Source organism: Pseudomonas sp. B21-048, assembly GCF_024748615.1.
Lineage (GTDB): Bacteria > Pseudomonadota > Gammaproteobacteria > Pseudomonadales > Pseudomonadaceae > Aquipseudomonas.
In genome coordinates this window covers 3,091,987-3,149,657 of sequence record NZ_CP087168.1, presented here as the reverse complement: position 1 = coordinate 3,149,657, position 57,671 = coordinate 3,091,987, and the positions used below count along the sequence as shown (strand labels likewise).

The following is a 57,671-nucleotide window of genomic DNA, read 5'->3' as shown; positions in this document are numbered from 1 at the left end:
CGCGCCAGATCGCCGCTCAGGTAAAGACGACTGCCTGCCTCGCCGAACGGGTTGGGAATGAAGCTGGCGGCGGTGCGCGACGGGTCTGCCAGATAGCCGCGACTGACGCCGATGCCGCCGATGGCCAATTCGCCGACCACGCCGTTGGGCAGCGGTTGAAGGTCGTGGCCCAGAACGTACAGTTCGGCATTGGCGGTGGGCCGGCCGATCGCCACGCTGGTGCCTTGATCGGGCGCGTTGCGCAATGGCTGGAAGGCCACGTCATCCGAACACTCGGCTGGACCATAGGCGTTCATCAACGGAATGTGCGGGTAATGACTGAACCATTGCTGGGTGGTTGCCACCGGCAGGGCTTCACCGGTGGGCAGCACCCAGCGCAGCTCCGGCAATGACACCGGCTGGTCGGCCTGGCTTTCCAGCATCGCCTGCAACAACGCCGGTACCGGCTCAAACAGGCTGACGTGGCGCGTGCGCAGGACCTGAAGCAGTGCCTGGGGATCGCGTACGACACTGTCGCCGATGATCTCCACGCAAGCGCCGAACAGCGGTGCGGTGAGGGCTTGCCAGACAGAAATATCAAAACAGGCCGGTGCGGTCTGAGCGATCACATCGTTCTGGTTCAGACCCAGCGGTTCCAGCTTGGCCAGCATGTTGTTGAGCATGCCGGCGCGAGTGACCATCACGCCTTTGGGCTGACCGGTGGAGCCTGAGGTGAACAGCACGTAGGCCAGTTGATCCTGACGTGCCGGTTGTTGCGGCAGACGTCCGAGCGCACTCATTTCCACCAGATCGTGCGGCAAGGCGTGCTTGCCCTGATAGACCGAAGCCAGGCGCTCTGCGTACTCGGGCGCGCAGATCACCATCGGCTGTTCGAGCCGCGCCAGCACCTGTTGCCAGCGCGCCGGGGGTTGAGAGGGCTCCAGCGCCAGCCAGGCACAGCCTGCGCGCAAGGTCGCGACCATCAGGCACAACCAGTCGATGCCCCGGTCGACGAGCAAGGCGATCGGCTGATCGGGTTGCGCGCCCAATGCCTGGAGACCACGGGCCATGACGTCCGAGCGTTGCCAGAGTTGGGCATACGTCAGGGACTGCTCGGCACACCGTGCGACCCATCGTTGAGGGTGGGCGGCGACTTGGGCGGCCACCCGTTGCTCCCAACTGTCTTCGAGGCTGTAGCCGGCCCGATGGGTTCCCCAGTCAAGCAGGCGCGCGCGTTCGTCGGCGGTCATGATCGACAACTGCTCGAGACGGGTGCCGGGCGCGGTGTCCATGGCGAGCAGGAGCCGGTGCAGATGATCGATCAGCGCTTGCAGCGATTCGACCGGCAGACGTCGGGCGTCGGCGCTGAAAAGCACCTCCAGGCGGCGTCCGGGCAGGGCCTCGACCGTGAGGCCGTAACTGGTCTGCTCAAGGTTATCCATGACCTTGAGCGTCAATTCACCGGATTGCAGTTGCCGCTCACCCAGGGCCGGCAGATTCTGGAACACCAGCAGCGTGTCGAACAGTCCGGCGCCTCGTGGGTGCTGCCGAAGGATTTCGGCCAGCGGCGTTTGCTCATGTTCGCGCATGGCGACGCTGATTGCCTGGACCTGATGCAGGTAGTCGCCCAGGGTCAACCCGGAGTCAACCTGCAGACGCAGCGGCAGCGTGTTGATGAATACGCCGAGCATCTGCCCGGCATCTGGCAGATCACCCGGCCGCCCGCTGCTGGTGACACCGAACATGACGTCAGGCTGGTTGTTGTAGCGCGCCAGCAGCAAACCCCAGGCCGCTTGTATCAGCGTATTGAGGGTGACCCGGGTGTTTTTCCCGAGGGTGTTCAACGCGGTGGTTTGCGCTTCGCTGAGTTGCAGGCTGCGGGTGCAGTAAACCGCTGTTGCCGCGCTTTCCGCAGGGCTCAGGACGGGCAGGGACCCTGCGCCTTCGAAGCTTGCCAGGCGCTGCTGCCAGTAAGCCTGGCTCTGGGCGTCCGGTTGCGCGGCGAGCCAGTCGATATAGTCGCGGTAGGGTGGCCGGGTGTCGACCGCGATGCCGTTGTAGCGGGCGAGTATCTCTTCCATCAACATCACCGAACTCCAGCCATCGGCGATCAGGTGATGGCGGCTCCACACCAGCCATGTACGCTGCTCGTCGAGGTGGATCAGTGCGATGCGTTGCAAGGGTGGACGCTGCGGATCGAAACCCAGCGCGCGGTCAGCCTGGCAGTAATCGGCCATGGCTTGCTGGCGTTGGGTCTCATCGAGTGTGCTCCAGTCCAGTTGTTGTACCGGCAAGTGCAGGTCGCGATAGACCCCTTGCAGGGGTTCCTCCAGGCCCTGCCAGAGGATCCCGGTACGCATCAATGGATGCGCGGAAAAGGTATCGCGCCACGCGGCCAGGTAGCGCGCAGGCTCCAGCGGGCCTTGCAATTCGGCGTGCAGCTGGTTGACATAAACGCCATTGCCGCCCTCCAGCAGACTGTGAAACAACAGCCCTTTTTGCAGCGGCGAAAGCGGATAGGCATCCTCCAGTCCGGTACCGGCCAGGGCGTTGAGCGCCTCGCGTTCGATAGGGCTAAGGGAGAAAACCGCCGGTGGATTCGCCGGCGCTTGAGGCACCGGAGCGGCCACCGCCGGTGCGCGGCAATTGATCAGGCTGGCCAGCGCTTCGATGCGCGGGTGGGCGAAAAGCTCTTTTGGACTGAATCGCAGGCCTTGCTTGCGTGCCTTTGCAATCAATTGCAGGGCGATGATTGAGTCCCCTCCCAAGGCGAAAAAATCGTCCTCGCGGCCCAGATCAGTACGTTGCAGGACATCACGCCACAGGGCGGTTAATTGCGCTTCCAAATGCTTGAGGGGCGAATCCAGTGTGGCAGCCAGTTGCGCAATGGTGGGGTGAGCGAAGAAGTGCTTGGGTGTGAACTTGAGTTGTGCCTTGCGCGCGCCGGCGATCAATTGCAGGGCCAGGATCGAGTCGCCGCCCAAGGCGAAGAAATCATCGTGGATCGACAGCGAGGACTTGCCGAGCAGGGCGCACCACAGTTCCATCAACAACGCTTCGACCGGATCGCGGGGGGCGATGTCCAGCGTGTTTTGTCGCTGACTCTGTTCCGGGGCGGGCAGGTTGTGTCGATCGACTTTACCGTTTGCCAGGCGCGGCAGTTCGGTCAGTTCGACATACAGGCTCGGTAACATCGGCTCAGGCAGTTGCGCCGCCAGTTGCCGGCGCAACTGTTCGCGATCCAGCCCGGTGTCCGGCACCAGGTAAGCGATCAGTTTTGCGGCATCGTTGTCGCCCAATGTCCGGGCCACCACGACCGCCTCGCGCACGCCATCACAGGCCCTGAGGCACGCTTCGATTTCCCCTGGCTCAACGCGAAAGCCACGGATCTTCACTTGATCATCAATACGTCCAAGGAACTCTACGACGCCTGAAGGCAGCAGTCGTGCACGGTCACCGGTGCGATAAAGGCGCTGACCCACGCCACTGAACGGGTTGGGGATGAACCGCTCAGCGGTGAGACCGGGTTGCCCCAGGTAACCATCGGCAACGCCCGGGCCACCGATATAGAGCTCGCCGGCGCTGCCCAGTGGCATCGGGTCCAGGTAGCGATCGAGCACGTGAACGTTGACATTGGCCAGTGGCGCGCCAATCGGTGCAAAACCTGAAAAAGTATCGTCAGACTCGTTCACTGCTTGAGTCAGGCAGCCGACGGTGGTTTCTGTGGGGCCGTAATGGTTAACGATCCGGCAGCCCGGCGACAACGCTTGCAGGCGCTTTACCAGCGTCAGGTCCAGGCCTTCGCCGCCCAGCACCAGGCATTGGCGCGGGAGCAGACGCTGTGGGTCGGCGACCGCGAGCAGGGCGTTGAGGTGCGACGGTACGATCTTCAGGCAATCGACTGGCGCGGCGGCCAGGCTTTGCGCCAGCTCTTCGGGGTCAGCGGCCAGTTGTTCATCGATCAGGCGCAGGGTTCGTCCGGTCAACAGCGCGCCAAACCAGGCGGTGTAACCCAGGTCCGCGGCCACGCTGGCCAAGGCTGTCAGGCTGGCGTTTTCGCTCAGTGCCAGACTCTGCATCACCCCGTCGACGTAGTGAATCAGGTTGCCCTGGGTCACGCGCACGGCTTTTGGCGTGCCTGTGGAGCCTGAGGTGTAAATCAGGTAGGCCAGTTGTTGAGGGTGGGCAGGCGCGGCATTCATGGGAGCGACGCCTGTGCCTTGGGCCAGGCAGCGCACGGTTTGATCGGGGCCGATCAGTACGCTGGCAGCGCTGTTATCGAGCAACTGCTGACGTCGGGATTCAGGCAATGCCGGGTCCAGGCACAGATAAGCCGCGCCCAGTTTCCAGCTGGCCAGCATGGCCGTCATCAGCATGCGGCCCCGGGGCAGGGCCAGGGCGACAATCTGGCCTGTGCCTGTTCCGGCGCTACGCAGCTGTTGTGCCAATGCTTCGGCCGCCTGGTCCAGCTCGGCGTAAGTGAGCGAACCGTTGGCGTCGCTCAGGGCAGTTCGATCGCGGTGCGTGCGTACCTGGTGTTCGAATGCTTCGACAGCGGTTGCAAAGGCAGGCTGGTTGTTCAACCCCAGACAGCGCGATGCCGCTGAGGGCGGACAGGCCGGCAGGTCGCTGACCCGCGCCTCGGGCATCTGCTGAGCCTTGCCGGCAAACCAGACGAAATCTTCGGCCAGACGGGCGATACGCTGCGCATCGAACAGGTCGGTGCGATAGCGCCATTGCGCGAGCAATTGGGCGCCGTCGTCCTGCCAGCGCAGGTTGAGGTCGTTGGCCGCGCCACGTTGGGTGAACAGATGCTCTTGCACGCTGTACTCGCCGAATTGCTCGTCGCGGCGGCTGGGCATGTAGGTCAGCATGCAGCGAAACAATGGGCCGTTACCGACGTCTTCCTGCATGCGCACCGCTGGATAACGGCGATGACGCAAGCCTTCACGCATTTGTTGCGCGATGTCGCGCAGACAATCGGCCAGGGTCGGGTTGTGCTCGAAACGAGCGCGCAGCGGCAGGCTGTTGAGCGTAAAGCCCATCAGGTTTTTGTATTTGGCTTTGTGCCGGTCCATGGTCGGCGTGCCGATCAGGAAGTCGTCCTGGTCGCTGCAGCGATGCATGAACACCTGAAACAGCCCGGCCAGTAACACAAACAGGCTGACATGATGGGTGTCGGCCATGGTGCGCAGATGGCTGCTCTGGGACTCACTGAGCAGTAATTCGAATTCGTCGCCTTCGTAGTCGGGGGTGCGCGGGCGAGGGCGGTCCGGTGTCAATTCCAGGGCTGCGGGCGCCCCACCGAGTTGCGCCTGCCAGTAACTGGCGAGCGAGGCGAGCTTGCTGTCTTCCAGTAGCTCACGGTGATCGTTCAACCATTCGAAGTACAGGCCTGGCTCTGGCAAGACCAGCGGTTCGCCGGTGACTTGGGCATGGTAGGCGGCGAAGGTCAGCTTGAGCATCCATTCAACGCTCAGGAAGTCGCCGCTGATGTGGTGCGCCGCCATGCATAAATACAGACGACCTTGATTGCGCAGCAGCCGCAAGCGACAGATGTTTGCCGATGCGAGGTCGAACGGCTGGTCGGCATGATGCTCGATCCACGCCTTGACCCCTGCCGCGTCGAGGTCGTCGAGGCACTCCCAGGTTGCACTGACCTGGATCTGTTCGGGGCGCAACATCCACAGTTGCCCATCCACTTCCCGATAGCCGCAATGCAGCGTTTCGCAGTGTTCGACGACGCGTGTGAAGGCCGCGCACAGTGTGGCGGCGTCCAGGTCCGCCCGCAGCTCGCGAGCGGCAACCATGTTATAGGCATGACTGGCCGGGTTGAGTTGGTGAAACTGCCATAGAGCCTGCTGGCCGGGGCTGGCCAGGTGTAAGGGGGTGGACGTCATGTCAGTTTTGCTCCTGGGCAGGTTCGGCCATGGCGACGATCACTTGTCGAGGCCCTTTGAAGCTGGCACGCCCATGGGCGACCAGCATGTTGTCGAGCATCAGGACGTCGCCTTTTTCCCAAGGGAAATAAACGCTGTTTTCGGCCAGCACCCCACGAATTTCCTCCAGTGCACTTTCTTCCAGCTCCGTACCGTCGCCGTAATAGACATTGCGGGGCAGATCGAGCGGATCATCATCGACGACCGCCATGAGGCTTTCACGAATCGCCGGCGCAAGATTGGAAACGTGGAACAGGTGCGCCTGGTTGAACCAGACCCACGCCTGGGTTTTCGGATGACGGGCAACGGCCTGGCATATCTGGCGGGTGCGCAGTTCGCCATCGTCTTTCCATTCGAACGCAATGCGATTGGCCCGGCAGTAGGCCTCGGCCACCGCAGGGGCCACAGTGTTGAAGGCCTGTTGCCAGGACAAATCCAGGCCATTGCCATAATTGCGCACGTACATCAGGCGTTTATCACTGAAGCGCCGGCGCAACGCAGGGTTGAGCTGCTGGAAGATGCGACGACTGTCGGCGATAGGCGTTTCGCCACCCTCGACACTGGGCTGGACGCAATGGAACCAGATCTTCAAAGGCCATTGCAGGGTGTAGGACTGCTCGTTGTGCAGGGGGATAGTTTGATGGGCGGGGTATTCGGTAGAGGTGTAGACACCTTGCTCGATCGCTTTGCGGGGTGTCGAGCCAAATTCGTAATTGAGTAACTCATGGCCAAAACCGCGAACCAGCGATTGAAACGCTTGCTCTCCGAGAACATCGAACCCGCGCAGAAGCAGGGCGCCGGCCTCGTGCAATTGATCCTCGACCAACGCGTGAAGCTCGCTCAGGCACGGGCGCCTGCGCTCGAGCGGTTCCACCAGCAGTGGCAACGTGTTGTGCACCAGAAGTGGGCGCACGGATAACCCTGTTGCGTGCTCGACTTCCCGTCCCATGCGCTTGCTCCTTCTATTCAGTCATGTGTCAAAACGCCACTTTGTAGTGCGTTTTCTTGAGGCGAGAAATACTATCCGATACGAGTGACAGATGTTAATAATATTTATTAACATTCGCATTATTGGTTGTTGGCTGCCAGAATCATCCGCTCTCGCAGTCGTCAGGCTTCATTGGATAACGCTCGTACAAGGAACTGGGAAATGAGTTGGGACAATGCTGAAAGCGGTTTTATCGTGGTGGTCAATCACGAGGAGCAGTATTCGATCTGGCCGGATTACAAGGCGCTACCCGAGGGCTGGCGTGCGGCCGGCCAGCAGGGCAACAAGGCGCAATGCCTGGCCTGGATCGAGGAGCAATGGACGGACATGCGCCCGCTCAGTTTGCGTGTGGCCCTGCAAGCCACCCCACAGCGCTGAACGCTCGCCTATATAAGGACATTCGTATGGAAAGTCTTCATCGCTGGACGGAGTCCGGCTCGATTTTTACCCTCGAACATTTCCGCCAGCAGCCAGCGCGTGAGTTCAGGCCAGACGACTTGCTTGAACGCCAGGCCATGCGCGAATCCAATGCCCGCTCTTATCCAAGACGTATTCCGTTGGCCCTTAAAGAAGCCCATGGACTTTATGTGCTCGACACGCGCGGCCAGGTGTTCATGGATTGTCTGGCCGGGGCCGGGACACTGGCACTCGGTCACAACCATCCGGTGACCATTGACGCGATGCGAGCGACGCTCGATTCGGGCTTGCCACTGCACACACTTGACCTGACCACCCCCGTGAAGGATGCATTTGTCGAGGCCCTGTTCGCGGCATTGCCACCGGCGTTCGCTGCGCAAGCACGCATTCAATTCTGCGGGCCGACGGGGGCTGACGGGATTGAAGCGGCCCTCAAGCTCGCGAAAATCGCGACGGGTCGCAAAGGCATTTTCTGCTTCTCCGGTGGTTATCACGGTATGACTCAAGGCGCATTGAGCCTGATGGGCAATCTGGGGCCCAAGCAATTGCCTGGTTCGCTGATGGCCGACGTGCAGGTGTTGCCCTATCCCTATGACTATCGCTGCCCATTCAATATTGGCGGCGAGGCGGGTATCGATGCGGGGCTGAGTTACATCGAGCAATTGTTGACGGACCCCGAATCCGGAGTCCTTCCACCCGCCGCGGTGGTGGTGGAAGTCGTACAAGGGGAAGGCGGCGTGATTCCAGCACCGGCCCGCTGGCTTCAGGGGTTGCGCAAGCTGACCCAGCAGCATGGCGTCGCATTGATCGTCGATGAAGTCCAGACCGGATTAGGCCGTACCGGACGCATGTTCGCGTTTGAACATGCCGGGATCGAACCCGACATCCTGGTCCTCTCCAAAGCCATCGGCGGTGGTCTTCCGCTGTCGGTCATGGTCTACCGTGAAGCCTTGGACCTCTGGAAGCCGGGGGCTCATGCCGGTACTTTTCGCGGCAACCAGATGGCCATGGCCGCGGGCACGGCAACATTGCGCTTTATCCAGGAACAAGGCCTGGCGTCCCACGCCGAGGCCATGGGCGAGCGCTTGATGACTCAACTTCGGCAGATACAACGCGACTATCCGTGCATCGGCCAGGTTCGTGGACGTGGCTTGATGGTGGGCGTCGAAATCGTCTCGACGATAAATGAAGGCGCACGCGTGGCACCGGCCGACGGTGTAATGGCAAAGGCCATTCAACAGCAATGCTTGCGAGAGGGCGTCATTATTGAACTGGGCGGGCGCCACGGTGCCGTCGTGCGGTTCTTGCCACCGTTGACGATTCAGGCTGCCGAGATTGATCTGCTGGCAGAGAAGTTTCAGCTCGCATTGGGTAATGCGGTGCGTTGATCGGGCATCTGGATCTGACAGTCACCCGTAAAAACGGGTGACTGTCAGATCAGCCCTCTACACGCTTGGCGGCACTCGGGCCTTCTCCAACATATCGAGTTCGAGGGTCAGGACGCTGCTGTGCCTTAATAATGAAGGGGGAATCAGAATATTTCATACAAAATTATCGGAAAAGCGTGTGTGAAGATTAATAATTAATTCATAAAAAAGTGCACTTCCCCTAACCTTCCAGTATCAATTACGGAGGTGGGGCTATGTGGATATTTGTTAAATCAATGGTCATTGGACTTTGTATTGCAGCCCCTGTAGGGCCCATTGGACTGTTGTGCATGCAGAGGAGCCTTACGCTGGGATGGAGAGCAGGTTTCGCGACAGGATTGGGCGCGGCTACCGCTGATTCGATCTATGGATTTATCGGTGCACTGGGGATCACCGCCATCATCGCGACACTCATTAGCTTCAAGCCATGGCTGTGTATTTTCGGGGGAGTGTTCCTCGCGTACATCGGGTATCAAACAATAAGATCAAAAGGGAGCACAACAGCCCTGGCGGGTGAACGAGCCAACCTGTTCAAAGCCTACTCGACCACGCTGTTTTTGACACTCTCAAACCCAATGACCATCTTGTCGTTTATCGCGATATTCGCCGCCATGAGCGACGGCATGATCAATGATCAAAGCAGTCAGCACTCAGTGCTGCCTATGGTGACCGGTATATTTCTGGGCTCGGCTGTCTGGTGGCTGGGGTTGAGTGGATTCTCTTCCCTATTCAAGACCCGAATCTCCCAATCAAAACTTAGGCTGATCAACTATTTTTCCGGGTCAACCATCACCCTCCTGGGCGCCTATCAAGTTGCCACTGGCGTTGTACTCGCCACAGGTTCCTGAGCGTTAGTCATCCCCCCTTTCAAAAATGGCTAACAGTGTCAAGATGGCCGCTTCCTGAAACCTCATACACACGACAATGTTTTCAGGGTTTAAAATCTTTATCCCTTTATTCACCTGTAAGTTTGAGAAACGTACATGGATCGTATAGACATAAAAATCCTGGGTAAGGTGCAGGACTGTGGTCGCATTTCCATCACAGAGCTGTCCAGACACGCGGGTCTTTCTATTCCCGCCACCACGGATCGGCTGCGAAAGCTCGAAGACGCTGGGGTCATCAAGGGCTATAGCGCCCAGTTAGATCCAACCAAGTTAGGGTTCGGCATATCGGCTGTCGTCGGCATCACCACCCTCAAGCCGGCGAAATCCAAATTGATAGCGACGCTCAACGACATACCTGAAGTCGTTGAGTGTCTACACATCACGGGCAACGACTCCTACCTGATCAGGATCTATGCCAAGTCAATGGCCGATATCGAGAATGTCATTGCGAAGATCAACGTGTACGGTGAAACCCGTACAAGCATTGTTTTGTCAGTCCCTATCGAGAGAAGAACGCTTACCCCTTGAGCCTGTGCATTGCGCAGTGGCTACTGTCTTTTTTGGTACTGCCCTGTCTCGGTTTCACTGGCTTGGCAGCGACGCCTTGCCAGTGCAAGACGCCGATCTGTTCGTGCGCTTAAAACCAATAATGCAGGCCGAGCATCAATGATTGGGCGCTGTAGTCAGTGCGCACATCGCCTTGGGGCAGACCTTGAATGTCACCGAAGTGCGCTTCGCGCGTCTTGAGGTATCGGTAATCCAGGGACATCGACCATTGCTCGGTGAGCTCGAAACCTACCCCGGCTCCGAGTTGATAGGCCGAGACGGTGTCGCGATGAGTGTCGCCGAACTGGACGCCGCCAGCTTCCAGGCCACTGACCGTCAGGGTGGTGTAGCCCAGGCCGCCGCCAATATAGGGGGTGAACCGACTGAAGGGGGCTGGCAGGTTCAAGACGTCATACCAAAGGTTGGCCATCAGGCTGGTGGCTTCCTCTTCGCCTTTGCCGTCGATGCTCCCACCGCCTTCATAGACCCGGTTATTGAACTGGGTCAGGGTGTTTTTGCGGTAGCTGAGTTCCACTTCAGGTCTGAACCCGACAGGAAATCGCCAGCCGAATGCCAATCCGGTGGCGAAGCCGGAATGTAACGGTTGGTTGAACTCCATCTCGACAAAATCGAGGTTGTTCTGGTTAAGGTCCTGCGCAGCCACCCAGTTCAGGCCGCCCATCACGCTGATGTAGGGGCCGAGCGTGTCGGCGGAACTGGACGCTGGGGCGATAAAGCCCACGCCAATGACGCCCATCACGAAATGCTGAGTGTTTTTTAGTAAGTTCATGCTCGGTCCGAAGTGTGCCGTTATCGATAAGTAAGCGAAGCGTGTCGGGAGCGAGCGTTCAACACGCTCCCTCCCGGGATATTTCATACTCGGTGCAAATGCGTTGCAGGTTTTTCGAGCCTTGGTGTACCGACGGCATTTGCTCGTTGTTCAGCCAGCCGGCACAGATTGTGAAGTGCGGTGGTCATTGCCGCGGTCAGCATTTTGCGCAGTGGCCCGCGGTATAAAAAACTCAAGGGGCCAGCGATCTTCGCGCTATGGATGACCTGGGTTTCATTCGGCGACAGTCTGCGCATCTGGTGATCAAACTCGAGGTCGATCCAAAGCAGTCTTGCCGTGTTCCGATAGCTTTCATGCACGCTCACCGTTTCCAGTTTCAGCGGCATGTTCAGGCCATTTTTGAGGACGCATTTGCCTCGGGTTCCCGGTTCAAACGGGCCATTGAGTTCACAATGGCGGACGTCGGTATCCCATAACGGCGCTTCTGAAAAATTGCTCCAGATCTTCCATATTTCAGAAGGCGGCGATTTGACTATGACTTGCACTTTGACATCGTTCACGGCGACACCTTGGTTGTTGGGGGACAGGGTCATGCTGAAGAGTGAGATCAATTTAAAGCTTCAAGCGGCGGGCGCGGATTGACTCAGCACTTGAGCGGTAATACTGGCTTGTCCGATTTTTTCGCCCCGGCTGAACAGGTCGATATAGATGCGGTTGGTTTTGAATGGCTGATCCTGGGCGTCAAAACCGGCTTGCGGTGCCAATGACAGCGGACTGTTCCTGGGGATTGGCCGATCGAGGGTGAAGCTCAAGGCCAGCAGGTTCATCGGGGTGTTGAGTGGAATTCGCAGATAGCTATGGGCAATCTGCATGTAGCACTGGCGGGCAACTTCGAGGAAATACACCATTGAATAGTGTTCGGGGTCGCCCTCCCGGAAGAAGTGTTCATCCGGCAGCTTGAGTGTGTCCACGCTCAGGCCCTGAGCGGCCCCGCTCATGTCACTGACGATGACGTTTTCGTCTCTGGCCTTGTGCAACAAGGCCTTGTCGCGACAACGAGTGGCCGTGAACTCGCCGGCGGGCGATGTCTCGAATGCCGAGCTGTAGGCCATCCCAAGGATGCAGGTGCACATCAGATTTCCGGCCTGCATGACCTTCGCATTGAATACCTGGGGGTCTTTGCCTTGTTCTACATGCAGATCAATCACACCCTCCTTTTGTACGTATTGCTGGAACTTGATAGTCAGGGTTTTGACATAGGCGGCTCGTCCGCTCAGTGGGGGCATGGCGAGTTCAATCAGTTGCAACACGCCCTCAAGCAATAAAATGCCGGGGATGTGATCAAGCGGGTGATCGAAGAAATAGGGGTGCGCTTCATTCACCACGAGCTGGGCGTGCAGTGCTTGAGGGCCTCGCTGGACGTTGGCGATCACGATATTTTCCGGGCTGCGTTGCCAGTGCGCCGGGCGCTGGGCTTCAGCGCCACGGTGCAGGGCGAACAGGCCCTCCATGGCGCGAACTCTGACACGCAGCCCTGAGAGCAGGGTACTGGTGAGCATGTCACTGAGTTGCAGCACGTCGACGCCGTCGTGTTGCGGCTCGCGGACAACGCTGACAGGGCGGGCAGGCGCAATGATCTGTTGCAGTTCGTGGGATGCCGAGTGAGCAAAGCGCAACGTGAAAGGATGCTTGATGGCAGGGTTGGGTTCGGCGGCCGCGCTCCATTCTTGAAGTTTTTCAGTCATTAACCACATCACTGCCTTACCGGCTTGGCGAACCTCGATCACGGTGTGAGCCGATGTGCTCAACATCACCGCCAGCAGGGTTTCAATGCCAGTGGCTTCAGCCAGAAAGCCAGTCATCTCTTGCAGTGATCCGCTTGCATGAGTCGCATCGGGCTGTAGCTCGCAGACTTCAATGTTCTGGTATTGACTGCGCTGTTTGCCCAGCAGCTGGCAAGCTTCCTCCAGCGAATTTGCGGCATGGGCGAGGACCGCTGCGCGGATCACCAGCAAAGGTTTGTCGCTGGCCTCTGGTTGATAAGGACGCAGAGCAATCAGCCCCAGTCCTTCACCTTGCGTGGTTGTGGAACGCCGGGCGCGTTCGATCTCGATTTCACCGCTGATAAAGCGCCCCGCACCGAGCAAGAGCGTGGTTATGCCCTCCTTGAACCATTGCGGTGAGGCCAGCAAGGTTTGCCAGAACAATCCCGGGGTGCCGACCAGCGTTTGATGGAAACCCCTGAAGTCAAAAATCTGCGCCGGGTAGCCGGACAACATATTTGGCAACATGGTTGCCACGTCCGACACCTCCACGCCCGGTGGCATGCCTTGAGCGCCGGAGTAGTAGTTGTGAGCGCTGCTGTACGCATTGCTGAAGCGTTCCCCACCCATGTTGCAGCACATGACCATCGCCGTGCCGGGTGAGCCCGCCACACCGGGCAGGCGTCGCAGTAAATGGTTGACGCGATCGGTGATCAACAGCTTGAACGGATCGACATGGGCCAGAGGTTTGGGGCCCATGCCAAAACCGTCGATATCAATGACGCGATCCTGCGCCAGGAATTTTCCCAGTAAGGGCTGAGCGGGAGCAGGGGTGTAATCAACGAAGCGCCCATAAGGAAAAATGACTGAGGGTGCTGCCGGTTGATTGAGCTGTTGCTTGAGTGACTGCAATGAGCAGTGACTGCCGATCGCCGCTTCAGCCTCGACAATCGCAAGGTCCAGCCTCAGCACACCGGGGTGAGGGACGGCCATAGGGGCGGCGGGGTGGTTGTCGGGAATGTATTCATCCACCACCAGATGCGCATTGGCGCCGCCAAAACCAAAGCTGGAGATGCCTACCCGGATCGCCGACTGACGATCAGCGAGGGGCTGAATCTGCTCGGTGGCCAGCTGCAGGCAAGTCTCGTCGACTTTTGCGCTGGGACGGTAGTCGGGCTGGGGCGGAATACCTTTATGACGCAAGATCATCAACGCCTTGGCGAGCGAAGCGCCTCCGGCGGCGGCCAGGGGGTGACCAATGACGGACTTGATCGAACCGATGGTGATTTTTTTGCCGTCTGTGCGATGGGGGGCGAAGAAGCTGTTCAAGGAGCCCAGCTCTGTCGCATCACCCAGCGGGGTGCCGGTGCCATGGGTCTCGATGTAGTCCACGTCGCTGGGGTCAAGACCGACATAGGCACGCTGATAAGCTGTGTACTGGGCCCGTTTGCCAGGCGCAAACACTGAGCCTTCGGCGCCATCGGCGGAAAGCCCCAATGCGCGCAAAACGCCCAAGGGCCGGCGCTGCGCAATCAGGGCCTGCGAGACGGGTTCGACCAGAAAGGCGACCGCACATTCGCCCGGCACAATACCGTCAGCGTCCTGGCCGAACGCCTGCATTCGGGCCCGGGCGGAAAAGGCGGTCAACTGCGAGAATCCCAGAAACAGCGCCGGTGGCAGCACGGTGTTCAATGCCATGACAATCGCGTTATCCGCCTGTCCACTGTTGACCAGGGCCTGAGCCATATCGATTGCATAGGGGAATGAACTGCAGGCGGTATCCACTGATAACGCTGGACCACCCAAGGCAAAAGCCGCCGCCAGTTCAGCGACTTGTTCACCCGGTGTATAGCCCTGCGGGGCATCGGTTTTTTCGGACATTCCCGTGACGAAATAACTCTCATCGCTCCAGGACGTCGCGACCACCAATGCGGTGCGTTCCTTGATCAGTGCCGTGCCTTGTCCGGCCAGCTGGGTGAGAAGCGTCTGGAGTACTTTCTTGCCAATGGCGACCTGCCGTCCTTCATGCCGTGAAGGGATTGATACGTCATCGGTCAGGCAAAAAGCACTGTCCAGATAAGTGCGATCCTTTTCACCTGCCTTGGCTGAATAGATCGACGCTTTATTCAGTTCCCAGCGTGTCAGCATCGAATGGACCGGCGCTATCTGCCCTTGCGAGAGCAAGTGCCAAAGCGCATCCGTAGACGGTGCCCCAGGAAACTCGCCAGCCATTGCGCTGAAGCAAAAATCGCCCTCTGTCGTTACCGCGCCACTCATACCCAATCTCCTGATTGCCATAATGCTGGGTGATCTGTTCGATCACCCGGATTCCATTCCACTTTGTTTCAGCTCAGTCTTGCCAGAAGCGACAAGGCGTCCTGTGGCGTACGCCGCGACATCAGCGCTTCACCGGCAAACTCGCTGGCAGAACACTGTTGCGCCATTGATTGGCAGAGTGCTTCTCGGGCAAAACCGTTGAGCCCCAACTGCGCAAAGGGCGTCTCAATGTCGATCGACTGTGGCACGCCCGGGACCAGGGGGGACAGGGCGTTGAACAGCAGATTGCTTATCTGCCCTTGAGCGTCCGTTGTGGCAGGTGATTGCTCTTCAGAGGATGTTGTCGGTGTTGACTCGGGGCTGACCAGGGCGGTTTTAATCAGGGCGATTGTTTCATGCGGCAACTTGGCGTTGACCAGTTCAGTGCTGTTGGCCTTGAGTTGCGGCCACACGGAAACGACCGATTCCAGGAAGTCCAGTTGCACCAGAGAGTCCATGCCCAGGCTTTCATAGCTTTGTTTCGGGTCGATCTGGTCCACCGTAAAACCGGTGATATTTGCCAGTTGTTCAAGTACCCACGCTTCGATATCCACGGCAGGCGCCTGCGGATTGGCTTCAAGCCGTGCCAGCAAGGCGGTAGGGGTGGGAGCATCAAAGAGTAGCGAGGTAAGCGCTTTCTTTTCCGGGAAGTGCTGGGCTAGGGATTCGAAAATATCGACCAACCCCAGCGAGTCGATGCCCAGACTCTCGAAACTTTGATCAAAGTCGATCTGGCCCTTTTTGAATCCAGTCACCGAGCTTATTTCGGCGCGCAACCATTGCCCGTAGCTAAGTGCCGGCGTTTGTTCGGCAACGGGTGCCGATGCCTGCAATACCGAGTTCGAGTGTGCCGGCTCCAGCACCGCAAGGCTTTTATTGACGGGGGCTTCAAGCCCATGGGCATAAACGCCCTCCAGAACTTGTTGATGCGCATTGAAGTAATGCGCAGTGACGGATTCGGCCTGCTCGAGCAAACGCATCAATATTGATTCTTTTGCTGTATTGGAATCGCACAGTGAATCAATGATTTTCTCTGAGAGGGAGAAATAGCTATGCGCTATTTTTCCATTGGACACGATGAATTCCTGCACAACATCATTGAGTTGGGCGCGCATGAGGTTCTCCAAAAGTCGGAATATGTTTTTCTATTATCAAGAAATTAAAAATCAGGGCCCAGGGGTGGGCCTTGTTTCAATCAATGAACCAAACTGGCAGTAGTCATAGAGAGACTTAGAGTTGGAGTTGCACTGCGTCGATCTCGGAGGATGTTGTTTTTCTGGCGCCCTTGAGCAGCCCGGATCTTACGTTCAGATAGGTAACGAGCGTCATTGCATCGGCGCCCTGGAAAGCGATGTAGCCGTCAGGACGAATCAGCATCAACGTGCCCTCTTTGGCGTGGTAACGCTTGTGCAACCGCCAATCGGGGTCCAGCAATGTCGAGTGCCAGGAAGGCAGCTCGGTGCTACTCAGTGCATCAATAACGCAATAAGCCTTGATGCCCGGGTAGTCCCTCTCCACCGACTCGGCCAGCGAGTAATAGCCCGGCAACAAAGGGGAAAACTGATCGGCGGCGCTGAAAATCAACAGCGTGAACGTTCCGTGGAACAAGTCGATCAAGCGTTTTGGCGGCAAACCTTGCAGTTGCCACAACTCGACGTCGGGTGCCAGTTGACCTGCGCGAGGTATCGCTGTCTGGAACTCGGGTTTTTTGCCTTTTTTGTCCCAATTCTTGCGCTGCTTCTTCGTTAGCGATTCTTGAATGTAATCACTTTTGCCGTAGTGATACTGGTGACCGGAAATCATCGAGGGCAGCTTGCGCTGAACCTTGCGCCGGTTGCTCAGCAGTGGCAGAACATTGTCGCGCAGCCATACGAGGGCGCGTTGCTTGACGGTTATCAGTCCGGTCAGCCGGTGTGCCGTGTTCTCGACTTCCAGGGCAACCGGGTAGCGCTCTTCGTTGTAGCTCTCCAGCAATGATTGATCCGCCAGGCCCTGATCGACATAGGCCATTTTCCACGCCAGGTTATAGGCTTCGGAAACCCCCAGGTTCATCCATTGCCCACCGATCGGGCTACCGATATGCGCCGAGTCGCCCATCAGAAACACGCCGCCTTGCTGCAGCGACTGCACGCGGCGATGTTGGAAAGAGGCGATGGTGGTCGATGAGATATTGGACAGCGTCATCTTTTGCCCGCGTCCTTCGCACAACCGCTGAAAGTTCTCCAGGCTCAAGGAAGGGCGTTCGCCTTCGGGTGGCAGGTTGTAGGGCATCTCGATGAAAAGTCGATAGCGCGATTGCGCACTGATCGGCGCGACCGCCACATAACCGTCCTGTGCGCCGAGGAAGAAAGCGCCTTCGTCCTTGCTTCCAGACCATTCGATATCGGCATCGGCGAGCATGAAGAACCGGTCGTAGGACGATCCTTCGAAGGTCATATCAAGACGTTTTCTGATGTTGCTGCGAGCACCGTCGCACGCGACCACCCAGCGACTGCTGAAGGATTCGTCGCTGCCGTCCGCATGACGAAGCGCCATTCGCACGGATCCTGGCTGGTTTTCTATATCGACCAGCTCGGTATTCCACTCAACCTCTGCCCCCAGCGCGCTCAGTCGCTCAAGCAGAATCTTTTCTGTCTGCGGCTGCGGCAGGCTGAGGAGCAGGGGATAGGTAGCGTCCAGGTTGGAGAAGTTGTAATTCAGCACCCGTTTGGCATTCGACTGCACCGAAAACTGGTTGATCGTGAACCCGTCGTTGATGGCCTGATCGGCAACACCCAGCTCTCGAAAAATTTCCAGGGTTCTGGAATGGATGGCCATCGCTTTGGTAGCGGTCGAGGGGCCAGCATTCTTTTCAATAATGCGAAAAGAGACGCCCCACTTTTTCAGCATGATTGCCAGGGACAGACCAATAGGGCCGGCGCCGACAATCGTTACTGTAGGGGGGTTACCGGTTTGCCTGAAGTGCTTGGGGGCCAAAGTGCTCAGCGTGTTCATCTGTTAGTACCAGTTTCTGTAGAAGGGAGAGTTGGCAATGCTGAGCAGGGCATCATCACCTGATGAATCCCCGTAGGCATAAATGTAAAAGTCATCAAGGTTGCTCAGACAGCCTTTGAGCCGCGTAACTTTCTCTCTCTCAACACAGTTGGTGCCTGATATTCCACCGGTCAGTTTGTTCTTTGCAGTGGCCAGGCGGGTGCCGCACACATAATCAAAACCCGCGGCCTGGCCCCAGGGAATCAAGTAGTTCTCCGGCGAGTTGCTGACCAGTGCAGTGACATGTCCCATCGATTGATGCCATTGCAACCGGCGCAGGGCCTCGGGCCTGAGCCAGAGTGGCAGCTGCTCGGTAATGAAGTACTTGGCATGCTCGCGCTCTTGCTCAACTGACAGGCCACCCAAGTAACAGGCAATGAATGCCAGTCGCGCTTGCATCAACGGCGTGATTCCCAGAATCACACTGAGCATTTTGGGCAACAGGGGAATAATCCTGAGCCAGAATGATCGGGTTCCCACGATGAAGCGCATGTAGCGCCAGAACGTATGCCTGTCGGTCAATGTGCCGTCAAAGTCAAAAACGGCCAGTACCGGTTGTGTGCTATTGGCTTGCATGAATCTCTTCCTTGAGAGCGATAATCTCGATGGTTCTGGGCAACTTGAAGCCCGAAAGGTGGTGCGATAGCAGGGTGGCGACCGCGCTCTGGGTCAGGTCACCGCGTCCTTCAACGCACAGGTGCAATACGTTGACCTCTTTGTTGTCAGGGACGATGTAAGCCTTCGCGCGCATTACGTCGGGGTGCTTGAGGGCAATGGACTCGATTTCCGTCAGGTCGACCATTTGCGCTTTGATCTTCGAGATTCGCAGGCGTTGGCAATAAAAGAACACATGTCCATCGTCGTCCCGCCAGACCAGATCACCCGTGTGCAACCAACCATCACGGAAGAACCGGGCGTTGGCGTCCTCTGCCCCGTCGTATCCGTCAATCACCATCGAGCCGCGTATCAGCAGCTCGCCAATACGTCCAGGTGCAACATCACGCCCCTGGGCATCGATGACCCGCAGTTCTACGCCGCTAATCGGTTGCCCCATGGCGCCGCGATGAACCTTGCCAATCGAGCTCTGGACAATCACCGGCATACTCTCGGTCAATCCATAGCCTTGCAGTACCGGATTGCACCCCAACAGCCTTCCCAGTTTCTCGGCTTCGTCTGCCGGTAGATGGCTGCCACCCGAATACATCATCAGCCGAGGATGCATCGGCAAAAGCGCGCCTTTGCGTTTGGCCAGCCTTGTATTGAAGTAGCGAATGACGTCAGGCACCAGGCAGGCAAAGGTGACCTTATGCTCAGACAAGACTTCTGCCAGATCCCTATTGAGCAAGGTGTTGGTCATGAGCAGAGTGGCGCCCACGCTTAGTGGAAAAACCATCATCACGGACAGCCCGAAAATGGCATACAGCGGCAGGGTCACCAGGTGAACGGAACCCACGCCTTGAAGATGGAACTGCTCATGCAGCCCATCGCTCGATTGCGTCAGGTCAAGGTAGCGGTGAGAAACGGCCAGGGGTTTACCGATGCCCCGATAGGTGAACTGTACCGAGACGATCGGATTGCCCTCAGGCAATAACAAGGGCTTGGCCTGTCGGGGAAGCTGAGAGACGGCCGTTGCGTTGTCGGGCAGCGGCGATTCGGCGTTCAACACTAAGGAGTGTCGAACACCGTATGCCGCCTGAAATACCTCGCTATGTTGCTCGAACAGCGTTTGGGTCGTGACGACCAGCGTCGGCCTGGCGATGCCAATGACGTTGGTCATTTCGAATGGCGTCAGTTTGTAGTTGAGTATGACCGGAATCGCACCACACCCGATGATCGCCAGATAGTACGCGATGAAATCCACGCCATTGGGTAGAACCAGCGCTACTTTGTCACCCGGCAATACATCCAGTGCGTTAAGGGCGCCATGACGCTCTTCAGCCTTAATTCGCAACTCGCGGTAAGTTACAGTGTCTTCTTCCCCGTCCAGGTTTCTGATCGCAATGTGGTCGGGGAACGACTCTGAAAAACCGACAAAGCGATGCAGAAAACCTTCTTTATATGAAAGGCTTTTCATTAACCAACCTCTTTCAATCCTTGAACTTCTGGTTAGGCAAAAACGTACTACAGAGGCAGGCTATCGAAGAATTGTTTCAATTAAGCGTCTGTGTAGTTATTGTTCCGATACCAATCCAGAGTATCGGTCAGTGTTTCCGCTACGGGGCGGAATGTGCACTTGAGTTCCTGTGAACTTTTGTGATGACTGAAGTGGGTGCGCCCTTGTTCTTGCTCCATGAGTTTGACCGTGGAGGTGCTGATGAGTACCGGTTTTTTTGTAATCCGGTAATAGCCCTCATAGACCAAGGCAATCAAGCGGAGCATGAACAGGGGCACTTTGCGTTCCGGCGCTTTTACGCCGCTGACGCTGGACAACGCCTGGAAAATGCTTTTCATGTCCATATGATTGCCGGCGGCCAGGTAACGTTCTCCGGACCTGCCGCGTGTGATGGCCGCGATTTGATGTTCTGCCACGTCCCTGGCGTCTACAACGGAAAAGCTACCGGGGAGTACGCCAGGCAATTTCTGCCCGACAAAATCGAGCAGGAATTGTCCGGAAGAGGTAGGGCCGATGTCACCCGGACCAAACATCCAGCCTGGCAATACCATCGCAATGAACATGTCCGGGTGTTGAGCCAGGAATTCGTGAACTTTTTGCTCGGACAATATTTTACTCAAGTAATAATCGTCAGCCTCCAGTTCATTGCGAGACATTGTTTCATCGATCACTTGATCTCTATCGCCCTTCAAAACGGCAATGGAGGAGGTATGAACTGCACGACGAATGCCGGCGGCATAAGCGGCTTGCAATAATCGTTCGGTGCCCGTCACATTAGTGTCATACAGCTTCTGCCAGTGTTTTCCGCCTTTGTAGCTGTCGCGAAAATAGGCCGCCGTATGAAACAAGGCATCACACCCTTCCAGGGCATGGCTGAAGGCGTCGACATTGAGCATGTCGCCTTCGACAAACTCGACAGGCAGATTACCGAACTGCTTCTTGGCTTTTTCTACGGAACGAACCAGCGCTTTTACCTTGATATTCCGCTTTAAAAGCGCATGAACCACATTGTTTCCGAGCAGGCCAGTAGCGCCTGTAACAAAGGCATATTCCATTAATATTCAGCTCCCGTGAGGTAACCTGACTCTGCATCGAGATGAATGTTAGAGCTCGAGGCTTTGATCAGGCGTTGGGTCGACCAACGGCGCAAGTAAAAACCATCCGGTATCTGAAAATCAAGCGGTATTTCGTTGGCGTCTTGGGTCGATGTCTCTGAGTCGGGCTCAGCGCACCGAAACTCAACGTTCTGAAGCTTTCGTTGGGGACAGAAGTCGACCGCTTTTTCGGGCGTTAGCCCTAGGATTTTTAGCCGCTCATTCACGAGTCGACACTGACTCGATTGAACAAGGGAGCGCGTCATGGTGGAGACCAAAAGTTTAAGTTCAAATGCTTAAGAAGGGGGCGTATAAAAGGGTATGTTGAAACGAGGGCTGCCGCAGAGAGTAGCCGATTTGTTGCATCTAGTTACAAATACATTTATTTGGCCAGAGGAGCCGAGGGCGTGATTAAAAAGAGATTGGGTCGAGAAGAGAGCCAACAAGTAACAAGGGACAAGTTGTTCGATACCGCCACTGATCTTATGGTCCGGAAGGGTTTTCACGCCGCCAGCGTCAACGCAATTTCCGAAGAGGCCGGTTTTTCCAAAGGGGCATTTTTTTCAAACTTTTCAAGTAAGTCGGAATTACTTCTGCAACTGACTCAGCGGTTCAAGAGAGTTGAAATTGACCGTTTGAGTGTTACCTTGACTTCCGGGTATTCATCGGAACAATTGACCCATGGCTTGAATGCTTATATTGACACGCTCAAAAATAATACCCGCTGTGCAATCCTTGATGCTGAGCTGCAACTGATCGCTTTGCGCGATGAAGCGTTCTCCCAGCATTATTATGACTTGCATCAAGAAAATAGTGAGGCCTTGGGCAAACTGATTACCATCATTTTTAATCATGCAGGCAAGAAACCCCCTTTGGCCTATGCCGCACTTGCAATGACCTTCACCGCATTGTCGGAGGGTTTGATACTGCAAGGACATAAAGATCCGGCTTCTGAAATAAAGTTGGTATTGAATTCGCTTATCCAGACAGCAGAGTCGTTATAAAACACTCCATTGTGGTGCACATGATCGTCGCGGGGGGGGGGGGCGAGGCTCGGCCCCTGTGTGTCAAGGCTGCACACAGCGCTATTTTCACGGCGCAAACACTCATGCATGAGCAGCCGCCAAAGGGATCGATTCCTGCCGATGGAAGGTTTTCCGCATCCAGGGTCAGGCTTTTCAGCCTTCCACGGGGATACGTGATACCACTCGTCATTGCACGCAGAGACGGCTGATTTCAATAGCTACGCACAGTCGTTCGGCATGATCTAAGCTCCACGAGGTATGGCTTTTCGAGCAGGGGTTTCAATGCGAAGCACACCTGAAAACAGTCTGCATAATGCGTTGAAAGCCTGTAGAGACAGCTTTGTTTCTGTTGGCTTTTTCAGCTTTTTTATCAACGCCCTGATGCTTGTTCCTACCTTTTATATGCTTCAGGTCTATGGGCGAGTCATCACCAGCGGAAGTCTGACGACGTTGGCCATGCTGACACTGATCATGACCGGACTGGTGGTTACGCTCGGCTCCCTGGAATGGATCCGTTCGCGGATCATGGTGCGGGTCAGTACCCGGCTGGATGTGTTACTGAGTCGCCAAGTCTATAAGGCCAGCTTCAAGCGCGCGCTCGACAGTGGCGGCATGGATGCATCGGCCCAGTCGCTCAACGATTTGACGGGTTTGAGACAGTTTCTCTCCGGTAACGGTTTATTCGCTTTTTTCGACGCGCCCTGGTTGCCGATCTATATCGCGGTGATGTTCATGTTTCATCCCTGGTTTGGCTGGGTCGCGACGGGCAGTGCGCTGTTGTTGTTATTGCTCGCTTTTATCAATGAGAGGGCGACGGGGCCGACACTTGCCCAGGCTAACAAGGAACACATTGGCGCAACGCTCTACACCACGAAAAATCTACGCAACGCTGAAGTCATTGAATCCATGGGCATGCTTGAAACCCTTATGGACCGTTGGGGACTTCGCCAAAGAAACGTCCTGTTGCTGCAGGCCCAGGCGAGCGACAGAGGCGCCATAATCAGCACGCTTTCCAAGACCTTCCGGATCCTGGTGCAATCACTGATCCTTGGCCTGGGAGCGTACCTGGCCGTGGACCATCAGGTAGGGGCAGGCTTGGTGTTTGCCGGGGCCATACTGCTAGGGCGCGCATTGGCCCCCATCGATCTGATCATCGGCAGTTGGAGGGGCTTTATTGCGGCCCGCTCGCAGTACGGCCGTCTCAACGACATCCTCGACAAACAACAGGCTCAGCCCGAACGTATGTCATTGCCTGCGCCTCAGGGGCACGTGCAGGTGGAGAATCTGGTCGTCGCGGCACCTGGCTCGAAAACGCCGATCATCAACAACATAAGTTTCAGCGTACCTGCCGGCTGCGTTGTCGGCATCATCGGTCCAAGTGCAGCGGGCAAGTCCACCCTGGCCAGGGCACTGATGGGGGTATGGGTGCCGCAGCATGGCGTGGTCCGGCTGGATGGCGCGGACATCAGCGCGTGGGACAAACATGAGCTCGGGCCGCATATAGGTTACTTGCCCCAGGACATTGAACTGTTCGAAGGCAGCATCAGCGAGAACATTGCCCGTTTCGCCGAAGTCGATTCCGAGAAAGTCATTCTGGCCGCCAGGACGGCGGGTGTTCACGAAATGATTCTGCTGTTGCCCGATGGCTACGACACCGTCATTGGCAGCGAGGGCGTCATGCTGTCGGGAGGGCAGCGGCAGCGTATCGGCTTGGCCCGTGCCCTGTATGGCAACCCACGGCTGATTATTCTCGACGAGCCCAATTCCAATCTTGACGAAGTCGGTGATCGCGCACTGGTGGCAGCCATCCAGCAGCTCAAGCAGACCGGCGCGACCCTGTTTGTCATTACCCACCGAACCAACATCGTGTCGCAGCTTGACCGGCTCATGGTGATGAACGCAGGGGTTATCAGTCTTTATGGGCCACGCGAGCATGTGCTCGCCGAACTCGCGCAGAAACAGCAGGCACAAAAGCACGCCATGTCGGCAGGCGCCAGCATGGCTTCGGTCAAAACCAGCAAGGGCGATGCCGATGAACCCTACGATGCCCAGTCGTCAAATTGAAAGCTTCGCCGGTCTGCCGACATCTGATCGTAAAGCACGTCGCCTGGGCATCGGTATTGTCGGGGTGACCTTCGGCCTGTTCGGCACCTGGGCGGCGCTCGCGCCCCTCGACGGTGCCGCTTTTGCGCCGGGGGTGGTCACCGTGCAGACTTACCGCAAAACGGTCCAGCATCCTGAAGGCGGCATCGTCAAAGAGGTATTGGTCCATGACGGTGACATCGTTAAGCGTGGTGATCCGCTGATCATTCTTGATGATGCCCAGTTGCGCTTCGAATACGAGATAAGCCGAGGCCAGTTGGTCGCGACCAGAGCCATGGAGGCAAGACTCAGGGCCGAGCGCGACACACTGTCGGCGATCAGCTTTGGGGAAATAGCTGATCCCGCCAGTCTGCGAGGAGTGGAAGCGCGCCAGGGCGAGACCCAGGTATTCAACGCCCGGCAGGGCTCGCGGCTGGGCCAGATCGCGGTGTTGCGCGAACGCATTGGCCAGTTGAATCAACAGATCAAGGGACTGGAGTCGATGATTGGTGCCAAGGTTCATCTGGAGAAATCCTACAGCGGTGAAATCGTTGAATTGACCGACCTGCTCAAGCAAGGGTTCGTTGACAAACAACGTCTGCTCGATCAGGAACGTAAGCTGGGGATGCTCCGGTCGGAGGTGGCTGATCACCGGTCTGCTATTAACAAGACTCGTCTGCAGATCAACGAAACACAGCTGCAGATTCTGCAAATCGACAAGGATTTCAGTACCGAGGTTGTCAAGGAGCTGGCCGAGGTTCAGACCCGGATGTACGACCTGCAAGAGAAAACCTCGTCCCTGGAAGACCGGCTCAGTCGTATCGTCATCCGCGCACCCGACGCGGGCATGGTGATTGGCATGACAGTGCACACCATTGGTGGTGTGGTGAGCCCGGCGACGCCGCTGCTGGATATCGTGCCCTCGGTTTCCGAGCTGGTCATAGAGGCCCAGGTGGCGCCGGTGGATATTGATCGTGTCGCCATCGGCAAGCGTGCCGATATCCGTTTCGGCGCGTTTAACAGCTCGACCACGCCGGTGATCGAAGGCGAGGTCAGCAGCGTATCGGCTGACCGGCTGGTCAACGAAAAGGCCGGGACGGCCTATTACCTGGCGCGGGTCCGGGTAACCGAGGAGGGCGCGCGCACCTTGGGTGAGCGCAAGTTGTTGCCGGGGATGCCGGCGGACGTATTAATCATCACCGGGCAACGCACGTTGTTGCAGTACTTGATGCAGCCGGCTCGCGATGCCATGGCTCAATCGATGATCGAGGAATAGCCATGAGCGCATCGGCAGTTCTGCTGGGCGGTGTGTTTATGCTTGCAGCGGGTGCCGCCCTGGCGCAAACCATTGCGGCAACGCCGACCGGGGTCAGCGCCTCGACGTTTTCCACCGACCTCATGCAGTTGTATCGTGAGTCACGGCTGGAGGATCCGCGGGTATTGGCCTCCTATGCGCAAGCGCAGGCGGGTAAGGAGCATCAACGCGAGGCTATGGGTGCGCTGTTCCCGCAGGTATCGCTCAATGCCGGGACGAATCGGATTCATCAGGAGAGCGACCTGGTGGAGCAAAGTTACGATAGCGAAAACTACAGCCTGGTGCTGCGTCAGTACCTCTACAACAAGACCGCGTGGGAGAACTACCAAAAATTCAAAAGCCTGGCCAGGCAGTCCGAATCGCAAGCGCTGGATGCCCAGGCCGAGGCCACAGTGGACTTGGCGCAGCGTTACTTCACCGCGTTGGCGGCCGAAGATGAACTGGAGTTGGTGAGGGCGGAGCGTCGAACCACGCAAAAGAGTCTGGACCGAGTCAATGCGTTGTACGAAAAGCAGCTGGCAATGATTACTGATCAGCTCGACCTCAAGGCCCGGGTAGATTTGCTGGCGGCGCAGGAACTGGATGCCCAGAACCAGGCCAGTATCAGTCGCGAGGCACTGGCGGAGATCGTCGGCCGGCCGGTCAAGGAGAAGCTCAACCGGATTCGCGATGACGTGCAACTACGGGTTTCGGCGCAGAGTCTGGACACCTGGGTGCGCGAGGGTATAGCGCTAAACCCGGCGCTCAAGGCCAACGAAAGCGGCGTGGAAGCTGCGGGCGCTGCGTTGCGCAGCGGCAAGGGCGGGCACTATCCGACCCTGAGCCTTACGCTGAGCGCGCAGCAGACCAACGAGGGCTACAACAATGCCCTGGCGCCGCGCACCGACAGTTATGTCGCCGGTATTGGCGTGCAGGTGCCGCTGTACAGCGGCGGCTCGACTTCGGCGCGGGTCCGTGGGCTCTACCAGGATCAGATTACCGCCGAGCAGGAGCTGGAAGCGATCCGACGCCGGGTGGTCAAGGAGATCACCAGCGCTTACCTGACCGCCAATTCGAGCGGAGAAAAAATCAATGCGAGCCGAAATGCCCTGGCCTCGGCACAGCTGTCCAGAGTGGCGGCAGAGAAAGCGCTCGATTACGGTATGGTCAATGCCGTCGATGTACTGACCAGCGTACGCAACGAATTCCGGGCTCGTCGTGACCTGCTCAAGACGCAATACGAGTTCGTCACTAATGTCCTTACCCTTAATCGCTGGGCGGGAAAGCCGCCTGCCGAGGGTGTCGAAAACGTTAATGCCTGGTTGAGCCCCGGCAGCTCCAGCCAAAACCTCACATCCCACTGATTCTGCCGCAATATCGCTGCGTATCCCCGTCCCCACTTGATGCCAATTTGAGTCACAACCTCCAGCAGTTCAGGCGGTGGTGGCCGTGGCGTTGTCGCAATAGATTCCAGCACCGAAGTCATGCTGTTACCCAAGCGGCGCGAAAGGCAAAACCAGCGGCGAGATCCAGATTGGGAGCATTCCTATGTTCGGCAAGGGCGAATCTCGCCGATAAATTGACGCCAGCGTTACGGTTGCGCTTGTGCGTACACCATTCGTCGGTTAATTGACGATTTGGGTCGTGATCAGCCCTTAGCCGCAGGTCACCCCTGGCGAGTCTAAGACCTTGATTTTTGAGGGCGCTGGGGCTGCCGGGAACAGCGAGCGGGCTGCTCGCATGAGGCTTGAGTCGACGACTGGCGGATAGGAGGGCTGGCAGCGCGCTGGGCTGGCCTAGACTCAGTTCAGCGGCTTGAGGGAGCACATCAATCCTGCGCAAGCTATTGATGATTATTCCTATTATGTTGCTTCGATGGCTTTGCCCGGCTTTTGCAAACGTCCGCAACGCCTGCCGGTGAAGCCAACGGAAGTGTCCCCCAGGGATGAATAGCCGGGTGGGCACCGTAAGGCCTGTCGGCGTTCGCATCTGTCCTTCGATCACGGTGGCCAGGTGAGCGAGCTGCAGATCCAGGAAGGCCAAGGGAGGGAGGTCAGAGTTAATTCTTCAAGGGAGTCAGGAAAGTATGACGACCCACAGAAAACCAATACGCGTGATGCTGATCGATTGTCGTCCCCTCGTCCTCATGGGCCTTCAAGATTTGATCAATGCCAGGAAGCCTCAGATGGAAGTGAGCGGCCAGGCCACCACCTATACCAAAGCGCTGGATCTTGCCGATCAGTTGCGTCCCAATGTGATTTTCTTCAGTTTCTTTCCAGATGCGCTGAACCCGTTGGAAGTCGTTGCGGGACTCACCCGCAGCGCCGAAATGAAAGTGCTGGTGCTCAAGGGCCTGTACGAAGTCGTCCCCGTTGCCCAGGCAATAGAGGCGGGCGCACGCGGTATTGTGCTGGCGGAAGATCCGACGGAATCGATCATCCAGGCCATCATCACGGTCCACCACCGCGACACCGGAAAGGATAGGGCCTGGGCCGGTGGGCTTTCCGGCTATTCCGCGACCGGGCATATACACTTGAAATGCAATCTGGAGCAGGCGAAACAGGCGCGGCTGACGCTGCGTGAGAGGGAACTGATTCGCGCCATTGTGGGGGATCCGTCCGCCAAATACATGAGCATCGCCGGGCGCCTGGGCATCAGTGAGCACACCGTGCACAACCACCTCAGCAACATTTATCAAAAGCTTAATCTGATCAACCGTATCGATTTGCTGATGTATGCGCTGAAGCACGGGCTCACCAACAACGAAAAGCCACCCGAGTCCTCGTGGGTGGAGCTGGATTTGGTTTCACGTCAAAAAAAGACGCTCTGACACCCTCTGGCGCGCCGAGGGTGCCCAGGTTGATGTGATCGTGCGGATCTCCTATTGGAAGTGCAAAAAAATGCGAGGGTGGCTTGCGCCACCCTCGCATCGATTTACGTGCGTTTCTCAGACGCTGCCGTAAACAATGTCGCTACTCAGAAGATCGACCCCGACCAAGGTGATGGTCGTGACTTGTCCGCCCGTTTCGGCAACTGTGACGATGCTGTCTGCACCGCTGATGTCGATCGATTGGACAACCGCGCTCTGGTCGCCGTTGAGCACCAGGGCGTCTCGCAGGTTTGCGCTCGCATCGAAGCCGGTGACCTGATACAGGTTCTCATCGACTGACAAATCGATGTTGAAGGCATCACGTTCACCGCCCGTACCCACCAGTGAGAAGTCGAAGAGGGCGTCGACCGAGTCGTTGGCGAACAGGTTGGCGTCGAACGTACTTGTCGCCGAGTCACCATCCTTGTCCGTCAGCGTCGCGTTGAACGTCAGCTGGACATCGCTGGCCAGGCTTTCGCTCTCCTGAATGAACTGGATCGTCGGGATCTTGATCTCGCCTCGGGCCATCGTGAGCTGAACAGCGTCGATCAGGTTCGTGCCATCGCTCTCAATGAGGAAGGATACCTGTCCGCCTGCCTCCGGAGTCAGGGTGTTCACTTCGATGAGGTTCGAAAACGTGCCATCCTCGTAGAAGGCCCTGTAGTACAGGTCCTCGGTCGCCGTGTTGTAACCCCCCACGGAGTTGTCGATGAAGACCCTCATACCCGTCAGGAGGCTCTCCGGATTGATGACGAAGCTTTCATCGGCGGCGCTGATTGCCGCTTGGTTGTCTCCCTGGAACAGGTTATTGGCAACGCCGATGCCGGCCGTGCTGACGTTCATGGCCCTCGGGTCGATGTATGAGGGCAGGGGGTTGGTCTGTAGCGTGGTTTCGGTAGGGTCGGGTTCTCCGAGCCCGATGCCGGTCAGAATGTCCGACGTCGACGCAAGCGCCTTCGCGGTAAAGAACACAATCTCTTCAGATGGTGAAGGAATAGTCGGCGGATCCTGCTCCGGAATTAACAAGGTGCGCACGGGGTCAGGACCGCCGGCACCGAGCGCGCCATCGGCAGTGCTGAGCACGATCTCTGAACTGAAGCCTTGCACCAGATCCAGTGCATAGCGGCCATTGGCAAAGGCGGTCAGCGTGTAGTCGACGCTGGTATCCGCGGTTGCGGCGTTGTTGTCGAAGTCGCCGCTCAACGTCCCTGCGAATTGGTACGCGCCGTTGCCGTCCGGTGAGGGCGATTGCTCGGTGAGCGTGGCGGTCCCGATCGTGGTCGTGTTATCCGGCCTGACGAGGGTGAACTGGCTATTCACCGAGATATCCAGACCCGCCGCCCCCAACCCGTCGGCGCCGGCCGAATTGTCCCAGAACCCGAATTGCGGCAGGACGCTACCGGTGCCGATCAGGTTGCCGAATGCAAGTGATGGGCCGTCGTCTTCGAACACCAGGTTCTGCCCGATATTGAGTGTCGCCTGGGCTCTGTCGCCGTCCTTGTCGGTTGCGGTCCCTATCAGCGTCACTAGGTTGTCCGCCGACAGCGTCGTCGAATCATCGGGATTGGTGGCATCGGGATGCACCACGGCGCGAATCTGGTCGAGCGTGACGTCACCATTGGCGGCCACGTTGGCCGTGAACACCAGCAGGTTGGTCGTGGCTGTGCGGCCTTCCACCACTGTGCCATTGAGCGACAGGTTGACCGCCTCGCCGGTGGCCGTGTCGGTCAGTCCGGAGGCACCCACCACCACGCCCAGCGCATAGGTCAGTGTGCCCGCACCATCAGCGCCAAACGCCGAGCTGAAGTTGGCGGTAAAGCTCTGGGTGGCGTCGGTCGACAGCACCGTTTCGTCCACTGTCAGCACAGGCTCCGTGCCAGTGGTGCTGATACTTGGCCCGTCGTCCTCGAACACCAGGTTCTGGCCGATGTTGAGGGGCGCCTGGGCACTGTCGCCATCCTTGTCGGTGATGGTCGCTGTCAGTGTCACCAGATCGTCCGAGCTCAGGCTCGTCGCATCATCGGGGTTGGTGGCATCGGGATGCACCACGGCGCGCAGCTGATCAAGGGTGACGTCGCCATTAGCGGCGACGCTGACCGTGAACACCAGCAGGTTGGTGGTGGCCGTGCGGCCTTCCACCACGCCACCGTTGAGCGACAGGTTCACTGCCTCGCCGGTGGCCGTGTCGGTCAGCCCGGAAGCACCGGCCGTCATGCCCAGTGCATAGGTCAGCGTGCCCGCACCATCAGCGCCAAACGCCGAGCTGAAGTTGGCGGTAAAGCTCTGGGTGGCGTCGGTCGACAGCACCGTTTCGTCCACTGTCAGCACAGGCTCCGTGCCAGTGGTGCTGATACTTGGCCCGTCGTCCTCGAACACCAGGTTCTGGCCGATGTTGAGGGTCGCCTGGGCACTGTCGCCATCCTTGTCGGTGATGGTCGCTGTCAGTGTCACCAGATCGTCCGAGCTCAGGCTCGTCGCATCATCGGGGTTGGTGGCATCGGGATGCACCACGGCGCGCAGCTGATCAAGGGTGACGTCACCATTGGCGGCGACGCTAGCCGTGAACACCAGCAGGTTGGTGGTGGCCGTGCGGCCTTCCACCACGCCACCGTTGAGCGACAGGTTCACTGCCTCGCCGGTGGCCGTGTCGGTCAGCCCGGAAGCACCGGCCGTCATGCCCAGTGCATAGGTCAGCGTGCCCGCGCCATCAGCGCCAAACGCCGAGCTGAAGTTGGCGGTAAAGCTTTGGGTGGCGTCAGTCGCCAGCACCGTTTCGTCCACTGTCAGCACAGGCTCCGTGCCAGTGGTGCTGATACTTGGCCCGTCGTCCTCGAACACCAGGTTTTGGCCGATGTTGAGGGTCGCCTGGGCGCTGTCGCCGTCCTTGTCGGTGATGGTTGCCGTCAGCGTGACCAGATCGTCCGAGCTCAGGCTCGTCGCATCATCGGGGTTGGTGGCATCGGGATGCACCACGGCGCGCAGCTGATCAAGGGTGACGTCACCATTGGCGGCGACGCTAACCGTGAACACCAGCAGGTTGGTGGTGGCCGTGCGGCCTTCCACCACGCCACCGTTGAGCGACAGGTTCACTGCCTCGCCGGTGGCCGTGTCGGTCAGCCCGGAAGCACCGGCCGTCATGCCCAGTGCATAGGTCAGCGTGCCCGCGCCATCAGCGCCAAACGCCGAGCTGAAGTTGGCGGTAAAGCTTTGGGTGGCGTCAGTCGCCAGCACCGTTTCGTCCACTGTCAGCACAGGCTCCGTGCCAGTGGTGCTGATACTTGGCCCGTCGTCCTCGAACACCAGGTTTTGGCCGATGTTGAGGGTCGCCTGGGCGCTGTCGCCGTCCTTGTCGGTGATGGTTGCCGTCAGCGTGACCAGATCGTCCGAGCTCAGGCTCGTCGCATCATCGGGGTTGGTGGCATCGGGATGCACCACGGCGCGCAGCTGATCAAGGGTGACGTCACCATTGGCGGCGACGCTAACCGTGAACACCAGCAGGTTGGTGGTGGCCGTGCGGCCTTCCACCACGCCACCGTTGAGCGACAGGTTCACTGCCTCGCCGGTGGCCGTGTCGGTCAGCCCGGAAGCACCCACCATCACGCCCAGCGCATAGGTCAGTGTGCCCGCGCCATCAGCGCCAAACGCCGAGCTGAAGTTGGCGGTAAAGCTTTGGGTGGCGTCAGTCGCCAGCACCGTTTCGTCGACTGTCAGTATCGGCTCGGTGCCGGTGGTGCTGATGCTTGGCCCATCGTCCTCGAACACCAGGTTCTGGCCGATGTTGAGGGTCGCCTGGGCGCTGTCGCCGTCCTTGTCGGTGATGGTTGCCGTCAGCGTGACCAGATCGTCCGAGCTCAGGCTCGTCGCATCATCGGGGTTGGTGGCATCGGGATGCACCACGGCGCGCAGCTGATCAAGGGTGACGTCACCATTGGCGGCGACGCTAACCGTGAACACCAGCAGGTTGGTGGTGGCCGTGCGGCCTTCCACCACGCCACCGTTGAGCGACAGGTTCACTGCCTCGCCGGTGGCCGTGTCGGTCAGCCCGGAAGCACCGGCCGTCATGCCCAGTGCATAGGTCAGTGTGCCCGCACCATCAGCGCCAAACGCCGAGCTGAAGTTGGCGGTAAAGCTCTGGGTGGCGTCGGTCGACAGCACCGTTTCGTCCACTGTCAGCACAGGCTCCGTGCCAGTGGTGCTGATACTTGGCCCGTCGTCCTCGAACACCAGGTTCTGGCCGATGTTGAGGGTCGCCTGGGCACTGTCGCCATCCTTGTCGGTGATGGTCGCTGTCAGTGTCACCAGATCGTCCGAGGTCAGGGTCGTCGCATCATCGGGGTTGGTGGCATCGGGATGCACCACGGCGCGCAGCTGGTCGAGCGTGACGTCACCATTGGCGGCCACGCTGGCCGTGAACACCAGCAGGTTGGTCGTGGCTGTGCGGCCTTCCACCACTGTGCCATTGAGCGACAGGTTGACCGCCTCGCCGGTGGCCGTGTCGGTCAGCCCGGAAGCCCCCGGCACCACGCCCAGCGCATAGGTCACTGTGCCCGCGCCATCAGCGCCAAACGCCGAGCTGAAGTTGGCGGTAAAGCTTTGGGTGGCGTCAGTCGCCAGCACCGTTTCGTCCACTGTCAGCACAGGCTCCGTGCCAGTGGTGCTGATACTTGGCCCGTCGTCCTCGAACACCAGGTTCTGGCCGATGTTGAGCGTCGCCTGAACGCTGTCGCCGTCGCCATCGGTTGTGGTCGCCGTCAGTGTCACCAGGGTGTCCGAGGTCAGGGTCGTCGAATCATCAGGATTGGTGGCATCGGGATGCACCACCGCCCGCAGCTGATCGAGCGTAACGTCGCCATTGGCGGCGACGCTAGCCGTGAACACCAGCAGCCCGGTCGTGGCCGTGCGGCCTTCGACCACGGTGCCGTTGAGCGACAGGTTGACCGCCTCGCCGGTGGCCGTGTCGGTCAGTCCGGAGGCACCCACCACCACGCCCAGCGCATAGGTCAGTGTGCCCGCGCCATCAGCGCCAAACGCCGAGCTGAAGTTGGCGGTAAAGCTTTGGGTGGCGTTGGTGGCCAGCACTGTTTCGTCCACCGTCAGCGTTGGCTCGCTGCCGGTGGTGCTGATGCTCGGCCCGTCGTCCTCGAAGATCATCTTGGAGCCGATTTCGGTGATCGAAGTAGAAGCCTTGACCAGCGTGAAGCCGCCGATATCAAAATCGGCGTGGTTATCACCCCTGGCGTCAATGGCCGCCCCGTTCTCGATGAGCACGCGGTTGTGGTTCGACGTTGTGGTGTATTCAATCTGATAGCCGGCCAACACGCCGGTGATGGTTGCCACTCCGGCAGCAGAAAAGCTGATGCTGATGGTCGGATCATTCACTGATCCGTCTGAATTCTCGATCACCAGCCCGGTGCTATTGTTGATGACGCGAACATTGGTGATGGCAACCGGCGTATCGTTCGCATAGCCGTTGATGAAATTCGCGCCAGGTTCAGCCGCGGTGCTGAATGCGCTGATTTTTACCACGGCAGTCTTGCCGCTTTGCAACTGCACGACGTCGAAATTGGCCGAGGTCGAATTGTAGACGCTGGTAAAGTCGATGTTGGACTCAACATCGGCTTCGGTCTGACTCAGGTTGGGAACGGTCACATCCTGCCTGGCGCCCGTGACGAACGAAAAGTGGATGCCTTCCTGTTCCACAATCATCTGGTTGTTGGTGCCGATGGTGGTCGGGCCACCCCCCTGGCTGGTATTGATCGTGTCGCCAGTGTTTATATTGGCACCGCTTGATTGGTCTGCGGGGTCCTTGCCGGTGGCGATGATGGTGGGATCCGTGATCCGCACGACACCATTGACGGTTTCAGTTGTCGGGTTCGCTTTCGTGAACATCAGGAACAGGTTCTGACCGGAGGGCGCACCGGCCAGACTGAAATCCAGGTCCTGAGTGGCTCCGATGAACACCTTATCCAGCAGATTGAGCGAATCATCGGGGTTCGTCATATCTGGATGCTTGAGCGGTTGGTACTCCACGGTCCAGATCTTGCCGCCGGTGACTGGCGATCCGGTTTCTTCAATGTAGGCAGCGAACACGATCGCGCCATCTGCGGCCCCGGCACGGCCCAGAACGATGTTGTCGTTATTGGTATCCGTATAGAGAAGGATGCTGGTGCCATCAAGGGTGTCCAGTCCGCTGTCCACGCCATTGAGGGGGGCGCCAGCGCTGTCGACGAAGCGGATATCGGTAATGCTTCCGCCGCCGTTGATGGTGAACGCATTGCTGCCCGTGTTGCCCGCGGCACCGGTATAGCCACTCAAGGCCGCACCCGTTGCGGTACCTGCTCCAAGTGCGGTCAAACGGGTAGAGAAGGAAGAGGGCAGGGATGCCACCAGAATGTCGTTGTCGTCAGCGTCTCCTGCAGGGGTTGGCGTGGCGGTGGCGTTCTGTAACCCGGCCGTCTCGTCCAGCACAACGTCCTCGCCGGTGATTGCAATAGCCATGATTTTTCTCCCAAGCAATTGCGGTCATTGAAGCCTGACCATTGACCTCTACAACTATGATCAATCGCCGGAAATTGCACATTGGCCGATACTCCCAAGTGCAATGGGAGTTTCGGCCTAGTCGTCTTCGTCGGTGGTCTGCCGCAGGGTGCCCAAGGGGATGCGAGCGTGCGGATCGCCTGTTTGAACTGCAAAAAACAATGCGAGGGTGGCTTGCGCCACCCTCGCATTTTTCACACGCGACGCCTCAGACGCTGCCGATAACGATGTCGCTAGTCAGAAGATCGACCCCGACCAAGGTGATGGTCGTGACTTGTCCGCCCGTTTCGGTAACCGTGACGATGCTGTCTGCGCCGCTGGTGTCGATCTGGACACCGGCAGTCTGGTCGCCGTTGAGCACCAGGGTGTCTCGCAGGTTTGCGCCCGCATCGAAGCCGGTGACCTGATACAGGTTCTCATCGAATGACAAGTCGACGTTGAAGGCATCCCGCTCACCGCCCGTACCCACCAGCGTGTAGTCGAAGGCGCCGACCAAGTCGTTGGCGAACAGGTTGGCGTCAAACGTACTTGATGCCGAGTCCCCATCCCTGTCCGTCACCGTCGCGTTGAACGTCAGCTGAATATCGCTGGCCAGGCTCTCGGTCTCCTGAATGAACTGGATCACCGGGATCTTGATGTCGCCTCGGCCCATCGTGAGCTGAACAGCGTCGATCAGCGCCGTACCTTCCTGCTCAATGAGGAAGGACACTTGTCCGCCGGCCTCTGGAGTCAGGGTATTCACCTCAATGAGATTCGAAGTCGTGCCATCCTCGTAGTAGATCCTGTAATACAGGTCCTCGGTCGCTGTGTTGTAACCCGCCACGGAGTTGTCGATGAAAACCTTCATCCCCGTCAGCAGGGTCTCCGGATTGATGACGAAACTTTCATCGGTAGCGCCGATTGCCACCAGATTGTCTCCCTGGAGGACGTTATTGGCGACGCCGATACCGGACGTGCTGACGTTCATGGCCCTCGGGTCGATGTACGCGGGCAGGGGGTTGGTCTGTAGTTCGGCTTCGGTGGGGTCGGGTGCTCCAAGCCCGATACCGGTCAGGATGTCCGTAGTCGACGCAAGCGCCTTCGCGGAAAAGAACACAACCTCCTCAGATGCCGAAGGAATAGTCGGGTCATTCGTATCTGGAATTAACAATGTGCGCACCGGGTCCGGACCGCCGGCAGCGAGCGAGCCATCGGCAGTGCTGAGCACGACCGTCGAACTGAAGCCTTGCACCAGATCCAATACATAGCTGCCATTGGCAAAGGCGGTCAGCGTGTAATCGACGTCGGTATCCGCCGTTGTGTCGTTGTTGTCGAAATCGCCAGTCAATGTCCCTGCAAAATAGTACGTGCCATTGCCGTCCGGTGAGGGTGACTGCTCAAGGAGCGTGCCGGTCCCGGTGATGGTCGTGTTGTCTGGCCTGACGAGGGTGAATTGGTCATTCACCAACGAGATATCCAGACCGTTCGCATCCAGCCCATCGGCGCCGGCCGAACTACTCCAGAAGCCAGTTTGCGGCAGGACGCTACCGGTCCCGATCAGGTTGCCAAAGGCGAGTGCTGGGCCGTCATCTTCGAAGATGATCTTGGAGCCGATTTCGGCGGTCGTAACAGCAGTTTGGAGCAGCGTGAAACCACCGATATCAAAATCGGCGTGGGTATTGCCCCTGGCGTCGAGGGCCGCCCCGTTCTCGACGAGCACGCGGTTGTGATCCGAGGTTGTGGTGTATTCAATCTGGTAGCCGGCCAAAACGCCGGTGACGGTTGCAACCCCACCAGAAAAGGTGATGCCAATGGCCAGATCATTCACCGATCCGTCTGAATTATCGATCACCACCCCGGCGCTGTTGAAGACGCGAACGTTGGTGATGGCAACCGGCGTATCGTTCGCATAGCCGTTGATGAAGTTCACGCCAGGTTCAGCGGCAGTGCTGAATGCGCTGATTTTTACCACAGCACTCTTGCCGCCTTGCAACTGCACGACGTCGAAGCTGGCCTTTTTCGCATTGACGACGTCGGTAAAGTCGATGTTGGACTCAACATCTGCTTCGGTCTGACTAAGGTTGGGAATGGTCACATCCTGCCTGGCACCGGTGACGAACGAAAAGCGGATGCCATCCTGTTCCGTAATCATCTGATTGTTGGTGCCGAAGGTGGTCGGGTTAGCCGCCTGGCTGGTAATGATCGTGTCGCCAGTGTTTATATTGGCGCCGCTTGACTCGTCTGCGGGGTCCTTACCGGTGGCTATGATGGTGGGGTCCGTGATCCGCAACACACCACCGACGTCGACAACTGTCGGGTTCGCCTTCGTGAACATCAGGAAGAGGTTCGCACCGGAGGGCACGCCGGCCAGACTGAATTCCAGGTCCTGACTGGTTCCGACGTATACCTTATCCAGCAGATTGAGCGAATCATCGGGGTTCGTCATGTCTGGATGCTTGAGCGGTTGGTACTCCACAGTCCAGATCTTGCCGCCCGAGACCGGTGATCCGGTTTCTTCGATATAGGCCGCGAACACGATCGCGCCGGTTGCGCTCCCGGCTCGGCCCAGGAGAATGTTGTTGTTCGTGTCCGTATAGAGAAGGATGCTGGTGCCATCGAGGGTGTCCAGTCCGCTGTCCACGCCATTGAGCGGTGCGCCAGCAATGTCGACGAAGCTGATATCGGTAATGGTTGCTCCGTCGGTGACGGTGAACGCATCGCTGCCCGTGTCGCCCCCGGCACCGGTATAGCCACTCAAGGCCGCATCCGTGGCGGTACCTGCGCCAAGTGTGGTCAAACGGTCAGAGAAGGGCAAGGGCAGGGACGACACCAGAATGTCGTTGTCGTCAGCGTCTCCCACAGGGTCTGGAGTGGCAGTGAGGTTCTGTAACCCGGCCGTTTCGTCCAGCGTAACGTCCACGCCGGTGATTCCGATAGCCATGATTTTTCTCCCGAGCATGCGGTCATCGAGGCCTGACCGTTGACCATTGCCCGCAACTATGGATAAGCCCCGGGGATTGCGCATCGGCCGATTCTCCCAAGCGGGATGGGAGTTTCAGCCTACGTGAGAGGGGGAAACGGGAGGAGGACGCGAAGATGCGGCGCCGCCTGTTCTAATTGTGAGTGAAGCGGCCCAATGAAAACGGCCTGGCTCCTTGAGGGGAGCCAGGCCGTGTGCCCTCAGTGGTGTTCAGACAATGTCAGTGCTTGCGATGTTGGTCACACCGACTAACTGGATGATGTTGGTGATACCACTGCCGTCGCCGTCGAATGCCAGGTAGCCGTCGCCTCCAACGACGCCGAAGTAGTAGTCCGTCGAGCCGTCCAGTGCGGTATCGGCGGCAGCGGTGAATGCCGCCAGGTTGGCGACCGGTGCCAGCACTTCTGTGTAGTTCGTACCCGAACCCGCCGCCGTGAAGTCCAACTTGTCGACGCCGGAGATGAAGCCGCCGGAGATCACGGTTGTCACCGCGGACAGCACCACATCGGTATCGGAATCCAAGCCGATAAAGCTGAAGGTGTCCACATTCGCCCCACCGGTAAAGGTCTTGCCGCCGGCGATGGACACGTCCAACGTCTGGGTGCCGGTTGAATCACCGTCCGCATCCGTCACCTTCACATCGAAGGTCAGGTGGGCGTCCGGTGTCGACGAGCTCACAAAGCCCATGTCGACGATCTTGACGACGTCGCTGTCCCATGAGCCTGCCTCGCCGGTCTCCAGGGGGTTGCTCTTGCCGCCCTCGCCAGCCTCATCCCCGAACGTCAACATGGCACCGGTGCTTGCCCCGCTGACGCCGACATTGCCATTGAGGTTGTACCCGCTCCCGGTAACACCCTCGGTCGAAACCAGCACCTGCAAGCCCTCGATCAAGTAGTTGTCGTCGCCAAAGTTGTAGTCATTGCTCTCGATGATTACCGCGCCGTCGTTCTGATCCAGAGTAATCCCGTAGGCGGCGGGATTCGCAATCGGATGATAGTTATTGGCAGAAGTCGAGGCGGTTTTCAGGATGATGTCTTCGCTATCGACAATGATCGCCCGGGTGATATGTTGGTCATCAGAATTGACCAGCTTCAGCACAATCACCAGGTCCTCGCTGCCGATGCCGTCGAACTTGAGGTAAATCCCCTTGCTCGTTTCTGTGGGCGCTGTGGTGGTGATCCCGAGTGGATTGGCCGTGAAGAAGTCCAGATCCATCACCTCGCCTTTCTGGAGCGTATCACCGGCCACACCTGCTGCAGTCCCGGAAACACTCACCCAGGACGTCGCTGCAGAGAACAGCTCGTTGGGGGTGAAGGCGTTGTCGCCACCCGCCTTGATATTATCTGCTCCGGTTCCGCCGCCTGCCTCGGCGAATCCAGTGAACTGCACGAAGAAATCGTCGGCCAGTTTGGCCACCGAGACCGGCGGTTGCTGGTTGATCGGCGTTGTGCCGCCGATCGCATAGCCGGTAAAGCCCTGCGCGGTCGACGTCCTCAGGATGCTGAAACTTTCAATCTCGTGGGTCAGGCTTAGCGTGTAAGTGTCGGCCACCTTGTTAAAGGTCAGGGTACCGGTTGCATTGGTGAGGTCGCCCTGATTCGGATTGTTGGACACATAGGTAAAGGCAACGTTGAACACCGCGCTCGTGTCATTCTCCGAGGACCAGACCACCGACTTGTTGGTAATGGCGTTCGCTCCCACCGAGACACCCGTCAGGCTCACGGAGAAGTCGGTGTTCGTGGTGCTGTAGGTTGTTCCCAACCGATCGTCCGCGCCGATGTCATAGGCAAAGACACCGGTGCCACCGGGGGTCGGATTATTGGCGTTCGCGTAGACCAGGTTCGACTTGGCCGTTACGACCGGAGTGTCGTCATCGACGTTGATTCCCAGCGTGCCATCGGCCGTATCGCCATCACCATCAGTCACCCGGTAGTTGATGGTGAACGTCTGGTTGTTCTCGTCCTGGCCCGGCGCATGGAGGATCGGGTTGTTTTGCACCACCGAGTATTCGCCTGTCGCCGCGACGATCGTCAGCGTCAGCACCGTAATCGTGCCTTGCATGACCAACAGATTGGTGCCATCAGTCACATAGCTGAAGCCTAAGGGCGCTCCGCTGGTCAGATAGGCCACCGTGCCAGCCCCGTCCTGCCCAAAGGCGCGTCCCAGAGTGCCGCTCACGTTTTCCGAGTTTACATCGTCGCCCGTGCCGCCAGGATTACCCGTGAGCACATCGTCGTCGAGCCGCACCGTGTCGTTGGCTGAAGTTGCCGGTCCATCGTCCTGAAAGGAGACGCGGGCGCCGATGCCGACCGAGGCGGCGTTGGTGTCGCCGTCGCCGTCGGTAACGGTGGCCACCGCGAGCAGCGCGGCATTATTGATGGCGAGCGACTCGTCGTGGCTGGTGCCGCCAGTGGGGTGCTTGATCGAGTGGTACTGGACGATGCTGAGCACGCCAGTGCTGGCATCGATCGCCACGGCGAAGGCAGCTTCGCCGTTATCGGCGCCGCCGGAGATGCGTCCGACCACCAGCGCGCCTTCCTTGGTCAGCAGGATATTGTTGCCTTCCGTCGTGTCCAGACCGGAGTCAACGCCCGCGCTCGCCACGTTCAGCGAGTAGGCGGTGCTGGCCAGGCCGTCCGCGCCGCCGACGCTGGCGCTGGAGCTGATCACCGAGGCCGTGCCCTGGGCGTAAGCCGCAGTCATGTCGGTACTGACGGTGGTAACGGCTGCAAACGCGGCAAGCGGGCCGGTAACGTCGTTGGCATCGCCGTCGTTGCCAGTCGTCTCGTCGTGACTGACCGCGCCAGTACTCAGCGCCGCCGAGGCTGTTGGCCCATCGTCCTGAAAGGAGACGCGGGCGCCGATGCCGACCGAGGCGGCGTTGGTGTCGCCGTCGCCGTCGGTAACGGTGGCCACCGCGAGCAGCGCGGCATTATTGATGGCGAGCGACTCGTCGTGGCTGGTGCCGCCAGTGGGGTGCTTGATCGAGTGGTACTGGACGATGCTGAGCACGCCAGTGCTGGCATCGATCGCCACGGCGAAGGCAGCTTCGCCGTTATCGGCGCCGCCGGAGATGCGTCCGACCACCAGCGCGCCTTCCTTGGTCAGCAGGATATTGTTGCCTTCCGTCGTGTCCAGACCGGAGTCAACGCCCGCGCTCGCCACGTTCAGCGAGTAGGCGGTGCTGGCCAGGCCGTCCGCGCCGCCGACGCTGGCGCTGGAGTTGATCACCGAGGCCGTGCCCTGGGCGTAAGCCGCAGTCATGTCGGTACTGACGGTGGTAACGGCTGCAAACGCGGCAAGCGGGCCGGTAACGTCGTTGGCATCGCCGTCGTTGCCAGTCGTCTCGTCGTGACTGACCGCGCCAGTACTCAGCGCCGCCGAGGCTGTTGGCCCATCGTCCTGAAAGGAGACGCGGGCGCCGATGCCGACCGAGGCGGCGTTGGTGTCGCCGTCGCCGTCGGTAACGGTGGCCACCGCGAGCAGCGCGGCATTATTGATGGCGAGCGACTCGTCGTGGCTGGTGCCGCCGGTAGGGTGCTTGATCGAGTGGTACTGGACGACGCTGAGCACGCCAGTGCTGGCGTCGATCGCCACGGCGAAGGCAGCTTCGCCGTTATCGGCGCCGCCGGAGATGCGTCCGACCACCAGCGCGCCTTCCTTGGTCAGCAGGATATTGTTGCCTTCCGTCGTGTCCAGACCGGAGTCAACGCCCGCGCTCGCCACGTTCAGCGAGTAGGCGGTGCTGGCCAGGCCGTCCGCGCCGCCGACGCTGGCGCTGGAGCTGATCACCGAGGCCGTGCCCTGGGCGTAAGCCGCAGTCATGTCGGTACTGACGGTGGTAACGGCTGCAAACGCGGCAAGCGGGCCGGTAACGTCGTTGGCATCGCCGTCGTTGCCAGTCGTCTCGTCGTGACTGACCGCGCCGGCATCCAGCGCCGCCGAGGCCGTCGGCCCATCGTCCTCGAACACCAACCCCGCGAACGACTCGGTCCCGGAGACGGAGCTACGCAGGGCGAACTGGCCAATGTCGAAAGCGGCATCAATGTGCGACTGGTTGCCGGGGTTAACGGCCGTGTTCGCGATCACCACGCGGCTGTGGGAGAGGTCGCCGCTGGCGTCGCCGGTGTGGTACTCGATCACATCGAGCGCTTGGACACCCGCCAGGGTCACGGTGCCGTTGGCATTGAAAGTGACGGTGACACCGGTAATAGGGTCCGGGATGCCGGAGTCAGTAGAGTCAAATTCGGTGAACACGGGTTTGTCGTCATTCGGATCATTCGGATCCCCCGGATCGATCACCGGCACGATGTCGTTGCCGACCTGTTTCTGGAGGCTGACCTTGACATAGTTGATGTTGACGAACCCATCGTCAAACAGCTTCAGTTCGTCGATGTAGGCTCCCGCCGGGGCAAAGTCGGCCAGGCTCGCGCTGATCGTCAGCGTGGCGGCCTTGTCCTGCTGCAACTGGACAACGGTAAAGGTGGCGCCGGTCGTGGTGTGAAGGCCGGTGAACTTGATGTTGGTCTCAACGTCGGCCTCGTTCTCGCTCAGGTTGGGAACGATAACGTCATTATTTGCAGTGCCCACATTGGTCACAAAGGTGAAGGCCAAGGCTTCGCCGGGATCGACCATCTGGTTAGTGTGACCAATGGTGGTGCCACCGCCGCCCTGGCTGGTACTGATGGTGCCGCCGGTCGTGATGCTGAGGTCGTCACTCGTAACCAGCGGATCCTGGTTCGGACCGGACTGATTCACGGGATTGGTGGCGGTGACGACGATCGACACTTCATTGGCCGGATCGCCATTGTCATCAACGCCAGGCGTGCCATCACCGAACATCAGGAACAGGTTCTGGCCGGAGGGCGCGCCTTCGATCGAGAAGTGGCTGAATTGGTCGACCGTGACGTAGAGGTTGGAAATCGTCACGGCGTCGTCGGGGTTGGTAGTGTCCGGGTGTTGAAGCGGCTCCAACTCCACCAGATAGACCTTGGCGCCCGTGGCGCCGGCATCGAGTTCTTCCGTGGCTGGAACGCCAGTGATGGTGTTGGTGTCCAGGTAGGCGACGAAGACGACGTCGCCGTCCGGATCGGTCAAGCCGCCAGCGGTGGCCTTGCGTCCGATGACGGCGTCATTGCTGATGCCTGAGGAGTAGAGGTAGATTTTGTAGCCGTCACTGGTCAGCAGGTCGTGCTCCACCTGGTCGGCAGTGCGGTACTTCGCCGTGACGCTGCCATCGAACGGGTCGCCGTCCGCGTCCTGACTGAACTTGACATCGGTAATGGGCGTAGTACCCAGTCCAGTGAAGTCAAGAATTTCGGTCCCGTCTGGATCAGCGAGAGTGTAGCCACTCAGTGCGACGGTGGTGGTTGCCGGGTCCGGCACCTGCTCCGTTGCGCCCTCGTTCAGCGCATCCTCAAGAATTGAGGTCAAGGGGGCTGGTACCGCGATACCACTTAATTCACCGACGCCCAAGTCATTGTTTTGTTTACCCGTCGTCTCGTCGAGCGTCACTGTTCCAGTGGTGATAGCCATAATGTACTCCCGAAAAATCCGGTCATCGAGGCCTGACCGTTGACCTTTGGTCGCAACTATGGCGAAGCGCCAGAGATTGCGCATTGCCCGATACTCCCAAGCGGGGTGGGAGTTTCGGACTACTTGGAGGGGGAGACGGGATGCGGGTGCAAAGGAATGGCGCGCATATTTCGCTTGTGAATGGCTCAGGTTGAGATAAATCCCAAAAAACGCATCGCCGCGCCGCCTACGTGATTTTAAGCGGACGGCAGGTGCGGTTGCGCCGCGACACAATCCTGAGAATGTCGGACGTTTCCTCGATTTTTTTGGAGGATTTCACGCGTTCAAGGTGCGCGTTTAAAGACACCCGCCGTTACGTCCCAACGGCTACAACACCTTGCGTCGTTGCCTACGCGTGCGCCAGAATCCGCTGGCTTGTGCGGCTGTGGGGCGAGCTATATCGTTTCCCTGTCACTGAAAAACAGTGATCGGGTTTGGTAGCCCGCCTTTAAGTAGTCGCATGGCGACACCTTATGCAGCCCCTTTTTTGGGGCTCAGCTTTATATGGTGGTCATGCGTGGGGCTCCATTGTGAGCGCCGGGTTTCCTACTTAGACCGGTCTACCAACCCGCGTATGGTCGCCACCCCGTTTGGTAGCGAGGGTGATGGCTCTTATTTATTCTAAGTGGGAGTTTCATCTATGTTCAAAGTGACACCCAATTCGCCAGACACCGATCCGGCATCCCCCTACGAATCTGACGATTCAAAAAAATTCCACGAAGCCGCCGAGCGCGCCCTCAATTTCTACCTCAACCCGGCAGCGATCATGAACAACACCCCACGCAAACCCAGCACCCTGTATAGGGTTGCGCCGGATGTCGGTCATGAAGCCTTGCTGGTTCAAACGTGCGAGAACCTGGCCTCGGCCAGTGTCATGGCCAGCGACATTGCTGCATTGGTAGACGGCACCCACCGCCATACCCTGCTGGCGCTTCAGCAAGTCATCATGCTGGCTGAACTGGCGGTGAACGAATGCTGGATAACTTCGTTCCACCCAAGTAATCAAGCAACCCTTTACCGAGAGCTCGCCCTCGGTAAAGGGTTTTGATACTTCACAACGACGTCCTGACCACCAATGGACAATCAACCGGCTGGGTTCCCGATTCTTCCAGAGCCTCGATCAGGTGCCGGGCCGCATTGCGACCGATCTCGTAGTACGGCAGTTGCACCGTGGTCAGCGGCGGGACGAACAGTTCGGCGATGCCGATCATGTTGTCATAGCCGAGCACGGCGACATCGTCGGGAATTTTCAGGCCACGGCCCAACAACAGCTGGTAGGCACAAAAGGCAATCCGGTCATTGCCACAGATCAGAAGGTCGAATTGGGGGCGACCGTCAATGATGTGCCGGTCGAGGATGGCGGCGGTTTCACCATAGGCGTCATGATCGGAAAGGTTGTATTGCAAGAGTGCGTCCGGCGCCAGGCCGAATGCCTGGCAGGCACGCTGCAGGCCTTTTTGCCGCAGGCCCCAGGCCAGACTCTGTTTGGGCAGATTGATGCACAGCGGGCGCCGATAACCCTGGCTCAGCGCGTGATGCACGGCTCGATACTGCCCCGTTTCGTCGTCTGGCACATAACTCACCAGGCGACTGTCATCGGCCTGGCAATTGGCGAGTACCAGGGGTTTGCTCTTCAAGCGCTCGGGAATGCTCACCTGGCGAAACCCCATGGCGCTGAAGATCAACCCATCGGGACGGTGCGACAACATCAGGTCAATGTTCTGGTCGGTGGGCGGATTGCTCAACAGGTTGAGGATAAAGACATTCCAGCCGGCTTGCTGCGCGGTCTGTTCGATGGACAGCAGCAACTCAACCGCGAACGGTGTGGTCGCGGTGTCTAGCGCGAACACACCGATGGTGCGCGACTGGAGGTTGTCGCCGCGCATCTTGCGCGCCGACAGGCTCGGTACGAATTGCAGTTCATCAATGGCGCGACGCACCCGCTGAAGGGTTTCGGGGCTCAGTTTTTCCGGGTTGTTGAGCGCGCGAGAAACCGTCATCAGGGACACGCCGGCCAACTGTGCAACGTCTTTCACTGAAGTCATGCGAGGCGAGGCCGGTCAGGTTGACGCAGGATCATGACACAGGGCCCGGGTTTCTCGCGACTCGAATGACGCCGCTCACAACCATCCCGAGTCCAGAGGCCACGCCTTGGGAATCGAGACCCGTCCGCCAGTCCCGCTTGCCAGCAGTTTCACGCCCAGACTGTCGGGGCTCGGATAGAGGCGACTGCTGAAACTGAAGCGGCCGTTTTCGTCGAACACCTCGATGGACGAGCGATCGAGGAACACACGCAGTTCCAGTCGCTCTTGTGTCGGGTCTATCGCCACGCTGCGCTGACCGGTGACTTGTGCACCCGAGCGGCTGCGGTCCAGCACCAAACGCTGCAGCGATGCATCGTAGTAAAGCAGGGTTTCTTCCTTGCCATCGTCGCTGCAACGCAAAGCGATTCCGAGGTGGCCGTCGGTGCAACCGAGCAAATCCAGATGCACATGGATTTCGAGCATGTCGCCATTCACTTGCGGCACGCGCCGGGTTCCCGATTCATCCCACCAGGGTGTGCCCGGCAATGGCTCCTTGCGTAAGGCGGCGAGCTCCCGTGCCGGATACACGTAAAGGCGATCGGCGTGCAGTTCAAGTTCGCGCGGCAAACCGAGCATGCCGCACCAGTGATGGGCCTGGCTCGGCATCGGGCTTTCCCACATGTCGAGCCACGCCCACACCAGGCGCCTACCGTCAGCGGCCACTAGCGTTTGCGCGGCATAGAAATCATGGCCGTTATCCAGCTCGATAAAAGGCCCGCCGGTGAAGTGCCATTCGCTGTCGAGCCGACCCACTCGATAACCGGTCTGGTACTTGTTGAGTCGTTCGTAACCCTCGGGTTGCATGCCTTGGGGGGAATACAGCAGCACATCGCGTCCATTCAGCCGGAACAGGTCCGGGCACTCCCACATATAGCCATCGCCCTCGCTGCCGCTGGACACATAGTCGAGGAATTCCCAGGTGTGCAGATCCGTGGAACGGTACAGCGGGAGCAACGGCACATCGCCCAGACGCGCGCCGGCAATCAGGTACCAATAGTCATCCTCCTGCCATACCTTCGGGTCGCGAAAGTGCATGATCGTGTCTTGCGGCGCAGTGTCGATGACGGCGCCATGCTTGACGAAATGGATGCCGTCGGTACTGGTGGCCAGGCACTGAACTTGACGGATCGAGCGCTCGTCACCCACTTCACCCAGCCAGGTGTGCCCGGTGTAGATCAGTGCAAGGGTGTCACCACACACCACCGCGCTACCGGAAAAACAACCGTCGCGGTCGAAGTCGTCGCCGGGCGCCAGTGCAATGGGCAGATGCTGCCAATGGACCAGATCGGCACTCTTGGCATGCCCCCAATACATCGGGCCCCATTTCGCGTCGAAGGGATGGTGCTGATAGAACACGTGGTATTCGCCACGAAAGTACACCACCCCGTTGGGGTCGTTCATCCAGCCCACGAGAGGGGCGATATGATAACCGGGTCGATAATCATCGACGACGCGAGACAGACCCTCACGCAGCGCATGCTGCGCAATATCAAGGGCAGCGGACATTGGAACACTCATGGAATTCAAAGACACAGTCATAGGGCGCGTGCTCGTACCGGGCGTAGAGAAACGCCATCCGGCAGGGTTTCAATGGCATGTGGATGACGGCTCAAGGCCGCACCGTCGGCGTCGAACAGGTGCAGGTTGTCGATGTCCAGCTGCAGCTCAACCCGATCGCCTGCCTTCCATCCGGCGCTGACTTCACAACGACAGATCAATGGCTCGTCCTGACCGGTCTCAAGGTGCACATAGGTTTCGCTGCCCAGGTATTCGACCGCGGTCACAACGATGCCAGCGGTTCCCTCCGCCGCCTTGAGCGACAGGTGCTCCGGGCGAATCCCCAGAGTCAGCTGCGCGCCTGCCGGCAGGTTCGAGCTGTCGAAGGGCAGGGACGAGTGACCCCATACGAGGGTGTCGACCAGGCTGGTTTCACCTGGTGTCTGCAGGCGTGCGGGCAGAAAATTCATCCGGGGCGAACCGAGAAAGCCGGCGACAAAGCGGCTGGCCGGGCGCTCATAGAGTTCGCGTGGTGAGCCGACCTGTTCGACGCGACCGCCATTGAGCACGACAATTTTGTCGGCCAGGGTCATCGCTTCCACCTGATCGTGGGTGACGTAGATCATGGTCGAGCCCAATCGAGCATGCAGCCGGGCAATTTCGTTGCGCATCTGCACCCGCAAGGACGCATCCAGGTTGGAGAGCGGCTCATCGAACAACAAAATGTCCGGTTCCCGCGCCATGGCCCTGCCCATGGCCACACGCTGACGCTGCCCGCCGGACAGTTCCTTTGGCTTGCGTTGCAACAGCTTGTCCAACTGCAGGATTTGCGCCGTTTTCAGCACGCGCTCGCGCAGGCTGGTTTTTTCAGTCTTGGCCAGTTTGAGACCAAAGCTGATGTTGTCGTAGACGCTCATGTGCGGGTACAGGGCATAGGACTGAAACACCATGCCGACGCCACGCTCGCGCGGCTCCAGGTCGTTGACCCGTCGCCCGTCGATCAGCAGGTCGCCGTCACAGATCGAATCCAGTCCGGCGATCAGTCGCAGCAGAGTCGACTTTCCGCAGCCCGAAGGGCCAACGAACACCACGAATTCACCCGCGGCGATCTCCAGGTTGACGTCGCGAAGAATCCGCGCGCCGCCCAATTGTTTGTTCACGTTGTCCAGTTTCAACTTGATCACGATGCTGTTCCTTATAGTTGTCGGGCATCAACCCTTTAGCGCGCCGGCAGTGAGACCGGAAACGATTCGGCGCTGGAAGATCAGCACCAGAATCACCAGTGGGACGGTGACCACCACCGATGCGGCCATCAACAGCCCCCAAGGCAGCTCATGAGGACTCCCGCCGGAAATCAAGGCGATGGCGACCGGTACCGTGCGTTGCGTGTCGGTGAGGGTGAAGGTCAGGGCAAACAGGAACTCGTTCCATGCGGCGATAAAGGCCAACAAGCCCGTGGTGACCAGTGCGGGCCACAGCAGCGGCAACAGCACGCGGGTCAGCGTGACCCATGGGGAGGCGCCATCCATGATGGCCGCTTCTTCCAGTTCATGAGGCAGTTGCCCCATGAACGTGGTCAGCACCCAGACGGTGAAAGGCAGGGTGAAAATCGTGTAGCTCAGGATCAACGCCCAGGACGTGTTGTACAGACCCAGGGCGCGGATCACCTCGAACAGCCCCGACAACACCGCAACCTGAGGAAACATCGACACACCCAGCACCATCATCAACACCGTGCCACGCCCACGGAACTTCACCCGGCCCAAGGCATAGGCGGCGGTCACGCTGAGGAACAACGCCAGCGTCACCACGCTAAGCGCAACCACCAGCGAGTTGCCGATAGCTAGCAGGAATGAGGATTGGTTGAGTACCGCCGCGTAATTGGAGAAGTCGGGGTTGTTGATCCAGTAGCTCACCTCGAACAAGGCGCTGGACGGCTTCAGTGACGTCACGATGGCGTAGTAGAAAGGGAAAACCGCATACAGCAGCAACACCCCGATCAGGCACCAGAATCCGAGGCGCAACAGTGCTTTTTTCAGTAGGCGCAGGTTCATGACCGGACCTCCAGTTGACGGCGTCCGAGGTAGAGATAAAGCATGGCGATGACCGCAACCACCAGAAACAGCAGCGTCGAGGCCGCGCTGCCGTAACCGACGTCCTGGAACTCCACCAGGTGCTGGCGGGCATACACCGACATGCTCATGGTGCTCGACGAGTTTGAGGTCAGCACATAGATCACGTCGAATACCCGCAGCGAGTCGAGGATGCGGAAGATCGCCGCCACCAACAGTGCAGGCATCAATAGGGGAAGGGTGACACGCCAGAACACTTTCAGCGGATGAATGCCATCGACCCTCGCGGCCTCGTAGCAATCGCTCGGCAACATCTGCAAGGCCGCCAGCATCAGCAGCGTGACAAACGGCACGGTCTTCCAGACGTCGACGAGAATCACCGCCCACATCGACAGATCAGCATCTGCCGTCCAGGCCAGGGGGGCATCAATCAGGCCGACGCTCAGCATCATGTGATTGATGATGCCGAACTGGTCGTTAAGCATCCATGACCAGATCTTTGCCGAGACAATGGTCGGAATCGCCCAGGGAATCAGAATCATCGCACGCACGAGGGAACGGCCGGTGAACTTGATGTTCAGCAGCAATGCCACCAACAGTCCCAGTACGACTTCCAGTCCCACCGACACCACGGTGAAATGCAAGGTGTTGCGCACCGCGTTCCACCACTGAGGATCGACCAGGATGCCCGACCAGCTGGAGCCGTTGTGGAACAGATAATTGCTCAGGCCGACGAAGGATCCGCCACCGGTGTCCGACAGACTGGCGTCGGTCAGGCTGAACCAGAATGTGCGCAGTAGCGGCCAGGCTGCCACCAGGGCCAGACACAACAGCATCGGTGTCAAAAACAGCCAGGCGGCGCGTACCCGGCGTCGTTGTACGGGCGTTTCCCTGGTGAGCAGAAGCTCGTCATAGGGGACATGGGTCGTAGAGACAGACATGGTGATTTTCTTCCTTGTGGCTTACCAGTTCCGGCGTTTGATGCGCGTGAGTTCGCTTTCCAGCTCGGCCAGCGCCTGATCCACAGGCAACTCGCCCGCCAGCACACCATGCACTCGATCGAAGAATGCATTGGAGACTCGTGGATAGCGATCGGCGGTTATTGAGGCGGGGCGCATGACCCCATCGTTGAGAATGCTGTGCAACTGAGCGTAATAAGGCATGGCCGCGAGCAACTCGGGATCTTGATACAGCGACTCGATCACCGGGTTATAGGCGCCGATCAGCGCACGATGTTTTTGCTGTTGGGCACTGCTCAGGTAGCTCACCAGCTCGGCGGCAAGTTTTGGATGGGCGCTGTAACGCGATACCGCCAGACCCCAGCCACCGAGGGTGGAGGCATGGCTGCCGGTCTCGCCGCCACGTGGCAGGGGAGCGACGCCGACTTTGTCTTTTACCGCACTGTCCTTGCTTTGCACCAGGGCCCAGACATAGGGCCAGTTACGCATGAACAACGCATTGCCCGACTGGAATACGCCACGGCCTTCCTCCTCGGTGTAATTGAGGACACCACGCGGGGAGATGTCTCCTACCCAGCTTTTCGCCAGGGTCAACGCCGTTCTCGAGGCCTGGCTGTTGATCACGATGTCGCCTTGCGGATTGACCAGCCCGCCTTGCGGTTGGCTGCTGATCCACTCCAGCGCATTACACGTCAGGCCCTCGTAGGCGCGCCCCTGAAAGATGTAACCCCAGGCATTGGGGTTCCCGGCAGCGCGCTCGGCCTGTTGAACATTCCGGGCGGTGGCGGTCATTTCTTCCCAGGTCTGGGGAACCGGCTGGTTGTACTTCTCGAGCAAGTCCTTGCGGTAATACAGCAGGCCCGAGTCGGTGAACCACGGCATCGTCACCAGCCGTCCGTTCACCGTGGCGTTATCCACCTGAGCCTGGAAGTAGCCCTGGGTCGCATTGGCAGGAAGCACCTCGCGAAGATCCATCAAATGTTTAGCCAGCATCCCCGGCCACACCATATCGATTTGAATGATGTCGATGTCGCTGGACTGCGCACTGAGGATCTGTTGGTAGAACGACAACCTCTCGGTTGCCGAGTTAGGTGTTGAGACCACCTCGACGTGGTTGCCGGTCTGTTTCGACCACGCCTCGACAGCCTCTTTACAGAGTTGTAACTCCGCACCCACCGCGCCGCAGGAGATCGTCAAATCAGCTGCATTCGAGAGGGATGGAAGCCCGGCACAAAGGGTGAGCAGTGCTACTGGAAGAAGAGATTTAAGCGCTTTCATAAAGCCCTCTTTATTTTTGTTTTTAGAAAAGTTAACGTTAACATCGCCAAATGTAGCAGCGTATTTGCGATGAGGCATCCTTTTTTTCGTCAATTTTGAGAATTCACAATTCACGAAGAAAGGCCGGTTGCGGTAGCAGAAAAAATAAAAACAAAACAGGGGATTCACATGCACAAAGCATCAAGTTGGCTAATCGCAGGCGTGCTCGGCACCTCGGCGGCAACCTCTCAGGCCGCGACTCTGGAAGAGCGCATGGCTGCGTTTGAAGCCCGTGCCAGCGCAGCGGAAAAACGCGCAGCGGCAGCGGAACAGCAAACCCAGGCCCTCGCCAGGGAATTGCAACAGATAAAACTCGCCACACCAACCTTGCAGCCTGCAGCGTCTACCGCAGCAGCCATGTCGGCGCCTGCTCTGGACACTCGACTGGCAAAACTCGAAGCCCGTCAGCAAAGCATGGAAAAGCAGGACAGCAGCGCACACCTCACTGACGGCTTCAGCTTCAAAGGCTACGCGCGCTCCGGATTGTTGATCAACGATGGGCTGGGTGGTGGTCGTGGCGGTCCTTATACCACCCCGGCCGGTTCAGTCGGGGGGGCAGTCGGGCGACTCGGTAACGAAGACGACACCTACATGCGCATCGACCTGTCGAAAGAAATCCTGGCGCAGAACGGTACCCGTTCCAAATTCACGGTGTCCATCGCTGACGGTGTGGAGAGTTCCAATGACTGGACGGCCGACGAAAGTAACCTGAACGTGCGTCAGGTATTTACCGAACTCGACCATCTCGCCGCCTTCAAGGGCAACTCAGTGTTCGAAAATTCCACCTTGTGGGCAGGTAAACGATTCGACAGGGACAATTTCGATATCCATTGGCTGGACTCGGACGTCGTCTTTCTGGCCGGCACCGGGGGTGGTATCTACGATGTGCAGATGAACAAGGACTGGCGCTCGAACTACTCCTTGATCGGGCGTAATTACGGGGATTTCAGTGAGGGCGGTGTCAATGCCGATGTGGAAAGCTACATCCTGACCTCCAACCAGTTCTTCGATAATGGTCAGTGGCAGTGGATGTTCAATGGCATTGGCTCGAAGAAAAACGACTTTGCCACCCGCACCAATGAGGCAGGCCTGACGCCTGCGGATTCCGGCTTGCACAGCATGTTGGCCAATCACCAGAAAGACTTTTTCGGCAGGGAAGGCTTCTTCAAAACGGCACTGCTCTATGGGCAAGGTCTGGGGGCAGAGGTCAAGAACATCGGTTCGGATGGCGAACTGATCGACGACGCCCGCGCGCTGCGTCTGGCGCTTTATGGTGAGACGCCCATTGCCCCCGGCTGGCGCATCGGTCCTAGCTTGTTGGCCGAACAGAGCAAGGACAGGTACGTCAAGGGTGACGATTACCGCTGGATGACCCTGAACGTGCGGTTGGCCAATGAAATCAACAGCAATTTCGAGATGGCCTACGAAATGAGTTGGCAAACGATGGACCTCGACCCCAAGGGCTACATGCAACGTAATGCGGTCGACGGTAATTTCTGGAAATTCACCATCGCCCCGACATTCAAACCTGACGTTGGAGACCTGCTCACACGTCCCGAATTGCGAGTGTTCGCCAGCCTCATGAACTGGTCTTCGGACCTGGACGGATACAGCTCCGTAGACAATTTCGGCAAGTCGGACTTCAACGCCGGCGGTGTATGGCAGTACGGCATACAGATGGAAACCTGGTTCTGATATCCGCTTCATCTGCGTAGGAGCCAGGCTGCCGTAATGCCGGTCAGTTAAGCGTGATACTGAACCTGTGGCGAGGGAGCTTGCTCCCTCGCCACAGGTTACTCATCGCTGGTTCTGTCTCTGAACCGGGCTTGCTTAACGGTGTGAGCTCATAGGTGGGCTTCCACGCAAAATCTCAATGGGCGGCTCGATCAGTTGCAGTTCGAGCGCACCCGAGGCTGGCACAAAACGCGGGCCCGTGCTTTCTGGCGTTGCCCGCAACCTCCAGGTGCGCTGCACCTTCGCCAGTTTGGCGACGCCTGATCCCAGGGACCAGCGCCGGCAGACCTTCTCCAGCTTGAGCGGGTAAATCGTGAGTTGGTCGCCTTTGAAGTGCATACGCAGGAAGCATTTGTGGTCGGCGATGCATTGCGAGGAAAAAACCACCTCGCTGTGTAGCCCCCATAAAGTGTTGCCCATCACCATCCAGGCGCCGAACAGCAGGCCTCCCAAAACGCCGCCGAACAGCAGCGTCCCCGCCAGAAACAACAAGACTTGACGTAGGTTGTCTACCTCCAATTGAAAGTAGTAGATGTTGACACGGCCCATGAGCCACAGCAGTCCGACCGCCAGCCCCAAGTGAAGCAACCCGTGAGCGGCCCCGACGCCATAGGCGAGCTTGCGGGTGCGCTTGACCCCGGTGGCTGAGAACACTGCGCAACCCAGCACAATGGTCACGGCGAGCATGACCGACGAAGGACTGTATGCCATGACCAGAAATAGCTGTCGCCACGCTTCGAGGAGGTTGGGAATAGACGCTTCGAGTCCAGACAACACTTCCATCAGGCTGCGGTTATCACGCGCCGGGTGAGGTACCTTGCTGGCGCTTTGTACCATCCAGTCGAACAGCAGGTACAAGATGGCCAACATGCCGCAGAACGAGAGGTTGCGGGTGGGTAGCCGCCAGGCCCGATTACGCAGTTGCTCGGAGGTCTTTTTGTCCGGGTAGACCGCGGCCAGATCATAGTGCTGCCGGGCTCCACCAACGGTGATCGGCTCGGGCGGATCTGGAAGCTGATGTGTGCCATTCAAGAAAGCGCCACCGCCTCCGCAAGTGATGCGCTGCGGCGCCTGGGTGCCCGCTTTTGGCTGGTAGCGTGCGTAGTGGTGCGAGTCTCCGGCCAAGACCACCGCCAAGTGGTCACCCAAGAGCTGTTCGATATCGCCCAGGCTGCTGAAGCGTGGGGTCTTGGTTTCGATCGAGGGCAAGGTCTTGCGCCCCACGCGTGCGAGTCGTTCGGCCTCGTCCACCCAGCTCGGTTCGGGTGTGCAGAGGATCACGCGATCGTCGGGCTGCAGTTTGGCGTGCATCTGCTCGAAGTATTGCTTCTGCTGCTGGTCGATCAGGGACTCCAGCTGCAGGTCCAGACCCCAGATCCACCAGCCATTGGGCAGTTGCAGCACGTAGTAACTGGTGCGCTGGCGGGTTTCCCAGCCGCCGATGGGCTTGCGCTCGCAAAACAGTTGGGAGAAACCGCGCAGGCCGTCATACCAATCGTGGTTGCCGGGCGTCGCCACTATCCACGGGGCACCCGGCTGCGGCACGGGTTGGTCCTGCTCATCAGGGCGAACCTTGGGTACCGGCGCGGGAAAGGCGGCACGGAAGGGATCCAGGAAGCGGGTGCGGTAGCCGGATTGGGCCGGTGTGGGATAGACCTGATCGCCGCCGAGCAGCAACACGTCACCGCGCGGCAGCGTGAGCGGGTAGTCCGGCAACTTGACATCCTGACTGACGCACAGTGCCATGGAATAGGTGGAGTCCCAGCCGTCGCCAGTATCGGCCAGATAGTCGATCCACACGTCACCGTCGCCAGCCACCTGAATGGGCGGGTTAGAGTCCCGAGGGTTGAGCATGCCCAGCACGTCGCGTGGGTCGGCGAAGGCACCCATCGTGGTGGCCACGGCCGTTTGTATGCCCGTACGCATTAGCTGAAACGGACCTAGCCAGTTGACCATCGGCTCCTGGGTGTAAAGCTCGATGCGACTATTGAGCGTGGCAGATTGGGTGGGACGGGTCATGGCGAGGGGCGAAGAGTGTGGCGTAAGCGCCTCTCCAGCGCGAAACTCAATCGAATGCTCCTTCATCATTCAGCCTCCATTGCTGTAACGAGTTCAGATACCTCAAAAGGGTGATCTTTTGTCGGTCGATTCAGAATAGGTCAGTTATTCGATGGCCGCCGATTCATAGCCTGAAGGAGAGGCTGTCGTGAACAGTTCCCGAAAACGTTGTCTCCACCGGCCCGATGAGAAAGACAGATCCCACGCCATCCCATTGAACCGTTACGGTTCCGCCATCACATTCAACCTCAACGCAAGGGTCTAACAAGCCACGACGAATCCCGTTAACCGCGGCGCCACAGGAGCAGGAACCAGAACCGAGCGCAATGCCACCTCCGCGCTCCCAGATGCGCAACCGAATGTGCTTTCGGTTAATGATCTGGACGAAATGCACGTTCGTCTTGAGAGGAAACAGAGGGTTGGTTTCAATGGTCGGTCCGAGGGTCGCTATATCAACGGCTGTCAGATCATCCACAAAATAGGTGCAGTGCGGATTGCCCATGCTGGTCGCTGCTGGGCCACCCGCCAGTGGTAAAACAGCGGTATCCAGTTCCAGGGCCAGAGGAATATCCGACCAGCCGAATAGAGGTTCTCCCATGTTGACGGAAATCGCGCCGGTTGAGGTTCGCTCACACGTGAGTAGACCACGGTTGGTTCGCAGCGCTATCGAAGTAAGGTTTAATTCGCGCATCAGCCTATCCGCGGCACCCCGCGTTGCGCTGCCACAAACATCCAGCGTGGAGCCATCCGCATTCCAGAACATCACGCGCGCAACGGCATCATCGCAATCGAGCATCACCGCGATTTGATTGAATCCGACACCTCGATGCCGATCACCCATTTGCCGGGCCAGGGTGCTTGTCATTGGATTAGCCGAGTTTCGCGCGTCCACAATGACGAAGTCATCGCCATTGGCGTGCATTTTATGAAAGCTCAGCGGCATAAATTGATCCTGGTGGCGAGGCGTGGGGTGAATTGATATTTAACGGCAATCCAGCCCCATTTGCATAGAAGTGGGCCCGCCAGAACAGCGGGTCCGAAAGGGGATCAGAGTGTCGGTAACTGCCCGATATCAGCTTTTTGGGGCCGCTACGCAGCCCAACGTCGGAACGCCGCCCGGAGCAAGCTCGCTCGCCACAAAGTAGGCAATTACCAACGCAACTCGAAGGCATTTTTCGCGCCCGGCTGAATGCTACTGCCCAAGCGTGCGCACTCGCGAGAAAGGGTGTCGTGCAGCCATTGGCGGTCATCCCCTTCGGCGCGACAGATGCGCAAGCGACAGAGGCGGGTGGGTATCAGGTCCAGCGACTTCAGCTGCCCGCCCAGGCCCAGCGAGGCAAAGTACAGAAGCCCCAGGTCGCCGCGAAAGTCTGTGTGGCCCTCGATGCCTTCGTAATCATTCAGCAGATCACCGCAGCCATAGAGAATCAGGTGTTCGCGGTACACCTCGATGCCCTTGACGTGGTGCGAGGAATGCCCGTGCACCACGTCAACTCCAGCCTCGTCGATCAAGGCATGGGCGAACCGGACTTGCTCGCGCGGGATATCGAACCCCCAGTTGCCGCCCCAATGAATGGAGGCGACCACCCGATCCCCCGGCTTTTTGCTCTCGAGAATCCGTTTGGCCACAGGGCGCAGGCTTTGCATAGTCAGATCTTCCAACCGCGCGACGCCCGCGCGCTTATCCGTGGCGGCCCAGTCCGATGGAATGCCGCTGTCGGGATCGCCGAGGCCAAACACCAGCAAGCGTCGTCCGCCAGGCTGTGGCAGCACGGCGGGCGCTTCGGCAGACTGTCGGTTGTACCCGGCGCCGGCGCTGCACATACCGTTGCTCGACAAGGTATCCAGCGTATCGGCCAGGCCGGCTGCCCCCCAGTCCAGCACATGGTTGTTGGCCAGCACGCAGCAGTCGATGCCGGCTGCGCTGATGGCCGGGAAGTTCTCCGGGCTCATGCGGTAATTGATGCCCTTTGGCTCCGGTCGTCCGCGGCGCGACACCGCCGTTTCCAGATTGATGATGCGTGCGTGTGGCTGGCGAAGTTCAAGCTCATCCAGCGCAGCGCCCCAGACATAGGTGAAATCGACGGGGAGGGGAATCGGGCCATTGAGTCTTTCTGCCAGCCGGACGTAATCGCCGGCATTCTTGACATAGTCTTCGTAAAGCCGCGGATCGCCAGGATGCGGCAATACTGAGTCGATGCCGCGGGCAGTCATGACATCGCCGGCGAGAAACAGCTTCAGTGTATCGGTAACAGCTGCCATGGCGCCCTCCAGGATCAGGAGTAAGCATCTGTTTTAAAACAAATATATTTTTGTGT

The 57,671-nt window shown here is 58.8% G+C and carries 32 protein-coding genes and 1 pseudogene (1 of these 33 running past the window's edge); 11 read left to right on the top strand and 22 right to left on the bottom strand.

Annotation, left to right across the window (positions count from 1 at the left end):
* On the bottom strand, window positions 1–5,879 hold the 5' portion of the coding sequence (locus tag LOY56_RS14755) for a non-ribosomal peptide synthetase (RefSeq protein ID WP_258615072.1). 3,055 nt of this gene lie to the left of the window's left edge; the window shows 5,879 of its 8,934 coding nt (coding positions 1–5,879); it begins with the start codon at window positions 5,877–5,879; the stop codon falls past the left edge of the window.
* 1 nt (window position 5,880) lies between these two features.
* Window positions 5,881–6,867, bottom strand: a complete 987-nt coding sequence (locus LOY56_RS14750; protein WP_258615070.1) for a TauD/TfdA family dioxygenase — start codon at window positions 6,865–6,867, stop codon at window positions 5,881–5,883.
* Between the two features lie 201 nt (window positions 6,868–7,068).
* On the opposite strand from LOY56_RS14750, the gene LOY56_RS14745 reads away from it, so the two are divergent.
* From LOY56_RS14745 to LOY56_RS14730, 4 genes are all read left to right on the top strand, one after another.
* A complete protein-coding gene (locus tag LOY56_RS14745) occupies window positions 7,069–7,284 on the top strand; it encodes an MbtH family NRPS accessory protein (RefSeq protein WP_258615067.1) in 216 nt (71 codons plus the stop codon).
* Window positions 7,285–7,310: 26 nt separating this feature from the next.
* A complete protein-coding gene (locus LOY56_RS14740; RefSeq protein WP_258615064.1) occupies window positions 7,311–8,711 on the top strand; it encodes a diaminobutyrate--2-oxoglutarate transaminase in 1,401 nt (466 codons plus the stop codon).
* 254 nt (window positions 8,712–8,965) lie between these two features.
* Complete coding sequence (locus LOY56_RS14735) at window positions 8,966–9,598, top strand: LysE family translocator (protein ID WP_258615063.1); 633 nt, start codon at window positions 8,966–8,968, stop codon at window positions 9,596–9,598.
* Between the two features lie 135 nt (window positions 9,599–9,733).
* Window positions 9,734–10,165, top strand: coding sequence for an Lrp/AsnC family transcriptional regulator (locus tag LOY56_RS14730; RefSeq protein WP_258615062.1), 432 nt, complete (start codon window positions 9,734–9,736; stop codon window positions 10,163–10,165).
* 109 nt (window positions 10,166–10,274) lie between these two features.
* On the opposite strand, the gene LOY56_RS14725 is transcribed toward LOY56_RS14730, so the two are convergent.
* The 8 genes from LOY56_RS14725 to LOY56_RS14690 all read right to left on the bottom strand — a co-directional run bounded on the left by LOY56_RS14725 (window position 10,275) and on the right by LOY56_RS14690 (window position 21,253).
* A complete protein-coding gene (locus tag LOY56_RS14725; protein ID WP_258615061.1) occupies window positions 10,275–10,973 on the bottom strand; it encodes an outer membrane protein in 699 nt (232 codons plus the stop codon).
* Between the two features lie 83 nt (window positions 10,974–11,056).
* Window positions 11,057–11,533, bottom strand: coding sequence for an SRPBCC family protein (locus LOY56_RS14720; RefSeq protein ID WP_258615060.1), 477 nt, complete (start codon window positions 11,531–11,533; stop codon window positions 11,057–11,059).
* Window positions 11,534–11,593: 60 nt separating this feature from the next.
* Window positions 11,594–15,013 carry a beta-ketoacyl synthase N-terminal-like domain-containing protein gene (locus LOY56_RS14715; protein ID WP_258615059.1) on the bottom strand — a complete coding sequence of 1,140 codons (3,420 nt, stop codon included), beginning with the start codon at window positions 15,011–15,013 and terminating at the stop codon, window positions 11,594–11,596.
* A 68-nt stretch (window positions 15,014–15,081) separates the two neighbouring features.
* Window positions 15,082–16,167 carry an acyl carrier protein gene (locus LOY56_RS14710; RefSeq protein ID WP_258615057.1) on the bottom strand — a complete coding sequence of 362 codons (1,086 nt, stop codon included), beginning with the start codon at window positions 16,165–16,167 and terminating at the stop codon, window positions 15,082–15,084.
* A gap of 115 nt (window positions 16,168–16,282) precedes the next feature.
* Window positions 16,283–18,046 (bottom strand): FAD-dependent monooxygenase, encoded by a 1,764-nt coding sequence (locus LOY56_RS14705; protein ID WP_258615056.1) that lies wholly within the window; start codon window positions 18,044–18,046, stop codon window positions 16,283–16,285.
* A gap of 3 nt (window positions 18,047–18,049) precedes the next feature.
* Window positions 18,050–18,661 (bottom strand): HAD-IB family hydrolase, encoded by a 612-nt coding sequence (locus tag LOY56_RS14700; protein ID WP_258615054.1) that lies wholly within the window; start codon window positions 18,659–18,661, stop codon window positions 18,050–18,052.
* Window positions 18,648–20,159, bottom strand: coding sequence for a class I adenylate-forming enzyme family protein (locus LOY56_RS14695; RefSeq protein WP_258615052.1), 1,512 nt, complete (start codon window positions 20,157–20,159; stop codon window positions 18,648–18,650). The genes LOY56_RS14700 and LOY56_RS14695 overlap by 14 nt, the downstream gene beginning before the upstream one ends.
* 80 nt (window positions 20,160–20,239) lie before the next feature.
* Complete coding sequence (locus LOY56_RS14690) at window positions 20,240–21,253, bottom strand: SDR family oxidoreductase (RefSeq protein ID WP_258615050.1); 1,014 nt, start codon at window positions 21,251–21,253, stop codon at window positions 20,240–20,242.
* A gap of 446 nt (window positions 21,254–21,699) precedes the next feature.
* Here LOY56_RS14690 and LOY56_RS14685 point away from each other — a divergent pair, with 446 nt between their 5' ends.
* The 5 genes from LOY56_RS14685 (at window position 21,700) to LOY56_RS14665 (ending at window position 28,523) form a co-directional block, all read left to right on the top strand.
* Entirely contained in the window at window positions 21,700–22,296 is a 597-nt protein-coding gene (locus LOY56_RS14685; protein WP_258615045.1) for a TetR/AcrR family transcriptional regulator, read from the top strand.
* Between the two features lie 303 nt (window positions 22,297–22,599).
* Entirely contained in the window at window positions 22,600–24,381 is a 1,782-nt protein-coding gene (locus LOY56_RS14680; protein ID WP_258615043.1) for a type I secretion system permease/ATPase, read from the top strand.
* Window positions 24,362–25,675 (top strand): HlyD family type I secretion periplasmic adaptor subunit, encoded by a 1,314-nt coding sequence (locus LOY56_RS14675; RefSeq protein ID WP_258615041.1) that lies wholly within the window; start codon window positions 24,362–24,364, stop codon window positions 25,673–25,675. The genes LOY56_RS14680 and LOY56_RS14675 overlap by 20 nt, the downstream gene beginning before the upstream one ends.
* A gap of 2 nt (window positions 25,676–25,677) precedes the next feature.
* Window positions 25,678–27,057 carry a TolC family outer membrane protein gene (locus tag LOY56_RS14670; protein WP_258615039.1) on the top strand — a complete coding sequence of 460 codons (1,380 nt, stop codon included), beginning with the start codon at window positions 25,678–25,680 and terminating at the stop codon, window positions 27,055–27,057.
* A 722-nt stretch (window positions 27,058–27,779) separates the two neighbouring features.
* Window positions 27,780–28,523, top strand: a complete 744-nt coding sequence (locus LOY56_RS14665; RefSeq protein WP_258615037.1) for a response regulator transcription factor — start codon at window positions 27,780–27,782, stop codon at window positions 28,521–28,523.
* 117 nt (window positions 28,524–28,640) lie between these two features.
* On the opposite strand, the gene LOY56_RS14660 is transcribed toward LOY56_RS14665, so the two are convergent.
* The 3 genes from LOY56_RS14660 to LOY56_RS14650 all read right to left on the bottom strand — a co-directional run bounded on the left by LOY56_RS14660 (window position 28,641) and on the right by LOY56_RS14650 (window position 43,677).
* Window positions 28,641–35,060 (bottom strand): DUF5801 repeats-in-toxin domain-containing protein, encoded by a 6,420-nt coding sequence (locus LOY56_RS14660; RefSeq protein WP_258615036.1) that lies wholly within the window; start codon window positions 35,058–35,060, stop codon window positions 28,641–28,643.
* A gap of 247 nt (window positions 35,061–35,307) precedes the next feature.
* Complete coding sequence (locus LOY56_RS14655) at window positions 35,308–38,019, bottom strand: DUF5801 repeats-in-toxin domain-containing protein (protein ID WP_258615033.1); 2,712 nt, start codon at window positions 38,017–38,019, stop codon at window positions 35,308–35,310.
* 249 nt (window positions 38,020–38,268) lie between these two features.
* Window positions 38,269–43,677, bottom strand: a complete 5,409-nt coding sequence (locus LOY56_RS14650) for a DUF5801 repeats-in-toxin domain-containing protein (RefSeq protein WP_258615031.1) — start codon at window positions 43,675–43,677, stop codon at window positions 38,269–38,271.
* A 595-nt stretch (window positions 43,678–44,272) separates the two neighbouring features.
* Between LOY56_RS14650 and LOY56_RS14645 the strand changes: the two are divergent.
* A pseudogene (locus LOY56_RS14645) lies at window positions 44,273–44,634 on the top strand (DUF6124 family protein).
* 50 nt (window positions 44,635–44,684) lie between these two features.
* Here the strand turns inward: LOY56_RS14645 and LOY56_RS14640 are convergent.
* The 6 genes from LOY56_RS14640 to LOY56_RS14615 form a co-directional block, all read right to left on the bottom strand.
* Entirely contained in the window at window positions 44,685–45,677 is a 993-nt protein-coding gene (locus tag LOY56_RS14640; RefSeq protein ID WP_258615030.1) for a LacI family DNA-binding transcriptional regulator, read from the bottom strand.
* Between the two features lie 75 nt (window positions 45,678–45,752).
* Complete coding sequence (locus LOY56_RS14635) at window positions 45,753–47,255, bottom strand: glycoside hydrolase family 32 protein (protein WP_258615027.1); 1,503 nt, start codon at window positions 47,253–47,255, stop codon at window positions 45,753–45,755.
* A complete protein-coding gene (locus LOY56_RS14630; protein ID WP_258615024.1) occupies window positions 47,252–48,397 on the bottom strand; it encodes an ABC transporter ATP-binding protein in 1,146 nt (381 codons plus the stop codon). The genes LOY56_RS14635 and LOY56_RS14630 overlap by 4 nt, the downstream gene beginning before the upstream one ends.
* Before the next feature lie 27 nt (window positions 48,398–48,424).
* Window positions 48,425–49,267 carry a carbohydrate ABC transporter permease gene (locus LOY56_RS14625; protein ID WP_258615022.1) on the bottom strand — a complete coding sequence of 281 codons (843 nt, stop codon included), beginning with the start codon at window positions 49,265–49,267 and terminating at the stop codon, window positions 48,425–48,427.
* On the bottom strand, window positions 49,264–50,226 hold the full coding sequence (locus LOY56_RS14620; protein ID WP_258615021.1) for a carbohydrate ABC transporter permease: 963 nt from the start codon (window positions 50,224–50,226) through the stop codon (window positions 49,264–49,266). Before LOY56_RS14620 ends, LOY56_RS14625 begins: the two co-directional genes overlap by 4 nt.
* A gap of 21 nt (window positions 50,227–50,247) precedes the next feature.
* Entirely contained in the window at window positions 50,248–51,522 is a 1,275-nt protein-coding gene (locus LOY56_RS14615) for an ABC transporter substrate-binding protein (RefSeq protein ID WP_258615019.1), read from the bottom strand.
* A 168-nt stretch (window positions 51,523–51,690) separates the two neighbouring features.
* On the opposite strand from LOY56_RS14615, the gene LOY56_RS14610 reads away from it, so the two are divergent.
* Window positions 51,691–53,256, top strand: coding sequence for a carbohydrate porin (locus LOY56_RS14610; RefSeq protein ID WP_258615017.1), 1,566 nt, complete (start codon window positions 51,691–51,693; stop codon window positions 53,254–53,256).
* Between the two features lie 135 nt (window positions 53,257–53,391).
* On the opposite strand, the gene LOY56_RS14605 is transcribed toward LOY56_RS14610, so the two are convergent.
* From LOY56_RS14605 to LOY56_RS14595, 3 genes are all read right to left on the bottom strand, one after another.
* Window positions 53,392–55,380, bottom strand: a complete 1,989-nt coding sequence (locus LOY56_RS14605; protein WP_258622668.1) for a metallophosphoesterase — start codon at window positions 55,378–55,380, stop codon at window positions 53,392–53,394.
* Between the two features lie 97 nt (window positions 55,381–55,477).
* Entirely contained in the window at window positions 55,478–56,296 is an 819-nt protein-coding gene (gene dapF / locus LOY56_RS14600) for a diaminopimelate epimerase (protein WP_258615016.1), read from the bottom strand.
* Window positions 56,297–56,502: 206 nt separating this feature from the next.
* Complete coding sequence (locus LOY56_RS14595; RefSeq protein WP_258615015.1) at window positions 56,503–57,615, bottom strand: CapA family protein; 1,113 nt, start codon at window positions 57,613–57,615, stop codon at window positions 56,503–56,505.
* Window positions 57,616–57,671 lie beyond the last annotated feature (56 nt).

What these genes read in the sequence shown, in the direction of transcription:
- LOY56_RS14750 (WP_258615070.1), bottom strand. Translation starts at nt 6,867, where the DNA reads ATGGGACGGGAAGTCGAGCACGCAACAGGGTTATCCGTGCGCCCACTT.
- LOY56_RS14745 (WP_258615067.1), top strand. Translation starts at nt 7,069, where the DNA reads ATGAGTTGGGACAATGCTGAAAGCGGTTTTATCGTGGTGGTCAATCAC.
- LOY56_RS14740 (WP_258615064.1), top strand. Translation starts at nt 7,311, where the DNA reads ATGGAAAGTCTTCATCGCTGGACGGAGTCCGGCTCGATTTTTACCCTC.
- LOY56_RS14735 (WP_258615063.1), top strand. Translation starts at nt 8,966, where the DNA reads ATGTGGATATTTGTTAAATCAATGGTCATTGGACTTTGTATTGCAGCC.
- LOY56_RS14730 (WP_258615062.1), top strand. Translation starts at nt 9,734, where the DNA reads ATGGATCGTATAGACATAAAAATCCTGGGTAAGGTGCAGGACTGTGGT.
- LOY56_RS14725 (WP_258615061.1), bottom strand. Translation starts at nt 10,973, where the DNA reads ATGAACTTACTAAAAAACACTCAGCATTTCGTGATGGGCGTCATTGGC.
- LOY56_RS14715 (WP_258615059.1), bottom strand. Translation starts at nt 15,013, where the DNA reads ATGAGTGGCGCGGTAACGACAGAGGGCGATTTTTGCTTCAGCGCAATG.
- LOY56_RS14710 (WP_258615057.1), bottom strand. Translation starts at nt 16,167, where the DNA reads ATGCGCGCCCAACTCAATGATGTTGTGCAGGAATTCATCGTGTCCAAT.
- LOY56_RS14705 (WP_258615056.1), bottom strand. Translation starts at nt 18,046, where the DNA reads ATGAACACGCTGAGCACTTTGGCCCCCAAGCACTTCAGGCAAACCGGT.
- LOY56_RS14700 (WP_258615054.1), bottom strand. Translation starts at nt 18,661, where the DNA reads ATGCAAGCCAATAGCACACAACCGGTACTGGCCGTTTTTGACTTTGAC.
- LOY56_RS14695 (WP_258615052.1), bottom strand. Translation starts at nt 20,159, where the DNA reads ATGAAAAGCCTTTCATATAAAGAAGGTTTTCTGCATCGCTTTGTCGGT.
- LOY56_RS14690 (WP_258615050.1), bottom strand. Translation starts at nt 21,253, where the DNA reads ATGGAATATGCCTTTGTTACAGGCGCTACTGGCCTGCTCGGAAACAAT.
- LOY56_RS14680 (WP_258615043.1), top strand. Translation starts at nt 22,600, where the DNA reads ATGCGAAGCACACCTGAAAACAGTCTGCATAATGCGTTGAAAGCCTGT.
- LOY56_RS14675 (WP_258615041.1), top strand. Translation starts at nt 24,362, where the DNA reads ATGCCCAGTCGTCAAATTGAAAGCTTCGCCGGTCTGCCGACATCTGAT.
- LOY56_RS14670 (WP_258615039.1), top strand. Translation starts at nt 25,678, where the DNA reads ATGAGCGCATCGGCAGTTCTGCTGGGCGGTGTGTTTATGCTTGCAGCG.
- LOY56_RS14665 (WP_258615037.1), top strand. Translation starts at nt 27,780, where the DNA reads ATGACGACCCACAGAAAACCAATACGCGTGATGCTGATCGATTGTCGT.
- LOY56_RS14660 (WP_258615036.1), bottom strand. Translation starts at nt 35,060, where the DNA reads ATGGCTATTGCAATCACCGGCGAGGACGTTGTGCTGGACGAGACGGCC.
- LOY56_RS14655 (WP_258615033.1), bottom strand. Translation starts at nt 38,019, where the DNA reads ATGGCTATCGGAATCACCGGCGTGGACGTTACGCTGGACGAAACGGCC.
- LOY56_RS14650 (WP_258615031.1), bottom strand. Translation starts at nt 43,677, where the DNA reads ATGCGCAATCTCTGGCGCTTCGCCATAGTTGCGACCAAAGGTCAACGG.
- LOY56_RS14640 (WP_258615030.1), bottom strand. Translation starts at nt 45,677, where the DNA reads ATGACTTCAGTGAAAGACGTTGCACAGTTGGCCGGCGTGTCCCTGATG.
- LOY56_RS14635 (WP_258615027.1), bottom strand. Translation starts at nt 47,255, where the DNA reads ATGACTGTGTCTTTGAATTCCATGAGTGTTCCAATGTCCGCTGCCCTT.
- LOY56_RS14625 (WP_258615022.1), bottom strand. Translation starts at nt 49,267, where the DNA reads ATGAACCTGCGCCTACTGAAAAAAGCACTGTTGCGCCTCGGATTCTGG.
- LOY56_RS14620 (WP_258615021.1), bottom strand. Translation starts at nt 50,226, where the DNA reads ATGTCTGTCTCTACGACCCATGTCCCCTATGACGAGCTTCTGCTCACC.
- LOY56_RS14615 (WP_258615019.1), bottom strand. Translation starts at nt 51,522, where the DNA reads ATGAAAGCGCTTAAATCTCTTCTTCCAGTAGCACTGCTCACCCTTTGT.
- LOY56_RS14610 (WP_258615017.1), top strand. Translation starts at nt 51,691, where the DNA reads ATGCACAAAGCATCAAGTTGGCTAATCGCAGGCGTGCTCGGCACCTCG.
- LOY56_RS14605 (WP_258622668.1), bottom strand. Translation starts at nt 55,380, where the DNA reads ATGAAGGAGCATTCGATTGAGTTTCGCGCTGGAGAGGCGCTTACGCCA.
- dapF (WP_258615016.1), bottom strand. Translation starts at nt 56,296, where the DNA reads ATGCCGCTGAGCTTTCATAAAATGCACGCCAATGGCGATGACTTCGTC.
- LOY56_RS14595 (WP_258615015.1), bottom strand. Translation starts at nt 57,615, where the DNA reads ATGGCAGCTGTTACCGATACACTGAAGCTGTTTCTCGCCGGCGATGTC.